Consider the following 57,671-nt stretch of genomic DNA (forward strand, 5'->3'; position numbering starts at 1 on the left):
ACTCGATTGTGAAACGCTGTTGCGGCGAAGATACTTGGGGGGTAGCCCCTCGGGAAAATAGCTCAGTGCCAGGTTCTTCTTTTTTTTTTGATTGGCTAAATATTGAATGCCGTAATATATAACAATGGCAAAAAACTCATCTTTAACTAATATGTAAAGATGAGTTTTCTTCTTAGGAATTTTCTTGGTTGTAAATTGTACTCTGCACAATTAGTATAATTTTAAAAATGATTTATATTCTTGGCATTATCCAGTTATGCATAGATAATTGTCTAGAAGACTGAATGCAAGCTTTGCTCATTTTTCTGAGCGATTTTTCGCTTTATTTTTTAGTTTACTGTTAAAATTATGCATACCGCTTCCGCTAAAATTCTAGTTGTAGATGATGACCCAGCAATTCGCAATTTAATATTTCGTTTTCTCAGTCAGAAAGATTATTTACTTGAGTCTGCTGTGGACGGTCAAAGTGCATTAAAGGCTTTTGAACAATTTAACCCTGATTTAGTAATTTTAGATGTAAATCTTCCAGATGCTTTAGGCTACAACCTGTGCGAAGAGATGCAGAGAAACACTGATGTTTTTATTTTAATGTTAACTAGTAGATCCGATGCTGCTGATAAAAAAGAAGGTTTTCTCAAAGGTGCAGATGATTATTTGACCAAACCTTTTGATCTTCAAGAATTAGAATATCGAGTCAAAGCTATCTTAAAAAGGCAGCGGACAGTCTCTACATCGGAAAAACAGCCTTTAGTTTTTAGCAATATGGTTATTGATCCTGTTCGTCGTGAAGTAAAGATTAATGATCAGTTTATCCTTTTGACAGCATTAGAATTTGATTTACTACATTTTTTAGCTACTCGCCCAGGAAGAGTATGGCGTAGAGATGAATTAATTCAAAGTGTTTGGGATTATGATTATGTGGGTGATCAAAGAGTTGTTGATGTTCACATTGGTCAAATCCGTAAAAAAATTGAGATTGATTCAGCAGAACCCTCTTTCATTCAGACTGTTAGAGGTGTCGGCTACAAATTCGAGGTTGATCCAGTTTCTGAAGATACTTAGAATAGATGCAACTAGCTCAAACTTAAACTAGATCAAATTAAAAATTCAGAAATAGCGTCTTGAATTGCTTTTTTTTGTTTAGAGTTGTAACACCAGCGTTCAATAAACTGTTGATATTCACCTCTACCATTTTTAATCGTGTTCTGTAATTCTTGCAGCTTTTCATTGACTAATTGCAAGTTTAATTGTCGAATTAAATTGCAGGTACGTCGATAAACTTTTTCAGAGCCAGCAACATTGTCTGAATCATTATTGAGACTATGGGCAACAATCATAGCTGAAGACATAGCTAAATTTTTGACTAATAATTCGCAAGACATCTCCTGCGTAGATTTTAATCCATTCAGCACTCCTTCAGAAGGATTATCTGCCCAAGCCATGTCGCTGGTCAAATAAGCAACGAAAAATCCCCTTCCACCATTTTTGCTGCTTAGTATAGACGAAATTTGTTGTTGAGCTTCAAGTTCGCTTAATTGATTAGAGTTAATTTGATCCATTAAAGATTGAGTAGCAGCGATCGCTTGAGGAAAAGATAGAGACTCTGGGAAAGCAGAATTGTTCATTTAAGTAGGAAAATCTAAAAATGTTAATTAAGATTTAAAAATCTTGATAGAGCTTGAATCATTGCTGGTGGCCAGCGACGAATATTTTCAATCCAGTTAAGATCTTGATAGCGATTGTCTAAACCAACTGCTGCAACCCAATTGCTTTCTGCTTCGCCTTGCTTTCCTTCTACCCATAAAGTTGCAGCTAGCGCAGCACGCATATCGGAATACATGGGATATTTACGTACTAAGTTACGCATATTACGAATTGCTTCTGAATGATCGCCTAACTGATATTGAATCAAAGAAGCATTACCGCGTGCTAAAGGAAAAGTTGGAGCCAGATCGGCAGCCTGTTGATAGTCATCCAATGCATCCTGCCATTGTTGCTGCCCTGCTTTAGCATTGCCTCGATTATTTAAAGCAACTGGATCTTGAGGAGTAATAGATAACACATGGTTGTAATCGGCGATCGCCTCGGACCAAAGTTTTTGTCCTTCGTAAGCAATTCCACGATTTAAGTAAGCATCAGGATATTCTGGGGCAATTTCAATTGAGTGGTTGAAGTCAGAGATCGCTTCAGCCAGCTTATATTGACCAATACGCACGTTACCTCGATTACTCCAAACCGCAGGATTTTCAGGAAAATTTTCGACCAAAGTTGTCCAATATGTTTCTGCTCGCGCAAAATCCCCCTGCTGTGCTGCTTGAAAAGCTTTTTTGGCGATTTTTTCACCCTGAGCAATTTGTTGTTCTGTTAGATCTCCAGTCTGGATGTTTGATGCGATCGCTACTTGTCTTAACCCGATGACAACATTGAGAAAAAAAATGATCAATAAACTTATTAACCAACGTTTCATTATATTTTTTCTATTTAAGCCTTTATACCTAAGATATCTGAATATAGAGAGTATTATGTAAAACTACTAAAATATTTTTCAGTTTTCATTTTCAATAAATTAAGTTTAATAAACTTGGTCAATTAAAGCTAAAAAAAAAGTGACAAAAACGCAAAAATGTGCGATACACGAACAACAAATATAAGTAAGATACGATTAAAATAGTTTTATTGACTATGCAAATACGTTTTTTTAGTAAACTGACCCTATTTGTAACAATTTTATCCGTGCCACAATTTTTTTCTTCTTCTTCGGTCACGCCAGGGCTTCTCTGCTCTAGAGTGGTGGCAGCAGAGGTGAAAACTTTAGGAGAAAGTGGAGACACGGGAGAAACTGGAGCAAAAGGAGCGAATGGTCGCAATAGCGATAACTTGACGGTGTTTGCTGATGGAACACCGATGACTCTTGATCTAGCAGGGGGCAATGGTGACAGCGGAGAAGCAGGAGCAAAAGGCTACGATGCTGTTTGTGAGAAGCCAACGGAAGCTGTTGGTCAAAACCTACAAGGTGCTGATGGTGGCAGTGGCGGAGATGGCGGAGATGGCGGAGTCGGCGGTAATGGCGGTTCTTTGACAGTATACGCCACTAATAAAGAGTATCTTAAGCAGATTTATGTGATTGCTGCGGGAGGAGAAGGTGGTGAATCTGGAATAGCGGGAGACGGAGGAGCAGGTTGTGACTGCGATCGCCCTTCTTGGAATGAAAAGACTTGCTTTGGTGAACCTGGAAGTTCAGATTATAGCTGTACTACGCAAGAGTTTCAATGTACTGATGGGTATTCAGGTAGAAAAGGAAGAGAAGGGCGCAGAGGTATCAACGGTAAGATGGGCAATTTGACCCTAATAAACATGGATAAATCTCTTTCTCCTGATTTTCCTGAAGCCACCGCACCAATTAGTGAATTACAAGGTCGAGGTTTTACACTCTCGAAAAATATTTGGCAAAGCAAAAATAATGCCTCATCTTTGTTTGCGCCAGGTTCAATTATTGCTGACCAATATCAAGAATTGGTAGCGCGTCATGAACATTCCGTTTTGGTCGTGTGGGATGCTCCCCAGCCAGTAGAAGATTTTGCAGATCAGCAAATTACCCTGAGTCTCAAAGGAGAAAATGATGCCAATATTGTCTTGCCCAAAGATCTCTGGTTGGAAACTAAAGCTTCCAAGCGAGATAAGCTGACGGAGCTACATGTGTTTAATGCTGTGCGTACTGAAGATGTAGCTGATTTGAAAATTGATGGCTTATTTGGACAGGGGGCAAATTTAGAGCTAGATATATTTGATGAAGCGGAAAAGTCAAATTTAATTGCTAGCGAATTTTCTCTGAAATACCGTGTCGGCGAAGAATCGGAGGACAAAAACTTTTTTGGCAGCAGAAGTACGGTTTATCAGACCAAGTACGAAGGAGCAATTCCGCCACAGGCGATCGCTCAATCGGGAAATTTATTCACTTTAAAGTTGGGGCAACTGCCAATTCCTCCAGAATATCTTCAGCCTGGATTAAAAGTAGAGTTAGAGGTATCTGCCAAGCGTTCTTTGGGGTCTAACTCTCAAGTCAAAAAGCTATCTACCAGCACAGAGATTGAAGAATCAAATTCTCGCTCTTAGCATCAGCTTTGCTCTTGAGAAATAGTTTGAATGGCGACTTCGATAGCTCGTTTAACCGCAGCATCTTTATCTGCCATGACGATTGACTCGGCTGCGGTGCGTTGAGCGACAACCCCACAGACACAGGCAGCAGTAAAACCATATACCCCAGCCATTTTAAATAAAGTTCCTAATTCCATTTCGTAATTTAAAATATTGAGTTGGCGGTATTGAGCCGTAATTCCTTTCAGCCAAGACTGAAGATAGGGATTAGCCGAAGACTCAACTCGCTCCTGTCCTTCATAAAAACCGTCTACTGAGGCGGTAATACCCAAATGATAGGGGATATTTAGTCTACGAGCAGTTTCTACTAAGGCGACGGTCAGAAAAGGATCGGCAACGGCAGGATACTCTGGGGGAGCGATGTCCAAAGCTGCCCCTTGGCGACATAAACTTGCTTGAGATATAACAATATCACCAATTAAAATAAAAGGCTGAATTGAACCACAAGTACCAACTCGAATAAACTGCTTAATTCCAACCTGCACTAGTTCATTGACGACGATACTTAAAGAAGGAGCGCCCATGCCACTAGTAGCGACTAATATAGGCTTGCCGTTGGGCAAATTGCCCAGATAACTATGGAGTCCTCGATATTGTGACAGTAATTTAGTGTTTTTTAAGTAAGTTTGGGCAATATAGTGCGATCGCTCAGGCTCTCCCGATAATATTACCGATTGAGGGGCATCAGCACCAAGATCTGATTGACTAAAACCAATATGATATTTCATTTTTTGACTAGCTATAATTGCAAAACGATTAAGTTAAAAAGGCGTGAAATTCTTCGTCCCCACAGGACACAAAATAAATGACTTGTCCGTATGTAATGCTCGTAAAAATGTGTCAGGTTAACACTGATGATCGATCACCAATAGCAATTGACTGATACTGAATGATGGTAACTCTTGAAAAATTTTCCACAATTGTCTCTTACTGTAAAAACAGCAAAATAGGCAAGCATTTACCCGATGCTCTCTATGTCCATACTGATGCTTTATCTGACCTCGATCCTATGCTGAAAGAGTATGAGAGTCGAGCCAGAAATCTGGTCAATAGTCTCGACTGCGCTACTATTGTCAAATTTGGTACTGATCGACCCAAAATTTCTTATTTGTACTATCCAGATTTTGATCGAGATCCTCACCCACAACTACATCAGAGCATTGTGGTGGACTTGGCTACAGAACAAGTGTCAGTCAGACAATACCATAACTCACACAATCCACCAATTTTGCATCGTAAAGAAACTTTTGTGAATGAAAATTATCCTTTGTATCAAACCTTTGCTGAATTAACTAAAAAAGAAGTAGCTTTAGGTTTGTTGGATAATTCTCGGCATATTGGTACCTTGCAAGAGTGGACTCGTTTGCTGTTGCAGGAAGGTGTTTCCTTAGTCGATCATCATGTTGCCTGTCCAATTGATTCTCCTGTAGCACAAAAGCAGACTATCTTAATCGAGCGACACAAAGCAGCCCTTAAACGTTCAGAGTTATCCCGTCCTGTCAGAATTGCTTTAGAAGCTGACTTATTTAGAGAAGGAACGACCTTTTTTGATTATGGCTGTGGCTGTGGTGAAGATATTAAACAAATTAAAAATCACGGGTATGCAGCCTCTGGCTGGGATCCGTTTTATCGCCCGAATACTAATCTTGAGTCTGCTGATATTGTCAATTTGGGTTATATCATTAACGTCATTGAAGACATAGCCGAAAGAAGACAGGCTCTAATTAAGGCATGGTCACTAACCCAAAGGGTATTAATCATCTCAGCACAGGTATTAGTAGACGATCGCCGTCGTGGTTTAGTGGCATATGGTGATGGTGTTGTAACTAACCGCAACACTTTTCAAAAATACTATGAACAGGAAGAGCTAAAACTGTATATCGAGCAGGTATTAGAGGTAGAATCGATTCCTGCTGGCTTAGGAATTTATTTAGTCTTTCGTCATGAAACTGAAGCCGAGTTTTTCCGCGCTTCTCGTCTATATTCACGCCTTAGCACTCCGCGTATTCAAGGCAAAGTCAGGAACTTTGAAGACTATCGCGATTTATTGACTCCTTTAATGGATTTTTATACCAAAAGAGGTCGTTTGCCAGCGAAGGGAGAATTAGCCTCAGAAGCAGCTATTAAAGAAGAGTTTCGCAGTTACCAGCGCGCTTTTAAATTAATTCTTCAAGCAACAGATCGCCATGAATGGGATGCGATCGCTGAAAAACGTCGTCAAGATCTTTTAGTCTATTTAGCATTGGGTAAATTTAGTGGTCGCCCTACCATTAGAAAGCTATCTCCTGAAATCAAAGCCGATGTCAAAGCCTTATTTGGTAGCTATAAACAAGCCTGTACTATTGCTGATATTCTCCTAATCCATGTTGGAGATCTCAAAAAAATTGCCAATCTTTGTCAAACAAGCAATATTGGTAAACAGCTTGATGGAGCGATCGCCGTACACATCAGTGCATTAGAAAAACTACCTCCTCTGTTGAGACTGTATGAAGGTTGTGCTAGCCGTAACTTCTATCGCTTAGAAAATGCTAATATCGTCAAAATTTATTACAATAAGCCTAAAATAACTTATTTGGTTTATCCAGAGTTTGATACTCAGGCACATCCTACTCTCCAGGCAACTATGGAAGTAGATTTGCACAATCTCTCTGTCACCTATCATGATATTTCTGACGAAACTAATCCTTTAATCCTGCATCAAAAAGATGCTTTGGTTGCGCCCGATTATCCTAGCTATAAAAAGTTTGTTCGCTTAACTAAAAAAGAACAAAATTCAGGATTACTCAAAAATCGCGATGCCATTCGTCGTCTTCATGGTTGGTTACGCTGCTTAAGAGAAAATGAGCTAGTTATTGAAGGACATAAGTTAAGCAGCAAATAAATATCGTATTGAGGGGCGAACAACTGTTCGCCCTATTATTCCCAACTCATACTAATAGTCTGACTATCCCCCTGCATTAACATCAGTCAATTTAGAAGCTTTAACTTTAGTTAAAATTTTGTCTTTGAGCTTTTCTAACTCTTGTTGAAGAACTTTTTTGGCTATTTTGGCATCCCCCAAACTTTTAGTCACTTGACTTAAGTTCGCCCACTCCTGGAGCATTTGACAGTTACGGAGGTTAATTATAGAGGTAATAATATGCTGACATTGTCGAGGTTCATCTAAACTATAGAAAAGAATTCGATATTTACCTTGATTTGCCATGGTGCGAGCAATTCCTTGTCCTTTATGAGATTTGAGGTCTAAATAACAGGGAAGCCATTTGACACCATGTTCAGAATTGTAGAGTACGGTAATCCAAAGCAATGTAGGATGGGGATTTGCCAAATATAAAAATTGATTGTAGCGGGTACAAGAAATTCTTTGATAGATATCTTCTTGTTCCAGCATGACGCAAAGTACAGGGACTTCTCCCAACGGAGTATCGATTATCTGAGCAAAAACAATTTTGCTTAACGGTTTATCCTGAGGCCAAGGAGTCTGTAAACAAATTTCCGTTACTGAAGTTTCGGCATTGACAGTACGATTATTAACTGCATTGAGAGTAGCATGACGAGAAAATGTGGTATTTAAAGTAATATCTAGAGTATTTTTAGCTGTATTTTTACTGAGATGTTCAGGCGTGTTGATGTTTAATCCAGGATTAGTTTTGCCAAATTGAGATTGCCGTTCGATCTTTTCTAGAGTTTCCATAATCTCACGGGCGCTTTGAGGTCGTAGATCTCTTTCTTTTTCCAAACAGCGAAATACTAAATTTTGTAATTCTTCAGGCAAATTTAGCCTGGCGCTGAAAGGCTCTGGCTTGAAATTATGATGAGCCTGATACCAACCACCAAAGGATGAGTTTTGAGGCAACAAAGGCATATCCATGGTGAGCATTTCGTACATCATGACACCTAAGCTATAGATATCAGAACGACTGTCTAGCTCTTTGCCTTCCATCTGTTCGGGAGAACAATAGGCTAAAGTTCCCATAAAAGACTGAGTTTGGTTAGCACTTGCCTGAATTAGTTTAGCAATGCCAAAATCAAGAATTTTTGCCACTTCCCCTAATGTAGGGTCTTGCAAGACGATTATATTGCTTGGCTTAATATCGCGGTGAATGATTCGACACAATTCGCCATTAAAGGAAATTCCTTGATGAGCAGCTTCTAATCCCAGACAAACATGACGAGCTAAAATCAGAAATCTTTTAAGGGGTATTGGTTGATAGGAAATTAGCTCGTTGATGCTTTCTCCCGCCAGAAACTCCATCACATAGAAAGGAGAGTTATGTTCATCTACCCCATAGTCTTTGACCCTGACCACATGAATACTCTTTTCGCCCAAGAGAGCCGAAATGGTTGCCTCTCGTTCAAAGCGATCGCGCATACTATCATTCATGAGAGCTTGAGCTAAGAATTTAACGGCGACGATCACACCCCCTAATACAGTATCTTTGGCGCGGTAAACTCTGCCCATTGCACCTTCTCCGACAAGTTCGGATAATTCGTAGCGATTGGCAAGTAAACGACCTTGATTGGTATCTTTATTCATCTTCTATCGGGGTAAGTTTCTTAAATCAATTTTGGCTGCTAATATCGGTTAAAGTGAGCTAACGTCTTAGGGTTGCTTCAATCGTCTGCTTAATACTGTGACCATCTAAAATATTGCTAGTTAGATAGTAAGTATTTTGATCTAGGCAGACATATGTATCTAATCCTTTATGTTTGCTACCAGTGCCGATAAACCAGTAATACTGAATGATTGATTGCTGTCCCAATCTACCCTCTCCCTCAATATTCCCTAAAAGACTATGTTGAGCAACATAAGTATAGTGTTTTGCCTCATAATTCAGATTGCCACGGTATTGGTAAATAATTTCCGTCCTTGTTTCATCGTCACAAGTTAGGCTCGTAGTTAGCTTGAACCAGTTGGCTCTTTTCCAATCAATCTTTATTCCTCCCTCCAGGAGAATTGGGGCTAAATTTGGCTTGAGCCAATAACCAGTTACATGCCAATAACCAGCTTCAATTAGAAAACTATGAGCCATAAACCTTTATCCTCTCAATTTTGCCCTGGTCATAATAGCTATATTTGCTATTTACATACATGAATAGATGGGTGAACATCCCCCAATAACACTGGTTTAACTGCTCCTGTAACTTGAGGTAAATTGCCAGGAATCGATTTAACTCGCCAATATGCTAAAACGGCAAACGCGATCGCCTCTTTAAAATTTCCATCAATTCCCACTTCATCAGTTGTACCAATCTGTGCCGATATTAACTCAGCTTGTAGGCGTTGTCTCAGATATAAATTTCTACTCCCTCCACCACAAAGTAAAACCTCGTCAGGCATCTGAGGTAAAAACTGGCGGTAACTATGAACGATAGAAGCAACCGTGAGTTCGGTTAAAGTCGCCAGGCGATCGCTTGGTCCCAAATCCTGCTCATCCATTTCTTGCCAACATTGCTCTAAATAATCCTGACTAAATAGTTCTCTCCCTGTAGATTTTGGGGGCGACTGTTGAAAAAAGTCTTGCTGTAACCACTGGGCTACTAGTTCCTGATTTGGCTTACCTTGAGCTGCCCATTGACCATTTTGATCGTAGGTTTTAGTGCCATTAGTCAAACGAGCTACAGCGAGGTCTAATAAAGCATTTGCTGGGCCAGTATCCCAGCCAAATATTTGTGTATCCCAGTTAGCTGTTGACTTGGGAGGTAAATAAGTCACGTTGCCAATGCCACCTAGATTTTGAATTGCTCTAGTTTTAGTCGGGTGAGACAATAAGCAAAGATCGATTTTTGATACCAGTGGTGCGCCTTCTCCTCCTGCTGCAATATCCGCTGCCCGAAAATTACTAATAGTCTGAATACCTGTGAGGTAAGCAATCACTTCTCCTCTGCCAACTTGATAGCTATAGCCTAGTTGATCTTTAAGAGGTGGTCGATGATAGATAGTTTGACCATGAGAACCAATTAGGTCTGCTGTTTGATGTTGAGCTTGAATTTGTTGAGCAGCATTAGCAAACTCAATAGCGATCGCATCATCTAATTCTGCCAATTCAGCTATGTTTAGGCTTTCTCCCCCACAAATAGCTAATATTCGCTCTCTTAGCTCTTCAGGATAAGCAAAGGTTATCTCTGCTAGTACCTTTACTTCTAGGTCTTGCTCTGTACCCTTAATTTTCACCAAGGCAGCGTCAATTCCATCCACCGAAGTGCCACTCATTAAACCAATTACTATCATTACTTTGTTTTATCAGGTTTACGTTTATGTTGTAGTGAGTCAAGAGTCAAGAGTCAAGAGTCAAGAGGTAAAACATAGAGACGTAAAATGTTAGGTCTGTAAAAGTTGCATCTGTACCAGAGTTAATGTTGAGCTTAGAGCAAAATGAGTTTTTTAGTGAGCTTTCAAATGAGCTTTCAAGTGAGTTTCATGAGACTTCCCAATATTTAAGCAATATAGGATTGCACTAGATACATACAAATAGTGAATATATTTAAGAGGAAGTAACAAATGAATACGGATGCTATCTTAGTTTGGAATAACATCGCTTTAAATGCGGTTGCCAATGACCACACTGGTACAGCACAAAAAGTCAATCAGCGTGGTCCAACGCGAACCTCCCGCGCTTTGGCAATTGTCCATGTGGCGATGTTTGATGCTTTTAATGTGATTGCTCACGCCTTTACTCCTTATTTAAAAAATTTACCTCCCTTTCCTGGTACTGCTTCCAAAGAAGCGGCGATCGCTCAAGCAGCGTTTATCACCTTAAAAACTTTGTATCCAGGGCAGGAAGCCACATTTACTACAGAAAGAGATAATTTTCTCAATACACTTCCTTCTGGGTCTTCGCTCACCGAAGGTATTGCTGTTGGCACAGATATTGGCAAACGGATACTTGATGCGCGTAACAATGATGGTAGCAATGCCCCTATGCTTTATCAACCAGGAGGTTTGCCAGGGCAGCATGATCTAGACCCCTTAAATACCGATCAAGGATTTAGTACTCCCCGATGGGGACTTGTAAAACCTTTTGTTGTACCCAACATAATTAGCTTTCGCTCTCCAGCCCCTCCTGAGTTACAAAGTGCTGCCTATGCTGATTCATTCAATGATGTTAAATTGAATGGAGCTAAAAATTCTCCTACTCGCACCCCAGACCAAACAGAAATCGGCATTTTTTGGGCTTATGATGGCGCTCAAAAAATCGGCACTCCTCCACGTCTTTACAATCAAAATGTCCGAGAAGTTGCGATGCTGCAAAAAAATAATTTAGCGCAAAATGCACGCCTGTTTGCTTTGGTAAATCTGGCGATGGCAGATGCAGGTATTCAATGTTGGGATACCAAATATTTTTATAATATCTGGCGACCTATTTTGGCAGTAAGAAATGCACAACAAGATGGCAATGTTTTGACCACTGGCGATCCTAATTTTGAACCTTTGGGCGCACCTCGCACTAATGAGCCTGGGCGGGTTAATTTTACTCCCAACTTCCCTTCTTATACATCTGGACACGCTACTTTTGGTGCTGCTATCTTCTGGACTCTCAGACGTTTTTATGGCAAAGATGATCTATCATTTGCCTTGAGTTCAGATGAGTTTAATGGTGTAAATATTGGTATGGATGGCAAACCACGTCCCAAAAAGCAAAGATCTTTCAAAAGTTTCACTGAAGCTTTGCTAGAAAATGCGCGCAGTCGTATTTATTTGGGAATTCACTATCAATTTGATGCTTATGCTGGTTCTGATGCAGGTATTAGAATTGCTAACTATGTTTACGGTAATATTCTTCGACCTGTAAATTAAAGTGCATTAAGTAAGTGGACAAAATCACTATTATCTCCCTCAAATGAAGGATAAGTTAACTGAATTTGCCATTGTTTTTAGTTCATTACCTGTCCTTTTTCTTAGACTTAACTCAAGTTTGTTGGTAAATTCTTAAATTTTTTAGATATTAAAAGTAAAGATACTGAAGAATTGAAAAAATTTATGGTGCTGTAACTTAAAAAACTCTCAATTGATTTTACGCTAGTTTTAGGTAGGCGATCGCCTTTAAGATAACTTTCCAGTTATTCCTGGGATGATGGGGGTGTCAACATGGCAAATAACTCTTCTCCCGTCATGTTTTTAGTTTCATTAGCAAAAGAGTAATATGCGGGTTTTTCTTCAATAAATACTTGAAGATCAAAAACAAGATCTAATTTACTATCAAAAATACCTACGGGTATATAGTAATGATGATTTTCTTTTAATCTATAAAATAAATGAGTGCCACACTTATTGCAGAAGCCACGTTCGGCCCATTCTGAAGATTGATAGACGCCGATATTTTCTGTCCCCTCAAAACTAACACCATTGTCACATTCAACTCCTAATAAAGCGCCTCCTCCCCATTTACGACATATACTACAATGGCACGCTGCTACATGATGATTAATGCTAGCTGTAGCAATCTTGACCGCACCGCAGAGACAGCTACCTTTAACCAAGCTTAGTTCTGACATATGCTTTTTTCTAACTTGCTTTGTGTTTGTTTAATAAATTCAAGCATATTTAGCTACCGTCTGTGAAGCCCCGTGTTTTGTACTGAGAATAAGTATTTTCAGAAGTAGAAGTATCTACTGGCAATGCTCTTCTAGCAATGACCTAGCTAATTCATAACTGTTTGGCTGAGATTGCACTGTATAAGCCTCTCTTTCCAAATTTTGACGCTGGGTATCAACATATCTTTTAAAAAAGGGTAGAGCTTGGGGAATGGGTTTAAGCTCTAAATTGATTGGCTGAAGCAGACCATTTCCAGCACAATATTGAGCAGCATGAACACTTTCATGGATCAAAGTCGCTTGACTAAAACCAAGTTCAAATACAATCGGGTTAATCCAAATTGATTTACTTTTGGGGTGCAGCATACCATAAGGCTTGCTCACTTTTCGCCTGAAACCATTCTGCTGCTTCGTGAAATTGATATTTGGTGGAACAGCAATATTGACCTGAAAGCCATAACTTTCAAGCTGCGTTTTCAGTTGTTTAAATTTAGGATCGGCGTTGGGCAACTGACTAATGAGTATCACGGAACTGACTAACAGAGATTTAAACACCAGGTTACTAAAGAAATTGGATTATCTTAATATCTATAGGAATAGAGCATAATATGAAAGCAAGTTGTTGATCATTTCGAGAGGGTAAATTATCTTGAACCAAAAGACTTGGAATGCAGTAGACAATTATTTTAGCGATGTCCTCATACCTATAGATACTGTTTTAGATAATACTTTGCAAAATAGTAATGCTGCTGGACTACCTCAGCATAATGTTGCTCCCAATCAAGGAAAGCTACTTCAATTACTTGTTCAAATGCAGGGAGCGCGACGAATTCTTGAGATTGGCACTCTTGGGGGTTATAGTACTATTTGGTTGGCAAGAGCTATACCGTCAGATGGATGCGTGGTTACTTTAGAAGCCGATCCTAAACATGCCGAAGTGGCTGTTAGAAATATTGCCAGAGCTAATTTAACCAATATAGTTGATGTACGAGTCGGCAAGGCTATTGATACTTTAGCAAAATTGTATAAGGAAGACAGTCCACCATATGACTTCATTTTTATTGATGCAGATAAACCGAGTAATCCAGATTATCTCAAATGGTCATTAAAGCTTTCTCGTCCAGGTACGGTAATTATTGCCGATAATGTGGTTCGTAATGGCGAGGTTGCCAATTCCAATAGCTTAGATCCAAAAGTCCAAGGTGTACGTAAATTTTGCGAACTTATCTCATCAGAGCCTCGATTATCATCAACGGCAATCCAAACAGTTGGTAGCAAAGGATATGATGGTTTTGCAATGGCGATCGTTGTTAGGTAACGATGAGATCCTTTGAGGCATTTTAAATGTTGATTATTTGGTTCATTGCAGCTTGTTTATTCATTCCACAACTGATTAATTGTTGGCGTTAAATATTCGGCTAGAGTTTTCGCATCTACTCCTAATTCAGTCCGTTCTTGCGCTGCTTTAATCCCTGCTTGAGCGTGCCACCAGGCAGCAGCAGCCACGGCATTAAACATGCTATCTTCGGTTTGGTTACTTTGGGCAGCTAATCCTGCCGTCAATCCAGTTAACACATCACCACTGCCACCTCTGGCTAGGGCGGGGGTACTTTGAGCAACCAGCCAAGTCAATCCTTGAGGATTGGCGATCGCCGTTCTCGCTCCTTTGAGTACGACAATTGCGCTACTTTTTTGGGCTGCGGTTTGGACTGCATTGATGCGATCTTCTAGATCGCTGACTTCAGGAAATAAACGTTTAAATTCTCCCAGATGAGGCGTTAGAACCGTTGGTGCAGTGCGTGCATTTAAAACTTCACCCACATTATGTTCTGCCAAAATATTTAGTCCATCAGCATCCAAAACTAAACAACAGTCAGACTGTAAAAGTGTATTTACTACCGATGCAGCACCAATGGTTAAACCTGGGCCACAAGCAACTACATCAAACTTACTCAGATCGGTATTGGAGAAGGGTAAAGAGGCGATCGCTCCTGTTTTATTTTCAGGACAGTCAACGATTAAAGCTTCGGGTAAATGGCTAGTAAGCATTGGTTTGAGAGATTCGGGTACAGCTACCGACAACATGCCAACTCCGCTTGCTCGCGCCCCCAAAGCAGATAAAATAGCTGCTCCTGCATAGGTGCGTGAGCCACAAATTAACAGTAGGTGTCCTTGACGATATTTATAGGTAATGGCAGGGCGAGGTAGGGGCAAAAAGCTCAGGGCGATCGTTTTGGTAATCTGCTTGAGCGCTATAGGTTGGGGTAATACTGACCAGATATGATGTCGTAGTAAACCAAAATCAATCCTACTACTTTGACCCAAATATTCTAGAGCATGATCCTGAAAAAAGGCTCTTTTCCACAACCCTAAACAAAGAGTATGAGTCGCCTTAATACTGTTTCCCATCACTACTCCTGTATCAGTATGGATGCCTGAAGGAAGATCGATGCTGACCACTGGTTGCGACCAACTGTTGATAAGCTCAATTGCTTTGATGATGTTGTCTGGCAAATTGCGGGTTAAACCAAAGCCAAATAAGCCATCAATAATTAATTGACAATGACTTAAGGGCTGAATATCTTCGTAGAACGTAATGCCTAAACTCGCCACATAGTTAGCATGGTTTGCCGTTAATTCTTTAAGCTTAAAAAACGGACGATATACTTGAACCTGATATCCCGCTAAGTAGAGTTCACGGGCAATTACTAAGGCATCACCACCGTTATGTCCTGGTCCAGCTAAGACTCCTACTGAGGAAGTAGTTGCCACGGGATACAAACTGATAATTTTGTTAAAACACAACCCCGCTGCCTTCTCCATCAAAGCCTCCACAGGCATTCCTGCAGCAAAGATTTGTGATTCAATTTCTCTCATCTGATCGGCAGACACGATCGCAGTTTCAACTATATTTTTCATCGTCTTCGAGATGTCAGCAATGTAATCAGGTTAGCTCAATTTGATCATAGTCATCAGCAGAGAATACAGTCTTGAGAGTGCTATTGGTAAAATTGTTTTCTAAACGCCAGCTAAACAAAGACTCGATGCTGTAATGATGGCATCTGTTGGCGCACCTGCTGTAAACGTTGGGGATTAATTTCTGCCACGGCTACTCCAGGCGCGTTTCCTGCATCAGCAAGAATTACCCCCCAAGGATCGATAATCATAGCGTGTCCGTGGGTATAGCGACGTTCATAGTGGTTGCCAGTTTGAGCAGGAGCAATTACATAGCAGGTGTTTTCGATCGCTCTTGCCTGTAATAATACTTGCCAATGATCTTTACCTGTAAAGGCAGTAAAGGCAGCAGGAATAAACAAAATATCTGCACCCTGACGAGAAAGATAGCGATAAAATTCTGGGAAGCGTACATCGTAACAGATGGATAAGCCTAATTTACCTAAATGTTCTGATTCATAAATACTGGGGATGACAGTTCCCGCCATCACAGTACTAGATTCTTGATAAGTATTGCCGTCAGGAACATTAACGTCGAAGAGATGGACTTTTTGATAGCGAGCTACCTGTTGACCATCGGGAGTAACTAAAGATGCTGTATTGTAAGCTTTCTCTGGATTGTCGCCTACAGGTACGGGAAAGCCACCACCCAAAATTGTAATTTGAAATCTCTGCGCCATTTTTTTGAGAAAATGCTCGGTTTTATCGGCAATTTCCTTAGCTTGGGCAACTTTGTCCATTTCCTTGCCCAAAAAAGCAAAATTCTCGGGTAAACTAACTAATTCTGCTCCTCGGCGTACGGCTAATTCGATTAATTCTTCTGCTTCGACCAAGTTTTGCGTGAGGGCGGGTTTGCTGGTCATTTGCACAGCAGCGGCGAGATATGACTTCATGGAAAGATTTGAGTTGTGGGTTGAGCTTTTTTAGAATATAACTACAAGATTGGTTTAAGAAACCGTATTTACAAAGAGAATCCCTCTGGCAACAAATCTTTAATAGTTGAGGTTTGCCATCCCTGATTTCCTCGAAAAATAACTTGAGCATTTTGTCCAAATTCCCAGATAACTTGGCGACAAGCACCACAAGGGGAACAAGAAACATTATGGCTATTGGCTACGGCGATCGCTTTTATAGTTATTGTATCCTGAGCGCTACCGATTATGGCGTTGGCGATCGCATTTCTTTCAGCGCACATACTCAAACCATAGGAAGCATTTTCTACGTTACAACCAGCAAAGATTTCCCCTGTGGAGGTTAACACTGCTGCACCTACTTTAAACTGAGAATAAGGCGCATAGGCACTGTTTATCGCTTGAGTGGCGCTTTCAATTAATCTTTCCTGTCCTGATTTGATTAATTCTGCTGAGGTCATACAGTAGTTTTTAATAAGTAACAGTAACTCCTAAGCAACAACTTGCAGCCGTTTTCAATAGTCAGCTTTCAGCTTTCAGCTTTTTGATAATTTCATTTCATTTGAACAGCGCAGTAAAACCCGTTTTATGCTTTTGCGATCGAAGCTACGCTATGCTTAATTTCTGCCCTGCCTTTTGCGACAGCATTTGCCAAATCATGCAGCATAGTTTTAGTTGTATCCCAGTTAACGCAAGCATCAGTGATACTCTGACCATATATAGCAGGCTTGCCATTTTTGGGAATAGATTGATTTCCCTCAATTAAATGACTTTCAATCATGACCCCGACAATGTGCGCTGAACCAGCTTCAATTTGTTGGTTAATACTGTTTAAAACCGTGACTTGCTTGAGGTAGTCTTTGCAACTATTACCATGACTACAATCAATCATTAGGCAGTAGTTCATTGCCTTTTTTTTCAAAGCCGTGACTGCTGCTGCAACATCACCAGCTTCGTAGTTTGGTTTAGCTGCACCACCTCGAAGAACTAGATGTCCATCAGGGTTGCCAGTAGTTGTGACAATACTGGCTAATCCATCTTGATTAATACCTAAAAAATGGTGGGAAATCTTGGCGGTGAGCATGGCGTTAATCGCTGCGTTGAAGCTGCCGTCAGTCCCATTTTTATAACCTACGGGCATTGATAAACCAGAAGCCATTTGACGATGAATTTGACTTTCCGTAGTTCTAGCACCAATGGCTGTCCAGCAGATGAGATCGGCAATATATTGAGGAGTAATTGGGTCGAGTAATTCTGTTGCTGCGGGTAAACCGATGTGAGCGAGGTCTAAAAGAAGCTTTCTGGCGGTTCTCAAGCCATTGTTAATATCGTAGCTATTATCTAGATGGGGGTCGTTAATCAGACCTTTCCAGCCGATGGTAGTACGAGGCTTTTCAAAGTATACGCGCATGACAATTTCTAGCTGATCTTGAAACTGCGATCGCAACTTAGCTAACTTTTCTCCATACTCTTGGGCTGCTGCTACGTCATGAATTGAACAAGGACCAACCACTACCAGCACTCTTTTGTCCCTACCTTCAAGAATATTGCGAATGCGATCCCGAGTTTGAGCTACAAGTTGAGCAACTTTTGAGGCGATCGGTAACTCGCTTTTAATAAATGCAGGACTTAACAAAGGTCTAGTTTCAATAACGTGCAGGTCGCTAGTAATATCCATATTGGCAATAAATGTTTTTAAATATTTGTCTTAGGCAGAATAGATCGGCAAGGCTCTATAATTATCGCTGATTATCTCAATTCTGTGGTGCTAAAGATTAGATTTAAATTCCACTAATTTGATTTTTATTTGATTTTTAATCTAGTCTATATTCTTTAATCTAAGCAACCATCGCCAATTTGAATCTCGTAACTTAAATTAAACTATGCTGCAAAATCTCTAAGTCCAGTTATTCTGTTAAAGATCTAACCGATCTCGTACATAATTATTCGCAAATCTTTATGAATACCCATATTGTTACTGGTGTTGCAGGATTTATTGGTTCTCATCTAGCTGAAGCTCTTTTGCAGCAAGGAACGGAAGTTATTGGTGTGGATCAACTCAACGATTATTATGATCCCCACCTTAAACACAGCAACTTGGTTATTCTCAAGCAGTATGCCAACTTCAAATTCATCAAAGCAGATATTCAAGAATTAGACTGGCGAGAGTTATTAGCAGCGGTTGATGTTGTCTATCATCAGGCAGCCCAAGCAGGAGTTAGAGCTAGCTGGGGCGGAGGATTTAGGAATTATACCGAAAGAAATATTAATGCTACTCAGGTAATTTTGGAAGCAGCCAAACAGACAACATCTTTAACCAGAATTGTTTATGCTTCTAGTTCATCAATTTATGGGAATGCAGTGACAATGCCTACCCCAGAAACCCTTTGTCCTGTACCAGTTTCTCCCTACGGCATCACTAAACTTGCAGGGGAGCGTTTGTGTTGGCTATATCAGCAAAACTTTGATGTTCCCGTGACTGCTTTACGCTACTTTACTGTCTATGGACCAAGACAAAGGCCCGACATGGCTTTTCACAAGTTTTTTAAAGCAGCAATTGGGGGTGAAGCGATTAGTATTTTCGGTGATGGCAAGCAGACTAGAGACTATACATTCGTGAGGGATATCGTAGCTGCTAACTTAGCTGCGGGAAAAACACCAGCAGCGATCGGCGAAGTGTTTAATATTGGTGGCGGAAGTCGGGTAACCTTAATTGAGCTATTAGACCTAATGGAACAAGTGATGGGATTACCCATCAAGCGCAATTATTTAGAGAATGCTGTAGGTGATGCCCGTCATACTAGTGCTGATATTACCAAGGCACAGAAAATGTTAGGTTATGTCCCCCAGGTTTCTCTCTTGGAAGGGTTAACCCAACAATGGCAGTGGATACAGTCGTTGTATGTTTGAAGTAGGTGCGATTCGCCCCTACAGATTGACAAACTGGTTCATAAACTTGCGGTCAATGTAATCTTTCAGCCACCAGAAAAGAGTAGAATGCCAGCCTAAAGAATCCCAAGAGGCGATCGCCTTAAAATCTCCTGTACCAATCAAAGCTAGATATTTATCCTGGGGTATATAACTCTGTAGCGGTTGTTGAGTCAAAATATTCTGCCAGTTATTAAACAAGGGTTGTCCTTGACGCACTGCAAACACTCCTGCTTTGGGACGTGGATAATTAACCATGGTGGCTATATCTCCCGCAGCAAATATGTGAGGATGAGAAATCGACTGAAGAGTATCCGTCACTAAAATAAAACCCCGATCATCGGTTTTTAACCCAGACTCTTTAATCCACTTTGGTGCAGTAGCTTGAGTTACCCAAAAGATCCGACTGGCTTCAATCTCCAATCCTGACTGACAGATAAGCCGATCTGCTAAAACTTCTCTAACATCCTCTTGTAGATATAGCTTGATACCCCGTTGCTGAATAATTTTGGTGAGCTTATTGCTTACCCAGTTATTGTGTCCTGATAATAACTGCTTACCGCGATGGATTAAATGAATTTCTAGAGTATGCTTACCTTTGAAAATCTCTTGTAAACAACTTTGCATATTCAACGCCAACTCCACCCCTCCCGCGCCTCCACCAACGATCGCAATTGATAGAGGTTGTTCTGGATTAGATGCTGCTAACTGCTTTAACCGGTACCAAGCCTCAAGAAAATCTGGCACGGGTTTAGCGGGGATAACATATTCTTTAGCACCAGGAACAGTCAGGGTTTGGGGCGTGCTGCCTATATCTACAGATAAATAATCAAACTTGAACTGCCCAGATACACAAATTACCTTGTTATGCTCTGTATCAATGCCAATAGCGCGATCGCCAATGAATTGCGCCCCCGCAAACTGAGCTAAACTACATAAGTCGATATGCGTTTCATCGTAGTTATATAACCCCGCCACATGGCCTGGTAGCATCCCCGAATAAGGCGTTTGTTCGACATCACTAATTAAAGTTAAATCAACATCTGGGAGAGGATTTAAACCCCATTTTTTTAAGGCGATCGCATGAGAATGACCGCCACCAATTAATACTAGCTTTTGGCTCATAAATATCTGTCTAGACTTGAAGAATCAGTAAGGTGATTAGCAGCCGTAAATATTACCTAAAACACTTCAAGTATGTACTTTTAGATTGAAAACTCTTACTAGTCCTAGTTTTTAATCAATTATTTATTTATTGTACAATGCCAGTTTTCAGCTATGAGCCTTTGGAGCTAAAAATATCTAATCCTGACTTTTTAAAGATTTAGTCTGCCTGTAGTAAATAATTGATATCCTCCTGTAAAGCTAGCCAGGGAAATCACAAACTGCCAAAGACTTGTAGGCTGTAAAATGGCTCGACTACTAAGAAAAACTGCGATAATGCCAATAGCGATCGCAATCACAGCAAATTCTTTGTTGCTTCGTGGCAAAATAAAAAACATCAGCACACCGATAGTTAAAAATAGGATGGAAGTATCTGCTGCCACTCCTCTCCACCAATAGGGAGAGAGATTATTGGTGAAGTAAATATTTTTTCCGAGAAAATAAATTCCTAGTAGTAATAACCCTAGTCCGAGTAATCTTGATAATAATCGCATATTTATTCTGGTTGAACAATAACCCTAGAATGCCCAAATAATCTCGATCAAGATGCAGTAATATCGTTTCAGTTTTTAGTTGAGACAGATTAATTGTAGGGGCCAAACGCGAAGCGAAGCGTAATCGCCTATATTATTGAATAACTCTAAAATAATTGAGATGCCTACTGTTTTAAGAATAGGTGCATATCGTTTTTACTTTTATAGCCATGAGCCAAACGAACCACCTCATATTCATATAGATAGAGATAATCTGTCGGTGAAATTTTGGCTAGAGCCTATAGTGTTAGCTAAAAATCATGGATTTAGAGGGAAGGAGCTAAGAAAGTTAGAATTACTAGTAACAGAAAATCAAACGAAATTTATAGAGGCTTGGTATGGATATTTTGGAAATTAAAGCAGATGAAAGAGTCCAAAACGTCTATTTTACAGAAGATACTATTAGTGTCGAAATTATGGATGGTAGAACTATTACTGTTCCCTTAGTTTGGTATCCCAGGCTATTAGCAGCTTCTCCTGAACAAAGAGAAAAATGGTCAATTTGTGGAGGCGGTTATGGTATTCATTGGTCAGAAATCGACGAAGATTTAAGTACGGAAGGGTTGTTAAGAGGCGCACCAGCACCCCGCAGTCAATTTCAAAGCAAGCTGTAGAATTATGTCTTATGTTGATCGCAAGTTACTTCTAGATAATTGGCGATCGCTTTAGCGATTTCTGGTTTACCTACTACTTTTTGTGGTGCTTCGTCTTTGGTGACTAGATAAGCTACCTGTGCGCCTGTAGCTTGGTGTTCTTCGCCTCGATTGGCTACCACCATTTGATAACCCTCTTGCAATCGGCTTTTAGCAATATCAATCAACTCTTCATGAGAGATATTTTCTTGATACTTAAAAGTAATCATGCCTAAACTAGGAAACTTAGCTCTCACCCCACTAATTACTTTGGTGGTTGGGATTAAATCAATTTTGGATAGTTCGCCACTAGGAATTTTACCAGGGAAGACTTGAGCAGGTTGATAGTCGGCTACCGCAGCGGAAAAAATGCCGTAACGATAATTGTTTTGTAACTCTGTCATTACTTCAGCTAGATACTCGTCGTAGGTAGTAACTATTTTGTGAGGGAGATACTCAGGAGGCGAAAAACTACCCTGTCCATGAATTAATTTTACTTTTGCTCCCCGCAGATATAATTCTTCAGCGATACAAGCGCCTAATCTGCCTGTAAAACGATTGGTAAGACGCCGGATATGATCGATCGGCACAGGGGTAGGCCCTCCTGTAACTAAAATTGGCAGATCCTTGAGAGAAGATTGGCTAACCGCGCGACAGACAGCAAAAGCGATCGCCTTTTCTTCAGGTAAATTATTTTTACCATTAGCAACTTTAGGAGGAATAATTTTAATTCCCAAGCGATCTAACTTACGTAGAGATTCCGTCAGAATTGAATTATGCAAACTACCATGCATCGTTGGCGCAATTAGAATCTGGGTTTTACCCCGCTCCATTCTGCCAATCGCTGAACCTAAACTAGAAGTGATGATCCCATCGGCAATGCCCAAAGCCATTTTGTTAATCGTGTTATAGGTAGCAGGAGCAACTACATAAGCAGCAAAGGGATAATCATCGCTCAAATGTTCGGCATTAGCCGTGAGCTTAGTAATTACAGGATTAGTAGTACTCCACTCCAGAGCATCAACAGTCGTATATCTCAACGCTTCAGGAGAAACAAACGCCACTACCTCTGCACCCTGACGACGAAGAGTACGGGCAATTAGAGGAGCTTTCATAGCAGCAATACTACCCGTGACCAATAAAGCAATCCGCTTAGATTGTAAATGAGTTGATTCTAAGGTTACTTCGCGATCCGTAGGATACACAGATGCGCTTCGCGAAGCAATATCCTCATCTTTTAGGAGTTCTTTAGGGTAATCGTAATCGTCTAATGCCAATTCTGGTGAAGATTCAAAATCCCATTTATTCATACAGTTTTACTGCTCAAAGTGGTTGCTTTTCAGGAATACCCACAGCGCGAGGAAATTTTTTAGCAGTGGTGGAATCCTTGCGGAGATAAATACAGTGACGAATTCCTTTGCTTAAGGGAGTTTCCCAACGATGGATTAGTTCAATCTTGCCGCCTAATTGTGTTGCTGCTGCTGCTAAACCTGCTGTATCTTCATCACTCCAATGCCCGCGATAAAGAATGGCTAATCCGCCTTTTTTCACAAAAGGAAGACTATATTCAGCACAGACAGACGGTTTACTCACTGCTCTTACTAATGCTAGATCATAGCTAGCGCGATCGCCTGGAATTCTCCCTAATTCTTCTGCCCTGGCTACTATCCCTGTCGCATTATTAAGCTGTAGTTTGGCAATTAGATCGTTGACAAAAGTAATTTTCTTGCGGGTTGAATCTAAGAGTGTAATGCGCCAATGAGGAAAAGCGATCGCTAAAGGAATACCTGGAAAACCTGCCCCAGTACCCACATCAATAATCTGCAATTGATGGGCTAAGATCTCCTCCAGGGCAATTATTCCCGATAAAGAATCCCAGAGGTGCTTCTCCCAAAAGTCTTCTGGTGAAGTAATCCGAGTTAAATTTTGCTGGCGATTTCCCTCTAAAACTTCTTGATAAATTTGTTGAAATAGTTGCTCTTGAGCATCGCTTGGCTGCCAATTTAGAGTTTGTGACCAAATCTGATTCATTGGGGGCAGTACGTTGGTTTCAATTTTACTCATAGGCTTATAAAAATTATCGATTCAAGGCAGTTGACTCCATCGGTTGTAAAACGCCATGATTGATCGTCCAACAGCGATCGGCTATATTAATTAGTTCGACTGGATCGTGAGTTACCACCAGTAGCGTCCAATGCTGCTTTAATTTGGCTAACAGTTTGGCTAGCTGAATTCGCATTGACCAATCTAACCCCGCCGTTGGTTCATCCAGCATCAGGATATTAGGCTGGCGAATTAGCTGTACCGCCAAGGCTAAACGACGTTGTTGTCCCCCACTGAGAGCGTGAGGTGATACCTGGAGAGATATCTGCTCTAATCCTACCTCGCTTAAAGCATCTCTGACTCTTTTCAAGTCTAATTCGGGATGACCTAAGCGCAATTCTTCTAAGATTGTTCCGCCACAAAAATGCCGTTCGGGAAACTGAAAGACTAACCCTGCTAGCTGCTGTAATTCTAAATCGGTTAATTGTTTTGTGCGCCAAGAGATTTTACCTTGAGTCGGTTCGGCTAATCCCGCTAAGATTTCCAAGAGTGTGGTTTTGCCTGAACCACTTGCCCCGACTATTAATCCTAAATGCTGGGCTGGTAACTCTAGGTTAATATCCTTTAGAATCGGTTGGGGAGTTGCGGTCGGATGATAAATTAAATTTTGTAGACGCAGCATAAGCTCATAAATTGAAGTTTCCTTTTGATTATACGCACTAAAATTAGTTTGCTTTTTGATTTTTCTGGGGAATTATTAATTATATTATCTGCTTTCTTTTGGAACTAAAGTATTATTGTTTACGTCTACAACTATAAAAAATTACAGACAAAATAGATAAATTTTATTCGCTATATTATGAACAAAAAAGAATATTTCTTCAGTCTAAAAAAATATTATCAACGAATACTCTTGACTGTACCATTAACAGTTATATTATCGCTAAATTTCAATACCAGTTCTGCTTGGGCAAAAGACCCGTTTAGAGTAAAAAATGCTCGCGATATTGGTGAACATACCGAAAAAGCTTTTAAAACTATTTTTATTGAAGGCAATTATCAAACTGTTAAGCAGGAATTGAACCAGGCAGAGGTTAAAGAACCAAATGAACCTTTAGCTCATGCGCTACTAGCTTCTTTAGCCTATACCGAAAAAGACTGGCAAAAAGTCAAACAGTACGCTGATGAAACCCTATCCTCTGCTCAATTGCTAAGTAAAACCGATCCTGTTAGGGGCAATCTTTACTTAGGAGTAGGTCATTTCTTAGCTGGAGCTTATATCTACGAAAAGCAAGGCGCGCTGCCAGCAATTAATAAACTACAGCAGGTATTTAAGTATTTAGATCGAGCAGAAGATGCCGATCCTAACGATCCTGAATTAAACTTAATTAAGGGCTATATGGATTTATTATTGGCGGTTAATTTACCATTTTCTAGTCCCGAACAGGCGATCGCTCGTTTTAAAGCCCATGCTGCACCAAATTATTTAGTCGAAAGAGGATTAGCTGTAGCCTATCGCGATCTCAATGACTATAACAAGGCGCTGAAATATGCCGACCTAGCTTTAAAAACTGCTCCAGAAAACCCAGAACACTACTATCTTAAAGGGCAAATTTTAAGACAGCTCGGCAAGCAGCAAAACAGTGTCACAATCCTCACAGAAGCGATCGCTAATTTTGACCTAGCCTTAGCTAAATCAAAACAGTTGCCTGAATTTGTCTTAGAAACTTTAGAAAGGGAACGTAATTCAGCTCAAGAAAAAATTGTCGAAATTGAATCAGGAAAAAGTTAGTTGGATATAATTAATTAATAAGTATGTCTGCCTACTTGCTTTAATTTTTAATTTACATTACTTAACTTATTTGTTTGTCGTTACAAATTATGAGTTAATTGTAATTAATTATTAAAATTGGGTCTAATCTTATCAACACATAGAATAGACATTTCATTTATAGATTTTTTATGAGTCCTATCACTTTCTTAATTCTAGTTGCAGGATTAGTGCTACTGGTAATCGGGGCAGAGTTCCTGGTTAAAGGCTCTTCTAGACTGGCGGCAATGCTGCGGATACCTCCTCTAATTATTGGCTTGACTGTAGTAGCTTACGGCACTAGTGCGCCAGAAATGTCCGTCAGTGTTATGTCAGCGTTATCGGCACAAGGAGCTGATATTGCGATCGGCAATGTAGTAGGTAGTAATATTTGTAATGTTTTACTGATACTTGGTTTATCTGCGTTAATCGCGCCATTAGCAGTTACTAAGCAAATGATTCGTTCCGATGTACCGATTATGATCGGCGTATCATTTCTGCTGTTAATGTTTTCCCTTGATGGTCAACTCAGCAAAGTAGACAGTATTATTTTATTTATTGGTGTACTTACATATACTCTCTCTTTAATCTATCAAAGTAGTAAACAAAGTGTAGAACAAGATGAGTTTACAGAGGAATACAGTTTATCCGAGCCAATTACGCCAATAGCTTGGGTTAAAAATACGGCATATATTATTGGGGGGTTAATTTTACTAGTCTTAGGTTCTCGTTGGCTAGTAGCATCAGCGATCACCATTGCCGAATATTTTCAGGTGAGTAAACTCATAGTTGGCTTAACCATTGTCGCTGTGGGTACATCACTGCCAGAATTATTTACTTCAGTAATCGCTAGCTTTCGTGGCGAAACAGATATCGCCGTGGGTAATGTTTTAGGGAGTAATATTTTTAATATCTTAGCGGTGCTGGGTGTATCAGGAATAGTTGCTCCCAATGGCATTAACGTCAGTCCTAGCGTAATTAGCTTTGATCTGCCAGTGATGATTGCCGTAGCATTTTCCTGTTTACCTATTTTCTATTCGGGAAAACGGATTGAACGCTGGGAAGGAGTATTGTTTATATTTTACTATGTAGCTTATACTGCCTACCTAATCTTGAATTCTACAAATCCTCCCCATCCTATTTTGCCTGTGTATGTCAAGATTATGATGCTGGGAGTTATTCCTGTGACTATTATTGCCATAATTACGATCGCAATTATGGAAAAAAGGGCAAAAAATAAAAACCATGTCTAGAGCTTTGTCAATTAATTAATAATGGGTGAGCAAGCTTGGAGTAATGAGTAATGAGTAATAAGTAATAAGTAATAAGTAATAAGTAATAAGTTTTTTACCCACTACCTACTACCTACTACCTACTACCTATTACTTACTACCTATTTGCGAAGCTACATGCGGCAAAGTGCCTTTGTCCTTTAGGACTACCGACTACCTAACCTCAACCCATCAATTAATATTTGACAGACTACTAGTTTAGACTTGTCTATTGCTAATGATCGGCAAATTTTAAAATTATAAGTCGAGCTAATTATTTAACAAATATTTACAATGTAGGTAAGGTGTATAGTAAACAATCATTATGAATCTTACTTATTTTGATAGCAATTCTTGGCTGATAGAAATAGATCGCATGAGAATCCTGCTCGATCCTTGGTTAATCGGCAAGTTAACCTTTGGCAATCAGGCTTGGCTTTTTGAAGGGAGCAAAAATAATTCCCACCCCATCCCTGAAAATATTGATTTGATTCTGCTGTCCCAAGGGTTGGAAGATCACGCTCATCCTCCCACTTTGAAGAAGCTAGACAAGAGTATTCCCGTGGTAGCATCCCCCAATGCTGCCAAAGTAGTCAAAGAACTAGGGTATACAAACATAACTGCCCTGGAGCATCAAAAAACTTATCAATTAGGACAGGTGAAAATTAAGGCTGTTCCAGGTTCGCCAGTAGGTCCTACTCTAGTCGAAAATGGCTACATCATTACAGGGTTAGAGTCTGGCAAAAACATCTACTACGAACCTCACGGATATCATTCTGACTCCCTACAGGAAAGTGCGCCAATTGATGTGATCATCACGCCGATTATCAATCTTAAGTTGCCTTTACTGGGGGCAGTAATAAGAGGACAGCAAACAGCCCTACAGGTATGCAAGCAGTTAAATCCGCAGGTAATATTAGCTACGGCGGCGGGAGGAGACATTGATTTTAAAGGGGTGATTACCTCGATTCTAAAAGCAGAGGGTTCAGTAGATGAGTTCAACCGCCTATTAGAGCAAAATAACCTTTCGACCAAAGCAATTGATCCTCAGTCTGGGGAAATTATTGAACTATCATTGGTTTAAATCGCCTGATAATTATTCCAAAGAAATAATCGATTTGCTGCTGTCTTGAGGCATAAAAGCGCGATCGCTCGGTAGAGGTGCAACTGGTTCGGTTAAAGTAAATTTACCTGCCTCGATCCATTCCTTTAATTCTTGTGCCACCTTTAAAGAAAGATATTTACTGGCTAGAGGCGCAACCTTAACCGATCTTCCATCGATGGTCATATGTCCTTTTTGAAGCTGTTCATAGCTCACAAGACCGAAGGTGGGGCGGACTCGGCGAGGAATTGAAAAATCAATGACAGGAGCAACAATGTCTCGGTCTACTACAGAGCAGTTGTAAATTACTTTTTCACTAGTAACAGGTAAGGCGACTCCTACTCCCAGCATGATTGAAGGACCATAATTCTTGAAATAGCAACCCCTCACCCAGTCAGCACTCATTTGTTTAGCATCACCAATGAGAGCAACCGTGGCAGCCGGCCCAATGGGAGTACGATTGGGTAAGCGTTTTTGCAGAGGAAAATGTTGTGTCCCTTCCCAAGCAATATAACCGATTCCGCCACCCAAAAATATTTTGCTGCCAATGCCCACAGAAGTTAAGTCTGGATCGTTAAGCAGGGGAGAAATTGCTCCAGGATTTGAGTAGACGGCATTGCCTAATCTCGGCTGCAATGCTCCTAAATAAGTGTATAAAGTGCGATCGCCGCCATTTACGCCCACAATAAAGTTTTGATAAAGATTGCGCGGGTTAAATAAATAAAATTGATTAATATTATCCTTCGTGATGGCATTTTCCCACATTGCCCTGGGATAACAATCGGTTTTTTGCCCAATTGCTTTAAGCTGCACTGCTCTGCCTGCAATTAAGTCTTCGATCACATGACCGCCACCTTTCTCGCCACCGATCCCCTCTCGCAAATTAGGATCGCTTTCTTGCAGATTATAGTCCGCCGTGGCGGTTGCTCCCAAATAGAGATCTACTGCCCCAAAAGCAGCATAGGCAGCAATCCCATCCAGCCAGCATTGACGAATTTTGATTGGCGGATCGGTATGCCCCAGGTTGATAATTGCTCCTGTGGACTCCATTGGCTCAAATGTTCCTGTCGTCACCACATCAACCTGTTCAAAGATTTTGCTGATGCCAAGTTGAGAGACTTTTGCTTTAACTTCTGCTACTGTCCAGACAACGGCCTGACCATGACTAATTTTTTGATTAATTTCAGCGATCGTGCGCATATATTAAATACCGATGACTGATTACTGGGCTATATGCAGGTAATCGAGACAATGAATGGACTTTTATCCTAAAGGATACACTTCGCTATTCTTCTTCTAATCTAGCTGCTTCTTTAATCACTACCTTTTTTTCCAAGTGTGGTTTGCCGATCAAAGAAGAATTCCATTGATCTAAAACATCTTTAATAATTACTTCTTTAAACCAAATCTGAGCCACTACCGTTAAAGGTAGAGAAAGAAACAGACCGAGGAAACCAAAGAAAGTGGCAAAAAATATTTGAGATAGCAAGGTGACAGCAGGAAGTAAAGCAACCTGTTGCGCCATCACAATCGGAGTCAAAACATTACTTTCAATCTGTTGAATAATTATATATAAAACTAGTACAGTTAAGGATTTCCAGGGAGCTTCAATCAGAGCGATCGCCATGGGCGAAATTACACTTAAAGTTGGGCCTAGATTAGGAATAAAGGTCATTACTCCCGCGAGCATTGCTTGGGATAGAGCGAGGGGAATACCTAGTAGCAAAAGGACCATAAAGCTTAAAAGAGCAATCACCACCATGTTAAACAAGATTCCTACTAGCCACCCTTCTAAACCCTTGGCACATAAATCCAAAATCTCTTCAACTCGGCGACGATAAAAAGCAGGAAATAAACGCTTAAAACCCTGTCGATAAGTAACAGGATCGGCAAGTAACATTAAAGTGATCGCCAACAGTAGCAAAATACCCAGCAAAACTCCCAGCGAATTGTAGAAAACAGTTAAACCGCTACCTAAAAATTGCTTGATTAAAGGTTGCAGTTGCTGATTTAATTCTTCGGTGTCTGGCAAGAGCGTAATTATGCGAGGATCGAGACGCTCTGAAAGCAAATCAATCCAGATGTTTAATTTTTCGATCCCTTGAGGAACTAGTTTGGCTAAATCTTGAAACTGGTCAATAAATGGTGGAATGACAATCCAAACACAGCTTATGGTTACCAGGATGAGTAACAACATTGACAAAAAAACAGCGTTTACTCGTTTGATGCCTCGTCGTTGAAAAGTTTTAACTAAGATGTTTAAGGAGGTTGCTAAGACAATCGCCGTAAACAGCAATAACAGTAGCTGTTTGATTTGCCACAATATATATAAGGAGATAAAAAAGACAACTAGACCAATCCAAGTACCAAAATTCACTTTTTTAACTCCTCTGGTTCAAAATAGCGGACATAAAGTTGGTCTATAGATTAACCTGAAATGATCTGGTTGCCAGCTTATTGTTGTCTGCTTATTTGTTCAAATCTAGAGCGCAACTAGACCTGCCAGTAGCGCCAACCCAAAATCAACCCAATCGCCAGAGATGGCATTAAGACAATAGTTAAAACAGTAATTGTGGTGGGCTGAAGCTCTAGATATCTGCCCCCATACTTAACTAACAAAGATAATCCAAGAGAAAGTAGCAGTATTTTAAATACAAAGATAGCTTGATTATCCATGTCTATTAAGCTTAATTAATTGATCGCAATAGCAAAAAAAAGTAGTTGCTATCCACAACTTTAGCAGGTGAAAATAGCCGTCTAATAATTATTTGTAAAATTAAGCAAAAATTTATTGGTTGGATTATCGCAGACAAAATCATCTTATTTTTTGCTTGATAAAGGTAACAAGTTGATTAAACTGTTTCTTAATCTGCTCTGACTCTTGTTCTAGACGATAAACTTTGGACTTTAATCGTTCAATTTCAGCATTGAGAGCAGAAATATCAGCAGTAGCTCCAACTGATGCTTGAGGCGAAGCTGTGGTGAGTGATTGAGGCTGTTTTTTGGCCTTCATCATCGCATCGCGAATCGCATTAATGAGTTGTTCTTTATCAAAAGGTTTCTCGACAAAGGAAAAATATTCAAAAGGTTCGGTAATTTTATCGGTGACTTCTTCTTTGCGACCAGACATCAAAACCAAGGGAATTGAGCGATATTGTGATTGCTTCTGGATCTCTTGATATACTTCCCACCCACTCATTTTGGGTAACAAAAAGTCTAGCATAATTAAATTGGGATTCTCTGTTCTAATTAAATTGAATCCCTCAAGACCATCTTTTGCTTCAATAATGTCAAAGTTACCTTCTGGCAACATATCTTTGACTCGCATTCTAATGACCTTACTGTCATCAATTACTAGAATTTTGTGGGTTGACACGATTTACTCCTAAGCGACTAACTCTTGAGGCCTGATATCGACTAGACTGGTTTTGACAGTTAGTTTTGGGTTACAAGTTTAGAGTTCCCTTTTGAATTACTAAAATAACAGGAAAAAACAGCTAATAAATAATTATTTTTGTAATCTATGCCTAATGTAGATCCCCACAGCAAAAAGCGCTTTAATTAAATGCTTTCTTTAATTTAATTTATGTATGACGTAGCTCAATCAGGCTCTGGTGATGTTTTTTGTCAAAGCTGAAAATTAACAACTAATAGCTTTAAAAGTAACTAATTTACAATTAACTTGATCTATTTGATCTATATTGCAGTAATATTGCCAATCGTCACGAAATTATGAATCACTCTGCACATTATTCAACCCAAAACCATTGGCGTAGAGAAGCAACTTCTTTACCTTCTTGGTTAAAACGACCCATCGGTAAGGCAAGTCAACTGTCTACTGTACAGCAAATTATTAAGCAGAGAAATATTCATACGATCTGCGAAGAAGGCAGATGCCCTAATCGGGGAGAATGCTACAGCAATGGTACCGCAACTTTTTTATTAATGGGTCAGACCTGTACTCGCGCCTGTGCTTTTTGTCAGGTAGAAAAGGGTCATGCACCAATGATTCTCGATCCTGATGAGCCACAAAAGGTAGCCGATGCGGTTCAGCTATTAGGCTTGCGCTATGTGGTGTTAACCTCGGTCGCTAGAGACGATCTAGATGATGGAGGTGCAGCTTGGTTTGTTAGGGTGATGACAGCTATACGTCAGGAAAATCCCCAGACTCAGATTGAAGTATTAACCCCCGATTTTTGGAGTGGTAAATCAGCCGTTACTAACCAGTCGCAGAGAGTAGCAACGGTCGTAACAGCAAAACCTGCTTGCTACAATCATAATTTAGAAACTGTTGCTCGCTTACAAGATCCTGTGAGAAGAGGTGCAAAATACGATCGCTCCCTCAATGTTCTACGCTGCGTTAAAGAGATAGATTCTAGTATCCCCACTAAATCGGGTTTGATGTTGGGGTTAGGAGAGACAGAAGCCGAGGTAATTCAGACTTTAAAGGATTTACGGCAGATTAAATGCGATCGCCTTACTCTCGGTCAATATATGCGTCCTTCTTTGGCTCATCTTCCTGTAGCTAAGTATTGGACTCCTGATGAGTTTACCCGTTTAGGTAAAATAGCACAAGATCTGGGGTTTTCTCATGTTCGTTCTGCACCATTGGTGAGAAGTTCTTATCATGCGGGAGAAGATTAAAGTAATTTAAATTAGGGAGATAGCAAAAGTCGCTCTAGAGCGATCGCTAAATCGGAAAAAGCATGAGGAGTGACTATTCCAGCAGTTAAGGTTTGGATTTGGGAGTAGGCATTATTTACTGGTTGAGTATGTAGAGATTGGTGATTAATTATCTCCCCATATTTCTATATCTTTAATCTCCCTAAATAAGAAGTATTACGACGATTAGATCTATCTACATTCTATAGTTTTGCTAATGACGGATATATCTTAGATAGTCTTGTTAACAGGGAATCACTTCAATATTAATAGGTAATGAATAATAACTGGGAACCGTCACAAATTGAGAACAAGATTGGCATCAATTTTAAATACGATCAAACTCTCCGCCTAGCGTTGATTCATCCGTCCTATGCCAAGCTAATTAAAGAGCCTGAAATTAATAATCAGCGTTTGGAACTTTTAGGGGAGAATATTCTCAATTTAGTTTTAGTAGACTATATTTACTGGAATTTTTCTCATTTTCAGGTAGGCAAGCAAAAGGCATTGGTTAGTAAGTTAACCGAATCAGAAAGATTAACTAACCTTTGGTACGATTTGCAGTTAGGAGAATTCTATCCATTTTTAGATTTAAAAGAAGAACGTCATCGTTTACGAGTCAAACCAAGTAATCCCTTTGAACAGGCTTGTAAAGCTTTAATTGGCGCAATTTTTATCGATCGTGGTTTTACTCAGACGCGCAATTGGTTACAAAAACGGCTGATCATACCACTGCTCAAACGTTATCTTAAGCCTGAATTAGAACATACCCCCTCAGATAAACAAATCCAGTTTTTGGGAAATACTTTACTCCAGGCAATTGTCGTTGATTATTTATATAAACAGGTTCATTTAGCTAGTCCCAGCATCTTAAAATCTTTGGCGCGAAAACTGACGGCTAAAGAAACTCAAAGCGAGTACTTGAAATTATCTGATGCTGCTTGGTCAGATCTATTGCCTCAACAGACAAAACCCAAACCCTACACAGCTTTACTCGCAGCAATATATCTACATTTTGACAACGACAACAGTAAATCTAGCTTGCGTAAAACCAGTACTTACTTTGCTCAAAACTGTCTTGATGATGATGAAATTATGGCACAAGCGATCGCTTTACTGCTTAAAGAGGGTAAACCGCAAAAATGGATTATTCATAAAGTAATGAATTATGCCAACAATCAATATAATGAAGGTCGCGAAAAATACTACCAGCTAATTGGTGAATCTGAAGCCGATGTTTAACTGTATCTGAACCAATAAACTAATTCTGATGGCGATAATCACCACAGCCAATCGCCTGTTCTGTATTAGCTACCGAAGGATTTACCGTACATTTAAGGTGGTAGTCTCCTGTGAAAAAGCGACACTTAGTACAGGGGATTTGATGCATTCTTTTGGCTTGAGCGATTACATCCAGGATGCAGCTAATTAGACTCCAAGCACAAAGACTAAAAATAGAAAAAGCTCCAACGATTCGAAGTTGAAGCAGCAATGGTTTGAATAGACTTGCGGAATTAATAGCGAATTGAAACACAGCTTATTATCGGTGATCACATCATAGGTTCTTATTATGACACGCATCAATTTGTCAAATCTATGTCTCAGGTTCAATATTATTGATTAGATACGGGTCTTAATAATCTGAAATATTTGCATAATTTGCTGCTTGTTAAATGTTTTCAGTAAAGCGATCGCTGCACCTTGAGGATCTGTGGGAATACTCACTGTACTAGCAGTAGTACTACCGCCAACAGTGCCACCTGCCGTAGCTGCCAACTGCTGAAGGTTTTTACTAGGAACAAGCTGTTGTGCTTGACCAGCGTTTAAATAATCGCCAGCCTGCTTAATTTCTTTAATTACTACCTGAGCGATTGTGTTGTAAGGATATTTTTTATTGGTAATCGCTGTTTGGGTGGTGGCAATTAGATTTTGCCAATTGGCTTCATTAGGGGCAATTTCTCTCAAGCTTTTGCAGCATAAATGTAGCTTTTGACGACTTTCTGGACTGTCAGGCTGTTTGAATATCTGAAGCATCTGCTTGAGTATTTTGGTAATTTGCTGACCGATATCTGCTTGACCTGAAGCACTGCCTGAGAGTAGTTGCTGGAGATACTGATCTAAAAGGGCAAAATTCGATTCTGATTGCTGCAAAATTTCTACTGCATCAGCATCCTTAAAATCAGCAGAGTTTTCTAAACGTTCAATTAAATCTTGAAGATGATCGTAACCGTTAAGAAATAAAGTTTCTAACTTTTGATCGACATCAACAGGATTGTCTTTCAAGATTTTAAAAGAATCTTCGAGACGATGAGCAGTTTTTTGAATACTAGTGTAGCCTAACATAGCAGCACCACCCTTGACAGAATGAGCAGCGCGAAACATCTCGTTAACAGTCTCAGTATCCTGTACCGACGTAGCTAGCTGTAGAATTCCTTGCTCTAATGTTTGCAGATGTTCTTTTGCTTCTTCGATAAAATATCCGAGAATTCTCTGTTGATTAGCTGTATCCACCTATATCCCCCGTGTCCTTAAACGCTGTAAAAATGTCTATATGAAGCACTATATATTGACAAGTTTATCCCAGACTCCATAAATTGGGTAGTTGATTTTCAATATTCAATGAATGGGCTTGGCGATTTAACCAGAATGAGCCTAATCCAGCATTCTTTGCTGCTATATAATCTTCAGTTGGACTGTCCCCAATATGCCATGCATTCATGGCGACTAAATTATGTTTACCTAAAGCAATTTTAAAAATATTTGACTCTGGCTTGGCGAATCCCGCCATTGAAGAAATAGTAATACTAGTAAAAAACTGGTCTAGATCCAAGAGATTCAGTACTTCTATTAAGCGACTGTCAAAATTTGAAATAACGCCTAATTCAATGTCGCGATCGCGACATTGAATTAAGCAATCAACAGTATCAGGAAATACATACCAAGGTTCTTTTGTGCCAAAATAACCATATATTTCTGTAAAAAAAGCATTAAAATCAACAAAGTTTTCTATCACTTCTAGCTGCTCAAAAGTTGCTGATACTACTTGTTTCCACCAGTCAAATTCCTGTTGCTTAATTACTGCTAGTTGGTTGGGCAAAAATCCTAACGGTGGGGCAGATTTAAAGCTGGTTCTAAAAGCTTGTTCTATTTCTTTTGCATCGATCACGACGCCATATTTATGGGCATATTGATGATATATTTCGCCGACACTGTTTTTTAGATCGAATAAAGTACCCATGGCATCAAAAAAAATAACCTTGGGTAAAGACTCGCGAGGCAATTGATCTAATATTTGCATAATTTATTTAGCTAAGATTGGTCTGAACTTCCTGCTGAACCATTTCAGTTAGGTTATTGATGATTTGTATTCGTGAAGCGGTAGGTCGATCGCTTTGATATTCTTGCCAATAATCTTTGAGGTTAATTGGCGTACCTATTTTGGCAATGATTTCTCGTCGCCCTTTGAACCTCGGTCGATCACTTGCAAATACTTCTCTTTCTAAACGATCTATAGTGGCGAAAAATCTTTCGGGGGTGGGTTTTTCGGCTACGTAGCCATCATAGATGGCATCAAAATTGAGTAGCCGAACGGTAGTCAGGTAGAGGTGTTCATAGTCTATGGCTGCTGTTCTATCTGAAGCGGACAGGTTGCGTAAAACAGACTGTACTCGATAAACTCGTTCGCGATTGGGCAATTGATTTTTGGCAGCTATGTCCAATTTTGCTTCACAGTAGCCCAGCATCTGTTTTCTAAGATTTTCCAGGCGTTGATTCCAGTCTGTTTGTTCGACGGTCACATGATACTCAGCTTCGAGATTATTGAGAACTTTTTTGGCGATCGCTCTTAAGCGAGTATAAGCATCACTGCGATCAGACTTAACCAACAAAGCAGTTTCCAAACGCTCTAAAGCTCGATCAATTTGCTCTTTTGTATTGCTGAGGTAACAGTATTTTAAGCTAACAGGTACTAAATAAAAGTTGGGAACGGTGTTTTCTTGTTTAACCAACTTCTCTAGCGCTTTTAAAGATAGCTCAATCGCCCCAGTACGAAAAGGAATTACAGTGTCATTTTGATAAGAACACCCCCCTTCGGGAAAAATTACTAGCTTACACCGAGGTTGCTGGAGTATGTTTAGAGTTTGCCTGACGCTAGAGCGATCGCCAACTCCCCGATGCAGGGAATAAGCGCCAACAAGCTGCAATATTTTACCAACCACACCTTGAAAAGCCTCGATCGCTACCACATAATGAAACAATTGTCCGATGCGGGCGGATAACTGAAACACTGCCACGCCATCATCTAAATTGGAATGATTGGGCAAATAGACTACTCGACTAGAGGCGATCGCCCTCACTTTTGCTAGATCCTCTTCAGCTACTGTGAGTCTAAATTTAAAGGCAAAATAAGTTACTAAATAAAATATGCTTTGAACCAAGCGAATTAGCAGGGGATTTTGCCGAGGCGGAATAAATTTGGGATCGCTCATCGAGATCTTAAGGCGATAACAGTTCAACTAAAGGCTGAGTGATCCAATTAAACCCCACAGTCAGCTGATGTTTTAAGGTTGGTAAACGGTAAAGATAAATTAAACGTCTGGCGACATAAGCCATTGGACCATCTAATTTTAAACCTAGACCGCTGATTGTAGCGTTGTCTGTACCCAAAGTCATCATTTCCCCTAGAGGCTGATAACGGAAAGACAATAAAGGACGGTTAGTTAGGGATGCCCAAATGTTCCAGGCGCAGTAGTCAGACTGTTGAAAAGCAACTTGTGCTGTAGCAGGCAAAGCATTACCATCGCTATCGTAATTATTGGCAGCATCTCCCAAGGCAAAAATATCCTCTCTTCCTTTAACTAGTAAAGTAGGCTCAATTTCTAATAATCCTTGCTCATTTTGTGTTAGCGGAAGCTTGTTGATTAACTCAGAAACTTGGTTGCCAACAGTCCATAAGACTATATCTACAGGAATAGTATCAGCTTGACCTTTATAAATAAGAGTAATGCTGTCTGAGGTAACCTGCTCCACTTCTGTTTCTAAGTCCTGCCAGATTTGATTTTTCTCCAGTGCTTTAATTGCCGTTTCTCGATTAAATTCCGAGCTATCTTTGAGGATTTGCGTTCCTCGGTCGATGATGCGAATTCTGCCCTTGTCACCTAAGCGGTCTGCCAGCTTGCAGCTCAACTCCACACCACTATAGCCACCGCCGACTACAGCAATACGGATTTTATCGCGATCGCTTTCCTCCAATAGTCTTAACTTTTCTTGAAGACTGTAAGCATCGTTGAGAGAACGAAATGGTAGAGCGTGTTCTTTTGCTCCTGGAATTAAATCTACAGGAGTTCTGCCCCCTGTAGACAGCACCAGCTTGTCGTAGTCAATTTTGATATCGTCCTGTAAGGTAACTTGTTGCCCTTCAATATCGATTTCAGTAACGCTACCCTGCCGAAAAATTATACCTGTATTTGCCAATAATTCGGCAAAGGGTGGAGCAATCTCCCAACTCTGCATCTCTTCGGTAATTAATTCATAAAGCAAAGGAGAAAACAAAAAGCGATCGCTTTTATCAATCAGAGTTATTTCTGGCTTGTCTGCACTTTGCCAAGGAAGTTCACTTAGGCGTAAAGCAGTGTAAAGACCACCAAAACCACCGCCGACAATACAAATTTTTGTTGCGCTCATAAAAATATCTATCTCTTACCAAACAGTTAATACTCAATACACTTCAATATATGTATTGATTCTAGCGGTTTCACCACAATTCTGGATCGCTCCTGGCTTCTGCCTCCTTCAAATAAACACATAAGACCAGGTGGAATAAATAAATATTGCTACGGCCAAAGCTGCCAGTAAGGCTTCGATCGCGTTACCAATTAAAGAAGCGACTACAATACCTGCACTTGCTTTTAATGCCTGCTGCATCCTGACTGAACCTTCAAGATTACTACGATAGAGATATTCCCCTACAAAAGCGCCAATAATTGCACCCAACAATACGCCAATTAAAGGTCCGCCAAAGGGTAAAGCAGGTAACAAACCGACAAAGCCTAAGACCATTCCGGCGATCGCGCCATATTGACTCCACTTGCTTGCCCCAGACTGTTTAGCACCAAAATATAACGCCAGGTATTCTACTACTGCGCTGAGAATTAAGACCACAAAGATCAAAATCATCGGCCAGCCAATGCCTGCAAAGCCAGTGAAAATACTCCAACCGACAATAGCCGCCAAAATAATACTGCTGCCAGGAAGTCCTGGAATCATTGCCCCGACTACGCCAACCGCCATCACGGCTAGGATAATCCAATAAACAGTAGTTATATCCATAAAATTAAAATTCAATTAATAATTAGTTTTTCTTAACTTAAAACACCTATTCAACAAGTTTGAAACCTTCGAATTAAAAGACTTTTGATTTTTCCTGTCAAGCAAGACAATGTGATTTTTAACTTTTAACTTTTGACTTCCACAGAGCGAAGCTAGAGACGAGGACCAACTATTCTGGCAAAACGGTCTTGGTTCTGCTGTAGTTGAGCGGGAACACCATTGGGATAGGTTTGGTTAATAATGCTAATTAATTGCTCAATCCGATTTCCAGGATTGGGATGAGTACTCATAAACTCTGGCTGTCCACCTGCGTCACCTCTAGCGGAATCAAGAATTTTCATTAACTCAACAATACCTACAGGGTTATAGCCTGCTTCGGTCATAAACTTAAACCCCAAGCGATCGCTTTCTAGTTCATCTTCTCGCCCATATTTAAGATTGACCATTTGGTTGACTGCCTGGGCTAAAATTGCTGCTTGTCTACCGCTTTCAGGGCGATCGCTGGCAGCAACTCCTACCGCATTGACTAAGGCACTACCCAACTGTTGTTTAGCTAAATGTTCTGCACCGTGTCTGCCAATCACATGACCTACTTCATGACCTAAAACCCCCGCTAGCTGGGCTTCAGAGTTTAACTTACTCAGTAAGGCTGCGGTCACAAATACTTGCCCCCCAGGTAGGGCAAAAGCATTAATTGTTTGGGGATCGCGCAAGAGATGAAAATCAAAAGGATAAGCTGAATTTTTGGCTATCGAATTTTGGACAACGCGATTTCCCACCTCATCCACATAGTCTTGCAAAGTTTGATCGGGATAAAGGTTGCCATGCTGGGCTGCCATCTGTGGCGCTGACTGGCGACCAATCACAATTTCCTGTTCAGGAGAAAGCTGCACTCTTTGTTGTTCTCCTGTAATGGGATTTTCGCTAACGTTGGTGAAATAGTTGAACATTCCAAAAACTGCGAAGATTGCGCCTATCGCTAGACGAATTAGTAATCGACTCACTGGTTAAATTCTGACTTTAATTAATTATTGGCAGAATGTTATCACGAGTCTTAATGCTGGTTGATATTTCTTTGAGGTTGCTTAAGCTAACCAAGACAATTCTTAATACTATTTAATAGGGTATTAATTGTCATTTTTTAACATTATCTGACAATAACTGATTAATTTAGTCAAACGCTCATTGATACTTTTGAGTCTTTTAAGTTGAGTTGTCTGCTGGCGCGAGGCAGCTAAAAATAAAATATCTGTCGATAACAGTTTAAACTCTCTCAAGATTTCAGTTTGCACTCCCTGCCACCGAGAGGCGATCGCTGGTGGCAAATCTTGACTGCTAAGTTGGGCAACGTTTTCTGCAAACCAGCTAGATAACTCGTGAAAATTTTGCTCGATCTCGGATTGAGGAGATTCTTGCTCTTGCTTTGCAAGTTTTTCTACAAATTTGGTTAACAAAGTCAAGAAATCCTGATATGCTCGATTGTGTGATGTAGATAACATTGTTGAGTTAAAATTAAAGTATTGAGCAAAATAAGAGTTTCTTAACCAAGCCTGACTTTTACTCAATGCTGATGTTTAAAAACATGTTGTAAACAGTAAGCTTTTATGCTTAATAGTTTGGCAAATTAACTATATTAATAGTGAGGTAAATTTCTTAGCTAAACTATTATTTAATTATTAATTTTGACCTATAGCAATGCTATTCAACTAGAGTTAAAGCAGGTCTAATATACACAAGTATAGATAGCATAAATTTAAAATTCTCCTATTTGGCTCTTATCAGCGGACAGGTAAACTCTGCCATAAAACGACAGGGCTTGCCTGTTCTTCCACAATTACCTAAAAATTATTTAAATCTATGACCGCTATCTCCATCATAGAAAACCGTAGTAATGAAGTTCAGCTTCCTCAATGGCTACAGGAATGCCTGATCGATCAAGAGTCGTCAGAGTCGACATCGGATGATTTATTAATCTGTCGAGCGTTCAATTTTGCCTATCAGCTTCATGAAGGACAAACCCGTAAGTCAGGAGAACCTTACATTGCTCATCCCATCGCGGTGGCTAGTTTATTGAGGAGTTTGGGCGGAGATAGTGTGACGATCGCGGCTGGTTTTTTACACGACGTGGTTGAAGATACAGACGTTACCCCAGAAGAAATTGAGGAGCGATTTGGGGTGCAGGTACGTTTGTTGGTAGAGGGAGTAACTAAGTTATCTAAGTTTAATTTCTCCAGCACCACTGAACGTCAAGCAGAGAACTTTCGACGTATGTTCTTGGCAATGGCGACAGATATCCGCGTGATTGTAGTTAAGCTAGCGGATCGACTGCACAATATGCGGACGCTAGAACACCTCAAGCCAGAAAAGCAAAAACGGATTAGTCAAGAAACTAGAGAAATTTTTGCCCCCTTAGCAAATAGATTAGGAATTGGTCGTTTTAAGTGGGAACTAGAAGATCTCTGCTTTAAGTATTTAGAGCCTGAAGCTTACGAAGAAATTAAATCTTTAATTGCCGAAAGAAGAGCAGATCGCGAGGCAAGAATAGCTAGAGTTACCGAAACATTGCGATCGGGTTTAAAAAACCAAAATATCGAAGTGGTGGAGTTAAAAGGTAGACCTAAACATCTCTATGGCATTTATCAGAAAATGCAGCGCCAGCAAAAAGAGTTTAGTCAGATTTATGACATTGCTGCTTTTAGAATTATCGTTAAAACCAACGAAGAATGTTATCGATCCTTGGCGGTAGTTCATGATGCTTTTACGCCGATCCCTGGTCGCTTCAAAGACTATATTGGCTTACCTAAACCAAACCGCTATCAATCTTTGCATACCACTGTCGTTGGCACTAACGGTCGTCCGATTGAGATTCAGATTCGGACTAAAGAAATGCATCAGGTTGCCGAATATGGCATCGCTGCTCACTGGAAATATAAAGAAACAGGCTCAAGTAACGTTAGCATATCTTCAGACGAAGATAACAAGTTTACCTGGCTAAGACAGCTATTAGAGTGGCAGAAAGATCTTAGTGACGCTCAAGAGTATATGGAAAGCGTCAGAGACAACCTATTTGAAGATGATGTATATGTTTTTACTCCTGATGGGGACGTAGTAGCTTTAGCTCATGGTGCAACTCCGGTAGACTTTGCCTATCGCATTCACAGCGAAATCGGTAATCACATGAAAGGCGCAAGGGTCAATGGGCGTTGGTCGATGCTCTCAAAACCCTTAGAGAATGGTGATATTGTCGAGATTGTCACCCAGAAAAACAGTCATCCTAGCTTGGACTGGCTCAATTTTGTTGTGTCTCCCACGGCTCGTAATCGTATTCGCCAGTGGTATAAACTTTCTCACCGTGAGGAAAATATTGCCCGTGGGAAAGAACTGCTAGAGAAAGAAATGGGCAAAAGTGGGTTTGACTCCCTGCTCAAATCTGAAGCCATGCAGATTGTGACTCAACGGTGCAATTATCATTCAGTTGAAGATTTGTTGGCAGCTTTGGGTTATGGCGAAATTACGCAAAATCATGTAGTTAATCGTTTGCGGGATGTAGTTAAAGAACAACAACCAGTAGAAACTGAATCAGCAAAAGAAGTAGAAATTCCTGCTTATCTAAATAGCAATCAGGAGAAACACAGGGGTGGAAACTCTCCTATTATTGGCGTAGAAGGAATGTTGTATCATCTGGCAGGTTGTTGTAAACCCTTGCCAGGAGAGTCCATTATTGGTGCAGTTACTCTTAGTTCTAGAGGGATCTCCATTCATGCTCAAGGCTGTGAGAATATAGACAAAATACCAGGAGAAAGAATTATTCCTGTTAGCTGGAATGATGATGCTGAAGATAATAAGGCCTTTACTTACCCCGTAGATATTCAGATTGAAGCCATGGATCGCGTGGGGGTATTTAAAGATATTCTCGCACGTCTTAGCGATCGCGGGATTAACGTTCGCAATGCGGGGGTTAAGACTAGTCGTAATAAACCTGCGCTGATTTCTTTGAGCTTAGATATTCGCGATCGCCAACAGCTAGAATACGTCTTCCAGAGAATTAAAAGCATGAGCGATATTCTTAATATTCGTCGGGTGATGAATTCTGGCGAACAATAACTAATAACTAATTAAACGTTAAATAATTTAGTTGTAATTTCTTCTAGCGCTTTTAATCCAGCTAAAGAGCCTTTGATTAATCTGATGGCTGCAAGAGGTTGTTTAATGAAGGAGATCGCCAGAGGTAGAGTCTTAAGGTTTCCTTGACTATCAATAGCTTGATTTAGATTTGGGAGATCTCCACGAAGATCGTCACTGACTACCCGAACCATAGCAACAGATATTCCTTGGCGCTGTAATTCTTTGATATAGCTATATCCTTCCATTTCCACGATGGTGGTGGGATACTGTTGAGCGAGGATTAGCTTGTCTTTGGCTTGGGTGATAATGCGATCGCTCGTCAAAGCATTAACTAAATCGATTGATAATTTCTGTTGAATCTTAGCGGTCAATTCAGCATCAAGATCTATGAGATTATGGTTTAAATCTTGGCAGCTTTTAATTAAAACTGAGTCTTGTACAGTATAAGAATCAGATAAACTACCGCATAACCCCATAATTAAAACATTTGCCCAACTATCTATTTGCTCAGAATAATTTGCTAAGACTTGGCTGATATGCCTAACGCCGATGGGAATAGCAATAACTTGAATACCATCTACCTGAGCTTTTAATAAACCGCGACAAACTGCTTGGTATTCTGCTCCTTGAGGCACAACAATAGTATTAATCAGCATCACTACTTTATTCAAATTTATTCAAATGAATGTATGTCCTTAACTAAACCAAAAAAAATAACCAACAAACTTGCTTGGTGGCGCAATTTTAAAGAAAATAGTCTTACAGTCGTGGTGGCGCTAGCTTTAGCCTTGATTATTCGGCTCTTTATTGCCGAACCTCGCTACATCCCATCCGAGTCCATGTTTCCCACTTTAGCAACAGGCGATCGCTTAGTAGTTGAAAAAGTAGGGTATAAATTTCACCCACCAAATAAAGGCGATATTATTGTCTTCCAGCCACCAGAAATGCTAAGAATGATCGGCAATTTCGAGAAAAGCCAAGCCTTTATCAAAAGAGTGATTGCCAAATCTGGTGACAAAGTAGCAGTCAAAGACGGGATAGTATATGTTAACGAGCAACCTTTAGTTGAAGACTACATAGCTGCACCTCCAGAATACGAACTAATACCCGTCACCGTGCCAGAAAGACAGTTATTTGTCATGGGAGACAACCGCAACAATAGTAATGACTCCCATATCTGGGGTTTCCTACCAACAGAAAACGTGATTGGTCATGCAGTGTTTCGCTTTTGGCCTCTAGACCGTATTGGGACAGTATAGTAATTACTGATTACCGAATTGTCTGGCATAAACAATATCTTCTTTCCCAGATTCAAGTTTAAGATCAGATCTGGGGTAGGCTACACAGAGTAGGGCATAACCTTCTGCTTGTAATTCGGGAGAAACCCCCATTCCCTCACTTTGTTCGACTTCTCCTAAGAGAATTTGAGCAGCGCAGGTTGTACAAACTCCAGCACTACAGGAATAAGGAAGATCGATCCCTGCACTAGTTGCCGCATCTAAAATAGTTTGTGATTCAGCAACTTGTATGGTTTGAATAGTACCCTGATGGTTAATTTCAACGCTGTAAATATTAGACATGGCGATCGCAAATTTGTACCAATAAACTTATAAATTTAACTAGATTTATTATCTTCTCATAATCCTATCGCTCCATAATAGGTCGAACCATTTGTAGTTGATTTGAATCAAGTTAAGCAAAAATTGGCTCATCTCTCACCGAGAAATTAGAGTTTCTAGTGTATGCTTTTCGATAAGTCATCGATCATTCCCGATATTTAGATATTTATAGGGTAAAAATCATGATGATTGTTGGTCAGCGTGAGGAGTAGCGAAGAAAGATGAATTTAAGAGATAGGGCCTTAGAAACTCTAAAGCAAACTAGTAGAACATTTTACATTCCGATCGCCCGTTTACCTGAGCAGCTTCAGGATGCCGTAGCATCAGCTTATCTTTGTATGCGGGCTATTGATGAAATCGAAGATACTCCTGACCTTGATAACCAGACAAAAGCTCTGCTTTTACGCTCTATTAGTCTAAGATTACAGGAAATAACCGATCTTGATTCCTATTTCCGTATTGGTGCAGATTTAGAGCAATACAGTGCCGTTTTACCCGATGTCAGTCTGTGTATCGGCGAATGGGCAAGTCTTGCGCCTAAGACGATCGCTCCGCGAATTTGTGATGCAACCGCAGCCATGGCCGAGCGGATGGCATATTGGGCCGAGCAAAACTGGATGATTGTTACTGAAACCGATTTAGATCGCTATACTTTTAGCGTAGCAGGAGCAGTCGGTTTACTGCTGTCAGATCTCTGGAGTTGGTACGATGGTACTATCACCGATCGCACTCAAGCGATCGCTTTTGGACGGGGTTTGCAGGCAGTTAATATTGTGCGTAACCAAAAAGAAGATATTCAACGAGGGGTTAGTTTTATACCTGACGAGTGGACAAACCAAGATGTGCAGGATTATGCTCGCCAACAATTAAAGCAAGCTAATTTATATATTGAATCTTTGCCCAAAGGCAGTCCTGCGCTGAGTTTTTGCCAAATACCTTACATATTAGCCAAAGGTACGTTAGAGGCGATCGCGATCGGGAAATCAAAGTTAAGTCGTCATGATGTTTTAAGTTTGGTTGAAAAAGTTACCAACGTTAAATCTGCTTGAATAATGAGCATTGAGCAGTAATTTAGTAATCAGCAATGAGCAACTAATAAGTCGTGGCACAATAAAGAAGAGTAAAAAAAATTTAATAAAAGTTAAAAGAGGGGATATGGTCGCAACACCAATTAAAACCAAACCCAGGTTAAGCATTCAAACGGCTGAGATTGGCTTTGATACTACAGCAATTCGTTCTCTAGATTGGGATCGCGATCGCTTTGATATTGAGTTTGGGCTACAAAACGGGACTACTTATAATTCTTATTTAATCCGTGGCGATCAAACAGCTTTAGTTGATACTTCCCACGCTAAGTTTCGGCAGCTATACCTAGATGCTTTGCAGGGTTTAATTAACCCAAAAGAAATTGATTATCTAATTATTAGCCATACTGAACCCGATCATAGTGGCTTGGTTAAGGATTTTCTAGAACTTGCCCCCCAGGCGATTGTGGTAGCTTCCAAGATGGCACTCAAATTTTTAGAGGATTTAGTTCATCAACCATTTGAGCAAATTATTGCCAAGAATGGTGACACTGTAGATCTAGGTCAGGGTCATATAATTGAGTTTGTCAATGCACCTAATCTTCACTGGCCAGATACTATTTTTAGCTATGACCAGAAGTCAGGTATTTTGTTCACCTGTGATGCTTTTGGGCTACATTATTGTTCTGATGCTACCTATGATGAGGATTTAAAGGCGATCGCCAAAGACTACCGTTTTTATTATGATTGCTTGATGGGTCCTAATGCTCGTTCCGTACTTTCGGCGATGAAACGGATGGATCAATTAGGAGAAATCAATCTTGTAGCTAATGGACACGGGCCTTTATTGCGTCATAACCTCCAGGAATTGCTGGATCGCTACCGTAACTGGAGTAAGGCTCAAACTAAAGCAGAAAAAAGTGTTGCCGTCTTTTATGTTGCTGATTATGGTTATAGCGATCGCCTGAGTCAAGCCATTGCTAAAGGGATCACCAAAACTGGTGTGGAAGTGGAAATGGTAGATTTGCGCTCGGCCGACAGTACTGAAGTCCATGAGATTGTTAATCGTTCGGTGGGTATTGTTTTAGGAATGCCTCCTTTGGCAAGCAAAAATCAGGAGGATATTGCTGCTAACTTAGGGACAGTCTTGGCAGCAGCTAAGGATAAGCAGCTAATTGGCGCATTTGAATCCTACGGCGATGATGACGAACCTATTGACCCTCTGATAACTAAATTCCGTGAAGCTGGGCTCAAACCAGGTTTCCCGCCTATTAAAATCAAAGATATTCCTACCGAAGCAGATTATCAGGTGTGTGAAGAGTCAGGAACTGACTTAGGACAACTTCTAACCCTCAAAGATTTAGTCAAGCAGATGAAATCTTTAGACACCGATTTAGATAAAGCGATCGGACGTTTGAGTGGGGGACTCTATATTATTACCGCCACGAAGGGGAACTTGAGTAGTGCCATGTTGGCTTCCTGGGTATCTCAGGCTAGCTTTGAGCCGATTGGCTTGACGATCGCAGTAGCGAAAGATCGGGCGATTGAATCCTTCATGCAGGTGGGCGATCGCTTTGTCTTAAACATCCTCGAAGAAGGTAAGTATCAAGGCTTGATGAAACACTTTCTCAAGCGGTTTAAACCTGGTGCAGACCGTTTTGCGGGGATTAATACCCAAACTGCTGCCAATGGTTCGCCTATTTTAACTGATGCTTTGGCTTACCTGGAGTGTGAAGTTTCAAGCCGTATGGAATGTAGCGATCATTGGATTGTCTATAGTAAAGTCGAGCTTGGTCGAGTTTCTAATCCTGATGGTTTAACGGCTATTCATCACCGTAAGGTAGGAAATCACTATTAGAAGTTCTTAGTTCTCGAATTGACAACCCAAGGAACAATTTTTATCAGGGCGAATAGTTATTCGCCCTGATATATTTTTATGGTTTGATTTTTTGACTTATTGCCACGAACATTGATAGGCTGACCGAGAAGAATTCAATAAGTAAAATTGGTTAATAATTCAGATACCTTCGATCAACAAATTCTCGATTTAGTAAATCAAGAGCGTTTTAAAGTCGGAGCAGATCCTCTAAGTATTAACGAACAATTAGATCAAGCTGCCGATCTTCATTCTCAAGATCAAGCTAGTCTGGATAATATGAGTCACACTGGTTCAAATGGTAGCGATTTTGGGACTCGTATCCAAGAAGAAGGGTATCAATTTTCAACGGCAGCCGAAAACGTCGCAGCTGGTCAAATAGATGCGGCAGATGTAATGGCTAGCTGGATGGGAAGCGATGGTCACCGAGCAAATATTCTTAATGCTGATTTTGAAGATATAGGCATCGGTTCTGCTACTGGTGATGATGGCAGTATTTACTGGACTCAAAATTTTGGAGCTGAAATAGCTTAGTTTCCTTAAAATTGCTTTTTGAGATAATTCCTTGAAAATCTTCCTCGAATAAACGATTCAGCGCGAACTGGGTGGAGGCTTTTGGGGAAGAAGATTCTTACCCAAAATGCGCCTTCGGTTTCTGTCGATAAGGCATATCCGAAGGTGTACCCTTTAGGACTGAATCAAAAAGCTAAAAGCAAAGAGCAAAGAGCAAAGCGGTTTAATCTTATTTGTAGCAACAAGCTTTGCTCAAACCAGATTCTTTTCTGCTGAACTATTAGAAAATAAACCTAATATAGGAGCTAATATAGCTCCAGCAATAAACCCTCCTGCGTGCGCCCAATAGGCAACTCCACCACTTTCCATCCCTACACTGGCACTAACTTCAAAAGAGGCAACTCCGTTTAGTGCTTGTTCGACGAACCAAAAACCCAAAAAATACACCGCAGGTATTCTAAACAACGGAAAAAAGAACCCCAGAGGTATTACCGTAACAATCTTAGCTTGCGGAAATTTAAGAATATATGCTCCCATCACTCCAGCGATCGCCCCACTAGCCCCTAAAGAAGGTACGCTAGACATTGAGGAAAAGAACCATTGAGCCATCACTGCCAAAACCCCACAAGATAGGTAAAACAGCAAGAATTTAGCTCTACCTAACTGTTCTTCAACATTGTTACCAAAGATATAGAGAAAGAGCATATTAAAGCCAACATGAGTAAATCCTGCGTGCAAAAACTGCGAGGTGATCGGCGTAACTACTTCGGGAATACTCTGATGGACATCAATGCCACTAAAACTGGCAGTTAACTCTTGGGGAACAACGGCAAATAAGTGAAAGAAACGATCTAATTGACTTGAATTCAGACTAAGTTCATATACAAAAACTAAAATATTAGCGGCAATTAAAATATAGGTAATATAAGGAGTTATTTGAACTGGATTTTCGTCTTTTAAGGGAACCATATTGAGAAAATTAAAAAATAATAGGGCAAAAAAGCAACGGGAATTTAGATTTGAGTTTGTAGATTAGTTTGTGATGCCTGAAACTTGATGAGAACATTATTACTTGTGAGTTCATTAAAACTCCACTTGTGACAGCCTACTCTGCAACATTTTGGGGAAAGCAGTATAGTATTTCTGATTTAGTGGAGAGGGATGGGGTAATGGTAATAGGGTGATGGCTTTGCTATGGGACATTCCTTGGCTGTCGGTGGCGCTGAGGTTCACGGTTAACTGATTATCAAAGCGATCGCTACTACGATAAAAATCATCAACTTCTCCTTTTCCACCATAGGGAGCAAACCATTTAAACGCTTCTGTGCCTAAAGTAATCACTTGATTTCCCTGCCAATGTAATACAAACAATTGTTCTAAAAAAGGACGAAATCTATTTTTTACCTTGGCTAAATAAGCTTTATTTCCTGGTGGCTTATAGGGAACTGTGTTAGTTAATAAAACTCGCTCAATTGTTGTATTATCTAAATCTTCCCTAGAAGGAGCTTTAGTTTTATGTACTGCGTAATAAAATCCTTGTCTAACCATTGTTCCCGAAGCGCCAATTAAAGGTTGCCGAGCATAAACTTCATCCTTGCCTAAGTCACGACCAAAAAAACACAGAGGACTAGTTAAATTTCCCGCATAAAGAATTGGTTCGGTTGGTTCAATTCCCGCTGATTCATATACAGGCAGATCGAGAGGAAATTCAGAGCGTTTAGCTTCTTGTTGTACCTGAACAATGAGAGTTTCAAGATCGGACATGGATTCAGTTTAAAAGTTAACAGTAAGTTTGATGACAATCAATAAATGTGTATAGGAAATGATTATCTCATCTTGTCTTAAATCACCAACACAACTATTTATAGATTTATAGATCTATAGATATACAGCCTGATAAAATTAGCTTCGTCTTTAGTTAATCATCATTTATGACCCTAATCTACCAGTATCCTGATTTAATTCCAGGTCGCCTAATCAAACGCTACAAAAGATTTTTGGCAGATATTGAATTGGTTACAGGAGAAGTTATTACGGCACACTGTCCGAATACAGGGCCGATGACGGGAATTTGTGTAACCGATAGTTTGGTGCAGGTGTCCAAAAGCAATAATCCAAAACGCAAGCTGGCATATACTTGGGAAATGATTCAGCTTGGCTCTACCTGGGTGGGAACGAATACCGCTATGCCTAATCGTGTAATTAAATTAGCATTAGAGCAGCAACTATTGCCTGAATTAGTTAGTAAATACAACACTATTCGCTCTGAAGTTGCCTATGGTAAGGATAACAAAAGTCGAATTGATTTCTTGCTAACAGGAGACAGCAGCCAACCAGCAATATATCTTGAGGTCAAAAGTGTAACTCTAAGTCAGGCTAACTTAGCTTTATTTCCCGATACAGTTACCACACGAGGACAAAAACATCTCAGGGAGTTAATTGATTTAGTTCCCGAAACGATAGCAATCATGCTCTACTTTATCAATCGAAGCGATTGCGACACCTTTGCTCCTAGTGATACTTGCGATCCAAAATATGGTGAGCTATTACGCCTGGCGGTGGCTCAAGGAGTAATAGTTTTACCCTACCGCTTTGAAATTACGCCTCAAGGCATTAGCTGTTTGGGACTGGCAGATTTTCTAGCTTGTGAACCAATGCTATCTACAAGCTAGATCGCCCAAGTTGCTTGAGGTTGAATTAAAGAGAAAATTAAGAACAAGTTGTATCGCTTTTTAAAGATTGTGGGTAAGCGATCGCTGCTGATATTTAATTACAACTATCTACTTAAGCAATTTAGCAAAAATTGGCAGTTTCTAACCAACTCGCCATCCGTTAGAATTAGGGACATATGATGAACATAGTAGGTCGGATTATAAATGGTTGCTTCTCAGATAGAATCCCTCTCTTTAATTGAAATTGCTCAACAAACCCGTGCAGCAGCACTTAAACTGGGGGGTTTGTCTACCGATGAGCGGAACTCTGCCTTAGAAGCAGTGGCAAAAGCGCTGACATTAGCTACCCCAGAGATAATTGCTGCTAATCAAGCGGATCTTCAAACAGCAGAATCTGAGCATCTTGCTCCCGCACTATATTCTAGATTAAAGCTGGGAGAGTCCAAACTACAAGCGGCGATCGCTGGAGTTAGAGATGTGGCTAAACTACCTAACCCCATCGGCGTTAGTCAGATTCACCGTGAGTTAGATGAAGGTTTGATTTTAAAGCGCGTAACTTGTCCTTTGGGAGTTTTAGGCATTATTTTTGAGGCGCGTCCTGAAGCTTTGATTCAGATTACTAGCTTGGCAATTAAGTCTGGTAATGGGGTAATTCTTAAAGGAGGAAAGGAAGCAATTAATTCTTGCCAGATATTAACTAGGGTTATTACTCAAGCATTAGCATCGACCAAAGTTGACCCTGCTGCGGTGCAGTTATTGACCACCAGGGAAGAAATTAAACAGCTATTAGAACTCGACCAGTATATAGACCTAATTATTCCTCGTGGTTCTAATTCTTTTGTCCGTTACGTTCAAGACAACACTCGTATTCCCGTCTTGGGTCATGCGGACGGGATCTGTCACCTTTATCTGGACAAAGGAGCGGATTTGGCTAAGTCGATTAAAATCACTGTTGATGCGAAAACCCATTATCCCGCAGCCTGTAATGCGATCGAAACTTTATTAGTACACAAAGATATCGCCGAAGAGTTTTTACCCCAGATTGCCCAAGCACTGCAAGCAGAGGGAGTAGAGTTACGGGGAGATGAAGCAACCAGAGCTATTATTAATGCCAAAGCAACTAGAGAACATGATTGGCAGACCGAATATAGTGATTTAATCCTGGCGATTAAAATAGTCGATACTGTGGAAACTGCGATCGCCCATATCAATCACTATGGGTCAAAACATACTGATGCGATCGTCACAGAAGACCAGCAGACAGCAGATATATTTCAAAATCAAGTGGATGCAGCAGGAGTGTATCATAACTGCTCAACTCGCTTTGCTGATGGTTTTCGCTATGGCTTTGGTGCAGAAGTGGGTATTAGTACTCAGCAGATGCCTCCCCGCGGCCCAGTCGGTTTAGAAGGTTTGGTTACTTATAAATATAAGCTGACTGGTAATGGTCATATTGCTGCAACCTATACAGGTATAAACGCGAAAGCTTATACTCATCGTGACTACTAATTACTGCATCAATACTGAGTTAGTTAGATGAACAATTGGCAGCACAAGTCGATCAAAACCAACGGAATTAATCTCCATTATGTCAGCCAAGGGTCGGGAAAATTAATGCTGATGCTCCACGGGTTTCCAGAGTTTTGGTATTCTTGGCGACACCAAATTAAAGAATTTGCCTCGGATTATCATACAGTAGCTTTGGATTTGCGGGGATATAACGATAGTGACAAGCCAGCCGAACAGTCCGCTTATCAAATGTCCGAATTTATCCAAGATATCAAAGGTGTGATTACGGGTTTAGGTTATGCAGACTGTATTTTAGTCGCGCATGATTGGGGTGGCGCGATCGCCTGGAATTTTGCCTATGCTTATCCGACAATGGTGGAAAAACTTATTGTTTTAAATATTCCCCATCCAGCCAAATTTGCTCAAGGTTTACGCACCCCAGAACAGTTGCTTAAAAGCTGGTACATCTTGGCGTTTCAGCTTCCTTTCTTGCCCGAATTTTTGCTTCAGTTGAATGACTATCAGGCGATTAAAGAGGCTTTTTCGGGGATGGCAATTAATAAAACTGCTTTTAGTGAAGCAGACTTAAATGCTTATCGAGATGCAGCAGCCAAACCAGGAGCGCTCAGGGCGATGGTGAATTACTATCGGAATGTTTTTCCCTTATTATTCAACAACGAACCCGAATGGCAAATTTTAGCAGTTCCGACTCTAACTATTTGGGGTGAAGCAGATACAGCTTTAGGAAAGGAATTAACCTACGGTACAGAAGCTTATGTTAGCAATTGGCAAATTAAATATATTCCCCACTGTAGTCATTGGGTACAGCAAGAACAGCCAGCTTTAGTCAATGCTTATATCTGGGAATTTCTCCAACGATCATCAACTCCAGAGTTGTAAAAGTTTTTGTCGATTCATATACTGCAACATTCAATTCGTAATGCTATGGTAAATCCTGGAGTTAAGAGCTAGGGACTGATAGTTAAATTAAAATATGGTGAGGAAACCAACGGTATTACCTGGAGCAAGTTTTCCTTTAGGCGCAACTGTTTATCCTGATGGGGTCAACTTCAGCGTCTTTTCGCAAAATGCATCAGCAATCGAGCTATTGCTGTTTAATACGGCTCAAGCTGCCAAACCAGCATACGTCATCAAACTCGATCCAATTCGCCACAAAACTTACTACTACTGGCATGTTTTTGTTCCCGATCTTCAGGCCGGGCAAATTTATGCCTATCGAGTTTACGGAGAATATGCCCCCGAAAGAGGAAATCGCTTTGACAAAACCAAGGTATTGCTAGATCCATACGCCAAAGCAATTGTGGGGGAAGAATTCTACGATCGCCATGCGGCTGAAAGTCCAGGTAATAATTGCGCCCAGGCACTCAAGGGGGTGGTAGTAGACACGAGTACTTACGATTGGGAACGCGATCGCCATCCTCGGATTCCCTATGCTGCTAGCGTGATCTATGAAATGCACGTTGGCGGTTTTACTCGCAATCCTAATTCTGGTGTTGCGCCCAAAAAAAGAGGCACTTACGCAGGGTTAATTGAAAAAATTCCCTATCTCCAAGAATTGGGCATTACTGCCGTAGAATTATTACCCGTACATCAGTTCGATCCCCAAGATGTCCGCCCTGGATTAAAAAATTACTGGGGCTATAGTACCATTGGATTCTTTGCCCCCCATCGTGGCTATAGCTCTCAGCGCGATCCTTTAGGGGTAGTGGATGAGTTTCGCGACATGGTTAAAGCTCTCCACAAAGCAGGAATTGAAGTGATTTTAGACGTGGTATTCAATCACACTGCAGAAGGTAATGAAAATGGGCCAACCCTCTGCTTTAAAGGTTTAGACAATCAAATCTACTATATTCTGGAAGAAAATCAGGCACAATATAAAAACTATAGTGGCTGCGGTAATACCTTTAAGGGTAATCATCCTGTGGTTGCTCGGCTAATTGTCGATTCCCTGCGTTACTGGGTTTCCCAAATGCATGTGGATGGTTTTCGCTTTGATTTAGCTTCTGTCTTGTCGAGAGACGTATACGGTGAACCGATTGAGGATGCGGGAGCCTTAAAAATTCTCTCAATTATTGAGTCCGATCCTGTCTTAGCTGGAACTAAACTGATTGCCGAAGCTTGGGATGCTGCTGGACTATATGACGTAGGTAAGTTTGTCGATCAGGCAGATTGGTTTTCTGAGTGGAATGGCCCTTTTCGGGATGATGTCCGTAGTTTTGTCAAAAGCGATCCCGGTGCAGTTAATCATATGGCTGCCAGAATTTTAGCCAGCCCCGATATTTACTTCCGCCAAGATACAGACATTAACCGCTGTGTGAATTTTGTCACCTGTCACGATGGATTTACCCTCAACGATCTGGTTTCCTATAACGAAAAACACAACGAGGCAAATAGAGAAGGTAATCGTGATGGGAGCAATCATAACTTTAGCTGGAACTGTGGTTCTGAAGGCATTACCGATGATCCTGAGATTGAACAGTTACGTTGGCAGCAAATTAAAAACTTCTTAACGGTGCTGTTTATGTCTCAAGGAACACCAATGTTACTCATGGGAGATGAAATTCGCCATACTCAGCTAGGGAACAACAATGCCTATTGTCAAGATAATGAATTAAGTTGGTTTAACTGGGATTTAGTAGAAGAACACCAGAATTTATTGCGCTTTGTCAAAACATTGATTCGTTTTAACCTAGGAACGAAAATTTTTCGCGAGGAAAAATTCTTACAGGTAGATAAAATTAGCCAGCAACCTCACATTATTTGGCATGGACAGCGCTTAAGAAAACCCGATTGGAGTGACGATGCCCACTGTCTAGCTTTTTCTCTCTGCCATCCTCCTAGTGATGAACGAGTACATGTAATCTTTAATGCTTACTGGAAACCATTAGAGTTCGAATTGCCACCCCTTAAATTAGGTAACTCTTGGCATCGGATTGTTGACACTAGCTTACCTGCCCCAGATGATATTGCAGATCCTGCAACAGCTAAAAAAATATATGATAGTTGCTATCTAGTGGCAGCGCGATCTTCTGTGGTGCTGTTGGATCAGGGCAGTATTATACCTATTCCCAACTTTAGTCTGTAACCTGAGGGTTGAAACAACTTATAGCTACTTTCTGTTTATAGATTGTAGAAATTTGGGCGTTGCAGAATCTAGGTATGATTCTACAATTTCTGCAACCAAACAAATCAACTAAAAAGCTAATAACCTGAGTTTGGGATTAGCTCAAATCCTTATTTTGAAGGTATTTAAAAAATACTATTTTCCGTTCTTCTTTCATAGTAGAGTTGCATCCAAACTATCTCAAAAGCTATTAGCTATTAGCTATTAGCTTACAGCTATCTCTACCAATTAATCTGCTTAACCCGAACTCAGGTTAATAGCTAATAGCTGACAGCTACGAACAGATTACTTTTCAGCTTCATACTTCAAATCAGCAACGCCGAAATTTGTAATTGTTTGACTGTTGTGCCGTTGATAAACTGATACTTGAATTATTGATTTTTGATGACTGAAATTGCTGAACTGATTAGCTTGCTATTTGTTCTGGAGTTGAAGCAACCTTTGTCAACTCTTTTTTACTGGCACGAAGCGCGGGGTTGAGGCGTTTTTCTAGCCTGCTAAAGACTCTAGATGCAATAAAAGTCAGAAACAAATAGATCAACGCCACTGCTGCATAGATTTCAAATGCCCGATAGGTAGTTGCTACCATAAGCTGTCCTTGACGAAATAGTTCCTCAAAACCAATAATTGCCACCAAGCTAGTGTCTTTAATCATGGTGATAAACTCATTCCCCAAGGGTGGTAACATGCGACGAAAAGCCTGAGGAAAAATAACGTGACGCATAGTTTGCACCCATCCCATGCCCATCGATTGAGAAGCTTCCCACTGTCCTTGATCGATTGATTGGATGCCACCGCGAATAATCTCCGCCAAGTAGGCAGCAGAATTAAGACTAAGAGCCGTAATCGCAGCAGTAAATTGATTAAAGCTAAAGTCCAAGCCGATTCCCTTTAACAAAGATGGTAGCCCAAAGTAAATCATAAAGATTTGAACTAGTAAAGGCGTACCGCGAAAGAAATCAATATAGATACGGCACAGCCAGCCTAAAGGTTTAAAATCAGAAATTGAGGCAGTAGCCAATAAAGTTCCGCCAATAGAGCCAAAAAAGACTGAAAACGCCGTTAATAAAATGGTGATCGTTGCCCCATACAAGAGGGTGGGAAAGATTGAAAGAATATTAAAGGCAGCAGCTTCCCCTTCTAAAGCTGGAGCAACCAACGGTAGTTTGGGTGGCTCTCCTGCAAACCATTTTTGATATATTGCGCGATATTTGTCAGTTTTGAGTAGTTCATCTAAGGCATCATTCACCTTGGCGACGTTGGGAGAGCCTTTGGGTAAGGCTATTCCGTAATATTCTTCGGTTAATAGCTCACTTACCACCTCAATGTTATTCAGGTTGCCAATCTTAATGGCATATAGGGTAACAGGGGCATCGTTAACTACAGCATCAACCTTGCCATTGCTCAACTCTTGTAAAGCCAGTGCCGAGTTATCAAAGGTAGATAGTTGCACCCCTGGTATTTTTGCTGCCTCCTGTGCGCCTGTTGTGCCGATCGCCACGGCAACTTTTTTATTTTCTAAATCATCAAAACTTTTGATCTCTCCTTTATTTTCTTTTCGAATCGCGATCGCCAAACCAGACTGGAAATAAGGACGGGCAAAATCCACCGTCTGACCACGTTCAGCGGTAATAGTCATTCCGCTAATGGCTGCATCAATAGTTTGAGACTGTAAGGCAGGAATCAAGCCATCAAAAGGCATACTTTGAAACTGAATTTCTAAACCCGCTTCTTCACCAATTGCCTTAAACAAATCAATATCAAACCCTGTAAAACCTTTGCCATCTGGTGCCTGCATTTCAAAAGGCGGAAACGCTGGTTCTGTTCCCACCTTTAAAACTGACTGAGCCTTAAGAGGATTAGTCAAATAATAATTAATACTAATTATTAATAGTGCGCCAATGATGCCTAATCCTATTCTTTTAAGCCAAAATCGCAATTCTTTATGCATAATAATCTATAAACAGCCTTATCTATATCTTTAGCTGGAGTAACTATTACTATTTCATCATTTAAGAACCAATATTGTTAACTAATCTGATTTTATTGATGATTTTTAACAATTACCGCTGGGCAATAAATTAGTCTGAAAATAGATTATTATTGCCATAAAAAGCTTGAGTAGCAGCACTTATCTGCCGATCACTCTACCAACAAGG

General features: G+C 40.4%; 56 protein-coding genes. 22 read left to right on the plus strand and 34 right to left on the minus strand.

Annotated elements, in window-relative coordinates:
- The first annotated feature begins 348 nt into the window (after window positions 1-348).
- Entirely contained in the window at window positions 349-1,062 is a 714-nt protein-coding gene (locus C7B62_RS03795; RefSeq protein ID WP_106233287.1) for a response regulator transcription factor, read from the plus strand.
- Window positions 1,063-1,094: 32 nt separating this feature from the next.
- On the opposite strand, the gene C7B62_RS03800 is transcribed toward C7B62_RS03795, so the two are convergent.
- Window positions 1,095-1,625 (minus strand): hypothetical protein, encoded by a 531-nt coding sequence (locus tag C7B62_RS03800; protein ID WP_106233288.1) that lies wholly within the window; start codon window positions 1,623-1,625, stop codon window positions 1,095-1,097.
- A gap of 23 nt (window positions 1,626-1,648) precedes the next feature.
- Complete coding sequence (locus C7B62_RS03805) at window positions 1,649-2,467, minus strand: tetratricopeptide repeat protein (protein ID WP_106233289.1); 819 nt, start codon at window positions 2,465-2,467, stop codon at window positions 1,649-1,651.
- Between the two features lie 266 nt (window positions 2,468-2,733).
- Here C7B62_RS03805 and C7B62_RS03810 point away from each other — a divergent pair, with 266 nt between their 5' ends.
- Window positions 2,734-4,113: a collagen-like protein gene (locus C7B62_RS03810; protein ID WP_233219802.1), complete on the plus strand. Its 1,380-nt coding sequence runs from the start codon at window positions 2,734-2,736 to the stop codon at window positions 4,111-4,113.
- 2 nt (window positions 4,114-4,115) lie between these two features.
- On the opposite strand, the gene C7B62_RS03815 is transcribed toward C7B62_RS03810, so the two are convergent.
- Window positions 4,116-4,883, minus strand: a complete 768-nt coding sequence (locus tag C7B62_RS03815) for a nucleoside phosphorylase (RefSeq protein ID WP_106233291.1) — start codon at window positions 4,881-4,883, stop codon at window positions 4,116-4,118.
- Window positions 4,884-5,044: 161 nt separating this feature from the next.
- Between C7B62_RS03815 and C7B62_RS03820 the strand changes: the two genes are divergently transcribed.
- Window positions 5,045-7,036 carry a DNA phosphorothioation-associated putative methyltransferase gene (locus C7B62_RS03820; RefSeq protein WP_106233292.1) on the plus strand — a complete coding sequence of 664 codons (1,992 nt, stop codon included), beginning with the start codon at window positions 5,045-5,047 and terminating at the stop codon, window positions 7,034-7,036.
- A gap of 63 nt (window positions 7,037-7,099) precedes the next feature.
- Here the strand turns inward: C7B62_RS03820 and C7B62_RS03825 are convergent, their stop codons facing one another.
- Genes C7B62_RS03825 through C7B62_RS03835 form a run of 3 tightly spaced genes read right to left on the minus strand, consistent with a single transcriptional unit; the run spans window position 7,100 to window position 10,387 of the window.
- Window positions 7,100-8,692, minus strand: a complete 1,593-nt coding sequence (locus C7B62_RS03825) for a serine/threonine-protein kinase (RefSeq protein WP_106233293.1) — start codon at window positions 8,690-8,692, stop codon at window positions 7,100-7,102.
- A gap of 58 nt (window positions 8,693-8,750) precedes the next feature.
- The gene (locus C7B62_RS03830) at window positions 8,751-9,188 is read right to left on the minus strand and encodes a hypothetical protein (protein ID WP_106233294.1); all 438 of its coding nucleotides are present in this window, start codon (window positions 9,186-9,188) and stop codon (window positions 8,751-8,753) included.
- 47 nt (window positions 9,189-9,235) lie between these two features.
- Window positions 9,236-10,387: an anhydro-N-acetylmuramic acid kinase gene (locus tag C7B62_RS03835; protein ID WP_106233295.1), complete on the minus strand. Its 1,152-nt coding sequence runs from the start codon at window positions 10,385-10,387 to the stop codon at window positions 9,236-9,238.
- Window positions 10,388-10,657: 270 nt separating this feature from the next.
- Between C7B62_RS03835 and C7B62_RS03840 the strand changes: the two genes are divergently transcribed.
- Window positions 10,658-11,953: a vanadium-dependent haloperoxidase gene (locus C7B62_RS03840; RefSeq protein ID WP_106233296.1), complete on the plus strand. Its 1,296-nt coding sequence runs from the start codon at window positions 10,658-10,660 to the stop codon at window positions 11,951-11,953.
- Between the two features lie 263 nt (window positions 11,954-12,216).
- Here C7B62_RS03840 and C7B62_RS03845 read toward each other — a convergent pair whose 3' ends face one another.
- Entirely contained in the window at window positions 12,217-12,651 is a 435-nt protein-coding gene (locus C7B62_RS03845) for a GFA family protein (protein WP_106233297.1), read from the minus strand.
- Window positions 12,652-12,765: 114 nt separating this feature from the next.
- A complete protein-coding gene (locus C7B62_RS03850; protein WP_106233298.1) occupies window positions 12,766-13,245 on the minus strand; it encodes a hypothetical protein in 480 nt (159 codons plus the stop codon).
- Window positions 13,246-13,336: 91 nt separating this feature from the next.
- On the opposite strand from C7B62_RS03850, the gene C7B62_RS03855 reads away from it, so the two are divergent.
- Window positions 13,337-14,008 (plus strand): O-methyltransferase, encoded by a 672-nt coding sequence (locus C7B62_RS03855; protein WP_106233299.1) that lies wholly within the window; start codon window positions 13,337-13,339, stop codon window positions 14,006-14,008.
- Between the two features lie 56 nt (window positions 14,009-14,064).
- Here C7B62_RS03855 and C7B62_RS03860 read toward each other — a convergent pair whose 3' ends face one another.
- The 4 genes from C7B62_RS03860 to C7B62_RS03875 form a co-directional block, all read right to left on the minus strand.
- On the minus strand, window positions 14,065-15,609 hold the full coding sequence (locus C7B62_RS03860) for an NAD(P)H-hydrate dehydratase (RefSeq protein WP_106233300.1): 1,545 nt from the start codon (window positions 15,607-15,609) through the stop codon (window positions 14,065-14,067).
- 110 nt (window positions 15,610-15,719) lie between these two features.
- Window positions 15,720-16,538, minus strand: a complete 819-nt coding sequence (locus C7B62_RS03865) for a carbon-nitrogen hydrolase family protein (RefSeq protein ID WP_106233301.1) — start codon at window positions 16,536-16,538, stop codon at window positions 15,720-15,722.
- A 68-nt stretch (window positions 16,539-16,606) separates the two neighbouring features.
- Complete coding sequence (gene cdd, locus C7B62_RS03870; RefSeq protein ID WP_106233302.1) at window positions 16,607-17,017, minus strand: cytidine deaminase; 411 nt, start codon at window positions 17,015-17,017, stop codon at window positions 16,607-16,609.
- 125 nt (window positions 17,018-17,142) lie between these two features.
- Window positions 17,143-18,234, minus strand: coding sequence for a 3-deoxy-7-phosphoheptulonate synthase (locus C7B62_RS03875; RefSeq protein ID WP_106233303.1), 1,092 nt, complete (start codon window positions 18,232-18,234; stop codon window positions 17,143-17,145).
- A gap of 281 nt (window positions 18,235-18,515) precedes the next feature.
- Between C7B62_RS03875 and C7B62_RS03880 the strand changes: the two genes are divergently transcribed.
- A complete protein-coding gene (locus C7B62_RS03880; protein ID WP_106233304.1) occupies window positions 18,516-19,466 on the plus strand; it encodes an NAD-dependent epimerase/dehydratase family protein in 951 nt (316 codons plus the stop codon).
- A gap of 18 nt (window positions 19,467-19,484) precedes the next feature.
- On the opposite strand, the gene C7B62_RS03885 is transcribed toward C7B62_RS03880, so the two are convergent.
- Both C7B62_RS03885 and C7B62_RS03890 read right to left on the minus strand, forming a co-directional pair.
- Window positions 19,485-20,615 carry an FAD-dependent oxidoreductase gene (locus tag C7B62_RS03885; RefSeq protein WP_106233305.1) on the minus strand — a complete coding sequence of 377 codons (1,131 nt, stop codon included), beginning with the start codon at window positions 20,613-20,615 and terminating at the stop codon, window positions 19,485-19,487.
- Between the two features lie 185 nt (window positions 20,616-20,800).
- Complete coding sequence (locus tag C7B62_RS03890; RefSeq protein WP_106233306.1) at window positions 20,801-21,142, minus strand: hypothetical protein; 342 nt, start codon at window positions 21,140-21,142, stop codon at window positions 20,801-20,803.
- Between the two features lie 160 nt (window positions 21,143-21,302).
- Between C7B62_RS03890 and C7B62_RS03895 the strand changes: the two genes are divergently transcribed.
- Complete coding sequence (locus tag C7B62_RS03895; RefSeq protein ID WP_106233307.1) at window positions 21,303-21,539, plus strand: DUF4160 domain-containing protein; 237 nt, start codon at window positions 21,303-21,305, stop codon at window positions 21,537-21,539.
- Window positions 21,520-21,795, plus strand: coding sequence for a DUF2442 domain-containing protein (locus C7B62_RS03900; RefSeq protein WP_106233308.1), 276 nt, complete (start codon window positions 21,520-21,522; stop codon window positions 21,793-21,795). Before C7B62_RS03895 ends, C7B62_RS03900 begins: the two co-directional genes overlap by 20 nt.
- A 2-nt stretch (window positions 21,796-21,797) precedes the next feature.
- Here C7B62_RS03900 and coaBC read toward each other — a convergent pair whose 3' ends face one another.
- From coaBC to C7B62_RS03915, 3 genes are read right to left on the minus strand one after another with little or no spacing between them, the layout of a single operon-like run.
- Window positions 21,798-23,123 (minus strand): bifunctional phosphopantothenoylcysteine decarboxylase/phosphopantothenate--cysteine ligase CoaBC, encoded by a 1,326-nt coding sequence (coaBC, locus tag C7B62_RS03905; RefSeq protein WP_106233309.1) that lies wholly within the window; start codon window positions 23,121-23,123, stop codon window positions 21,798-21,800.
- A 13-nt stretch (window positions 23,124-23,136) separates the two neighbouring features.
- A complete protein-coding gene (rsmG, locus tag C7B62_RS03910; protein ID WP_106233310.1) occupies window positions 23,137-23,877 on the minus strand; it encodes a 16S rRNA (guanine(527)-N(7))-methyltransferase RsmG in 741 nt (246 codons plus the stop codon).
- 13 nt (window positions 23,878-23,890) lie between these two features.
- The gene (locus C7B62_RS03915) at window positions 23,891-24,538 is read right to left on the minus strand and encodes an ABC transporter ATP-binding protein (protein WP_106233311.1); all 648 of its coding nucleotides are present in this window, start codon (window positions 24,536-24,538) and stop codon (window positions 23,891-23,893) included.
- A gap of 177 nt (window positions 24,539-24,715) precedes the next feature.
- Between C7B62_RS03915 and C7B62_RS03920 the strand changes: the two genes are divergently transcribed.
- The 3 genes from C7B62_RS03920 (at window position 24,716) to C7B62_RS03930 (ending at window position 28,021) form a co-directional block, all read left to right on the plus strand.
- Window positions 24,716-25,648, plus strand: a complete 933-nt coding sequence (locus C7B62_RS03920; protein ID WP_106233312.1) for a Sll0314/Alr1548 family TPR repeat-containing protein — start codon at window positions 24,716-24,718, stop codon at window positions 25,646-25,648.
- 170 nt (window positions 25,649-25,818) lie between these two features.
- A complete protein-coding gene (locus C7B62_RS03925) occupies window positions 25,819-26,919 on the plus strand; it encodes a calcium/sodium antiporter (RefSeq protein WP_106233313.1) in 1,101 nt (366 codons plus the stop codon).
- 343 nt (window positions 26,920-27,262) lie between these two features.
- Window positions 27,263-28,021, plus strand: a complete 759-nt coding sequence (locus C7B62_RS03930; RefSeq protein WP_106233314.1) for an MBL fold metallo-hydrolase — start codon at window positions 27,263-27,265, stop codon at window positions 28,019-28,021.
- A gap of 12 nt (window positions 28,022-28,033) precedes the next feature.
- Here the strand turns inward: C7B62_RS03930 and C7B62_RS03935 are convergent, their stop codons facing one another.
- The 4 genes from C7B62_RS03935 to C7B62_RS03950 form a co-directional block, all read right to left on the minus strand.
- On the minus strand, window positions 28,034-29,239 hold the full coding sequence (locus C7B62_RS03935; protein WP_106233315.1) for a homocysteine biosynthesis protein: 1,206 nt from the start codon (window positions 29,237-29,239) through the stop codon (window positions 28,034-28,036).
- A gap of 85 nt (window positions 29,240-29,324) precedes the next feature.
- The gene (locus C7B62_RS03940; protein WP_106233316.1) at window positions 29,325-30,416 is read right to left on the minus strand and encodes an AI-2E family transporter; all 1,092 of its coding nucleotides are present in this window, start codon (window positions 30,414-30,416) and stop codon (window positions 29,325-29,327) included.
- A gap of 116 nt (window positions 30,417-30,532) precedes the next feature.
- Window positions 30,533-30,715, minus strand: a complete 183-nt coding sequence (locus C7B62_RS03945) for a hypothetical protein (protein WP_106233317.1) — start codon at window positions 30,713-30,715, stop codon at window positions 30,533-30,535.
- Window positions 30,716-30,854: 139 nt separating this feature from the next.
- The gene (locus C7B62_RS03950) at window positions 30,855-31,415 is read right to left on the minus strand and encodes a response regulator (RefSeq protein ID WP_106233318.1); all 561 of its coding nucleotides are present in this window, start codon (window positions 31,413-31,415) and stop codon (window positions 30,855-30,857) included.
- 356 nt (window positions 31,416-31,771) lie between these two features.
- Here C7B62_RS03950 and lipA point away from each other — a divergent pair, with 356 nt between their 5' ends.
- Together lipA and C7B62_RS03960 are read left to right on the plus strand one after the other, a co-directional pair.
- Window positions 31,772-32,683, plus strand: coding sequence for a lipoyl synthase (lipA, locus tag C7B62_RS03955; protein WP_106233319.1), 912 nt, complete (start codon window positions 31,772-31,774; stop codon window positions 32,681-32,683).
- A 294-nt stretch (window positions 32,684-32,977) separates the two neighbouring features.
- Window positions 32,978-33,943 (plus strand): ribonuclease III domain-containing protein, encoded by a 966-nt coding sequence (locus C7B62_RS03960; protein WP_106233320.1) that lies wholly within the window; start codon window positions 32,978-32,980, stop codon window positions 33,941-33,943.
- Window positions 33,944-33,962: 19 nt separating this feature from the next.
- Here C7B62_RS03960 and C7B62_RS03965 read toward each other — a convergent pair whose 3' ends face one another.
- The 8 genes from C7B62_RS03965 to patD all read right to left on the minus strand — a co-directional run bounded on the left by C7B62_RS03965 (window position 33,963) and on the right by patD (window position 40,527).
- A complete protein-coding gene (locus C7B62_RS03965) occupies window positions 33,963-34,193 on the minus strand; it encodes a hypothetical protein (protein WP_233219803.1) in 231 nt (76 codons plus the stop codon).
- A gap of 128 nt (window positions 34,194-34,321) precedes the next feature.
- Window positions 34,322-35,212 (minus strand): Hpt domain-containing protein, encoded by an 891-nt coding sequence (locus tag C7B62_RS03970; RefSeq protein WP_106233322.1) that lies wholly within the window; start codon window positions 35,210-35,212, stop codon window positions 34,322-34,324.
- 64 nt (window positions 35,213-35,276) lie between these two features.
- On the minus strand, window positions 35,277-35,999 hold the full coding sequence (locus tag C7B62_RS03975; protein ID WP_106233323.1) for an HAD-IA family hydrolase: 723 nt from the start codon (window positions 35,997-35,999) through the stop codon (window positions 35,277-35,279).
- 7 nt (window positions 36,000-36,006) lie between these two features.
- The gene (locus C7B62_RS03980; protein ID WP_106233324.1) at window positions 36,007-37,188 is read right to left on the minus strand and encodes a 1-acyl-sn-glycerol-3-phosphate acyltransferase; all 1,182 of its coding nucleotides are present in this window, start codon (window positions 37,186-37,188) and stop codon (window positions 36,007-36,009) included.
- A 7-nt stretch (window positions 37,189-37,195) separates the two neighbouring features.
- Complete coding sequence (locus C7B62_RS03985; RefSeq protein ID WP_106233325.1) at window positions 37,196-38,383, minus strand: NAD(P)/FAD-dependent oxidoreductase; 1,188 nt, start codon at window positions 38,381-38,383, stop codon at window positions 37,196-37,198.
- Between the two features lie 108 nt (window positions 38,384-38,491).
- Window positions 38,492-39,028, minus strand: a complete 537-nt coding sequence (locus tag C7B62_RS03990; RefSeq protein ID WP_106233326.1) for a DUF456 domain-containing protein — start codon at window positions 39,026-39,028, stop codon at window positions 38,492-38,494.
- A gap of 152 nt (window positions 39,029-39,180) precedes the next feature.
- Window positions 39,181-40,032: a M48 family metallopeptidase gene (locus C7B62_RS03995; RefSeq protein ID WP_106233327.1), complete on the minus strand. Its 852-nt coding sequence runs from the start codon at window positions 40,030-40,032 to the stop codon at window positions 39,181-39,183.
- A gap of 123 nt (window positions 40,033-40,155) precedes the next feature.
- Window positions 40,156-40,527, minus strand: coding sequence for a heterocyst frequency control protein PatD (gene patD / locus C7B62_RS04000; protein WP_106233328.1), 372 nt, complete (start codon window positions 40,525-40,527; stop codon window positions 40,156-40,158).
- Between the two features lie 358 nt (window positions 40,528-40,885).
- Here patD and C7B62_RS04005 point away from each other — a divergent pair, with 358 nt between their 5' ends.
- Window positions 40,886-43,132, plus strand: a complete 2,247-nt coding sequence (locus C7B62_RS04005) for a bifunctional (p)ppGpp synthetase/guanosine-3',5'-bis(diphosphate) 3'-pyrophosphohydrolase (RefSeq protein WP_106233329.1) — start codon at window positions 40,886-40,888, stop codon at window positions 43,130-43,132.
- 11 nt (window positions 43,133-43,143) lie between these two features.
- Here C7B62_RS04005 and C7B62_RS04010 read toward each other — a convergent pair whose 3' ends face one another.
- Entirely contained in the window at window positions 43,144-43,809 is a 666-nt protein-coding gene (locus C7B62_RS04010; RefSeq protein WP_106233330.1) for a phosphorylase, read from the minus strand.
- A 33-nt stretch (window positions 43,810-43,842) separates the two neighbouring features.
- Here C7B62_RS04010 and lepB point away from each other — a divergent pair, with 33 nt between their 5' ends.
- Entirely contained in the window at window positions 43,843-44,412 is a 570-nt protein-coding gene (gene lepB / locus C7B62_RS04015) for a signal peptidase I (protein WP_106233331.1), read from the plus strand.
- Window positions 44,413-44,415: 3 nt separating this feature from the next.
- Here the strand turns inward: lepB and C7B62_RS04020 are convergent, their stop codons facing one another.
- Window positions 44,416-44,733 carry a 2Fe-2S iron-sulfur cluster-binding protein gene (locus C7B62_RS04020; RefSeq protein ID WP_106233332.1) on the minus strand — a complete coding sequence of 106 codons (318 nt, stop codon included), beginning with the start codon at window positions 44,731-44,733 and terminating at the stop codon, window positions 44,416-44,418.
- Window positions 44,734-44,993: 260 nt separating this feature from the next.
- Here C7B62_RS04020 and C7B62_RS04025 point away from each other — a divergent pair, with 260 nt between their 5' ends.
- The 3 genes from C7B62_RS04025 (at window position 44,994) to C7B62_RS04035 (ending at window position 48,207) form a co-directional block, all read left to right on the plus strand.
- The gene (locus C7B62_RS04025; RefSeq protein WP_106233333.1) at window positions 44,994-45,821 is read left to right on the plus strand and encodes a squalene/phytoene synthase family protein; all 828 of its coding nucleotides are present in this window, start codon (window positions 44,994-44,996) and stop codon (window positions 45,819-45,821) included.
- A 106-nt stretch (window positions 45,822-45,927) separates the two neighbouring features.
- Window positions 45,928-47,655, plus strand: coding sequence for a diflavin flavoprotein (locus tag C7B62_RS04030; RefSeq protein WP_106233334.1), 1,728 nt, complete (start codon window positions 45,928-45,930; stop codon window positions 47,653-47,655).
- Window positions 47,656-47,802: 147 nt separating this feature from the next.
- Window positions 47,803-48,207: a CAP domain-containing protein gene (locus tag C7B62_RS04035; RefSeq protein WP_106233335.1), complete on the plus strand. Its 405-nt coding sequence runs from the start codon at window positions 47,803-47,805 to the stop codon at window positions 48,205-48,207.
- 231 nt (window positions 48,208-48,438) lie between these two features.
- On the opposite strand, the gene C7B62_RS04040 is transcribed toward C7B62_RS04035, so the two are convergent.
- Window positions 48,439-49,155, minus strand: a complete 717-nt coding sequence (locus C7B62_RS04040) for a rhomboid family intramembrane serine protease (RefSeq protein WP_106233336.1) — start codon at window positions 49,153-49,155, stop codon at window positions 48,439-48,441.
- 114 nt (window positions 49,156-49,269) lie between these two features.
- Window positions 49,270-49,950, minus strand: a complete 681-nt coding sequence (locus C7B62_RS04045) for a uracil-DNA glycosylase family protein (RefSeq protein WP_106233337.1) — start codon at window positions 49,948-49,950, stop codon at window positions 49,270-49,272.
- Between the two features lie 167 nt (window positions 49,951-50,117).
- Here C7B62_RS04045 and sfsA point away from each other — a divergent pair, with 167 nt between their 5' ends.
- The 4 genes from sfsA to glgX all read left to right on the plus strand — a co-directional run bounded on the left by sfsA (window position 50,118) and on the right by glgX (window position 55,473).
- Window positions 50,118-50,858: a DNA/RNA nuclease SfsA gene (sfsA, locus tag C7B62_RS04050; RefSeq protein ID WP_106233338.1), complete on the plus strand. Its 741-nt coding sequence runs from the start codon at window positions 50,118-50,120 to the stop codon at window positions 50,856-50,858.
- A 204-nt stretch (window positions 50,859-51,062) separates the two neighbouring features.
- The gene (proA, locus tag C7B62_RS04055; RefSeq protein ID WP_106233339.1) at window positions 51,063-52,367 is read left to right on the plus strand and encodes a glutamate-5-semialdehyde dehydrogenase; all 1,305 of its coding nucleotides are present in this window, start codon (window positions 51,063-51,065) and stop codon (window positions 52,365-52,367) included.
- 27 nt (window positions 52,368-52,394) lie between these two features.
- Window positions 52,395-53,267, plus strand: a complete 873-nt coding sequence (locus C7B62_RS04060; protein ID WP_106233340.1) for an alpha/beta fold hydrolase — start codon at window positions 52,395-52,397, stop codon at window positions 53,265-53,267.
- 94 nt (window positions 53,268-53,361) lie between these two features.
- The gene (gene glgX / locus C7B62_RS04065; protein WP_106233341.1) at window positions 53,362-55,473 is read left to right on the plus strand and encodes a glycogen debranching protein GlgX; all 2,112 of its coding nucleotides are present in this window, start codon (window positions 53,362-53,364) and stop codon (window positions 55,471-55,473) included.
- A 445-nt stretch (window positions 55,474-55,918) separates the two neighbouring features.
- Here the strand turns inward: glgX and C7B62_RS04070 are convergent, their stop codons facing one another.
- Window positions 55,919-57,463, minus strand: coding sequence for an ABC transporter permease subunit (locus C7B62_RS04070; RefSeq protein ID WP_106233342.1), 1,545 nt, complete (start codon window positions 57,461-57,463; stop codon window positions 55,919-55,921).
- Between the last annotated feature and the right edge of the window lie 208 nt (window positions 57,464-57,671).

This window comes from Pleurocapsa sp. CCALA 161 (assembly GCF_003003995.1).
Classification (GTDB): domain Bacteria; phylum Cyanobacteriota; class Cyanobacteriia; order Cyanobacteriales; family Xenococcaceae; genus Waterburya.

Excerpts from the sequence above, each read along its gene's own strand:
- C7B62_RS03805 (WP_106233289.1), bottom strand. The coding sequence starts at position 2,467 with ATGAAACGTTGGTTAATAAGTTTATTGATCATTTTTTTTCTCAATGTT.
- lepB (WP_106233331.1), top strand. The coding sequence starts at position 43,843 with ATGTCCTTAACTAAACCAAAAAAAATAACCAACAAACTTGCTTGGTGG.
- C7B62_RS03800 (WP_106233288.1), bottom strand. The coding sequence starts at position 1,625 with ATGAACAATTCTGCTTTCCCAGAGTCTCTATCTTTTCCTCAAGCGATC.
- C7B62_RS03820 (WP_106233292.1), top strand. The coding sequence starts at position 5,045 with ATGATGGTAACTCTTGAAAAATTTTCCACAATTGTCTCTTACTGTAAA.
- C7B62_RS03925 (WP_106233313.1), top strand. The coding sequence starts at position 25,819 with ATGAGTCCTATCACTTTCTTAATTCTAGTTGCAGGATTAGTGCTACTG.
- C7B62_RS03935 (WP_106233315.1), bottom strand. The coding sequence starts at position 29,239 with ATGCGCACGATCGCTGAAATTAATCAAAAAATTAGTCATGGTCAGGCC.
- coaBC (WP_106233309.1), bottom strand. The coding sequence starts at position 23,123 with ATGAATAAATGGGATTTTGAATCTTCACCAGAATTGGCATTAGACGAT.
- sfsA (WP_106233338.1), top strand. The coding sequence starts at position 50,118 with ATGACCCTAATCTACCAGTATCCTGATTTAATTCCAGGTCGCCTAATC.
- cdd (WP_106233302.1), bottom strand. The coding sequence starts at position 17,017 with ATGACCTCAGCAGAATTAATCAAATCAGGACAGGAAAGATTAATTGAA.
- C7B62_RS03895 (WP_106233307.1), top strand. The coding sequence starts at position 21,303 with ATGCCTACTGTTTTAAGAATAGGTGCATATCGTTTTTACTTTTATAGC.
- C7B62_RS03865 (WP_106233301.1), bottom strand. The coding sequence starts at position 16,538 with ATGAAGTCATATCTCGCCGCTGCTGTGCAAATGACCAGCAAACCCGCC.
- C7B62_RS03945 (WP_106233317.1), bottom strand. The coding sequence starts at position 30,715 with ATGGATAATCAAGCTATCTTTGTATTTAAAATACTGCTACTTTCTCTT.
- C7B62_RS03915 (WP_106233311.1), bottom strand. The coding sequence starts at position 24,538 with ATGCTGCGTCTACAAAATTTAATTTATCATCCGACCGCAACTCCCCAA.
- C7B62_RS03815 (WP_106233291.1), bottom strand. The coding sequence starts at position 4,883 with ATGAAATATCATATTGGTTTTAGTCAATCAGATCTTGGTGCTGATGCC.
- C7B62_RS03930 (WP_106233314.1), top strand. The coding sequence starts at position 27,263 with ATGAATCTTACTTATTTTGATAGCAATTCTTGGCTGATAGAAATAGAT.
- C7B62_RS03830 (WP_106233294.1), bottom strand. The coding sequence starts at position 9,188 with ATGGCTCATAGTTTTCTAATTGAAGCTGGTTATTGGCATGTAACTGGT.
- C7B62_RS04060 (WP_106233340.1), top strand. The coding sequence starts at position 52,395 with ATGAACAATTGGCAGCACAAGTCGATCAAAACCAACGGAATTAATCTC.
- C7B62_RS03845 (WP_106233297.1), bottom strand. The coding sequence starts at position 12,651 with ATGTCAGAACTAAGCTTGGTTAAAGGTAGCTGTCTCTGCGGTGCGGTC.
- C7B62_RS04020 (WP_106233332.1), bottom strand. The coding sequence starts at position 44,733 with ATGTCTAATATTTACAGCGTTGAAATTAACCATCAGGGTACTATTCAA.
- C7B62_RS03990 (WP_106233326.1), bottom strand. The coding sequence starts at position 39,028 with ATGGATATAACTACTGTTTATTGGATTATCCTAGCCGTGATGGCGGTT.
- C7B62_RS03825 (WP_106233293.1), bottom strand. The coding sequence starts at position 8,692 with ATGAATAAAGATACCAATCAAGGTCGTTTACTTGCCAATCGCTACGAA.
- glgX (WP_106233341.1), top strand. The coding sequence starts at position 53,362 with ATGGTGAGGAAACCAACGGTATTACCTGGAGCAAGTTTTCCTTTAGGC.
- rsmG (WP_106233310.1), bottom strand. The coding sequence starts at position 23,877 with ATGAGTAAAATTGAAACCAACGTACTGCCCCCAATGAATCAGATTTGG.
- C7B62_RS03835 (WP_106233295.1), bottom strand. The coding sequence starts at position 10,387 with ATGATAGTAATTGGTTTAATGAGTGGCACTTCGGTGGATGGAATTGAC.
- lipA (WP_106233319.1), top strand. The coding sequence starts at position 31,772 with ATGAATCACTCTGCACATTATTCAACCCAAAACCATTGGCGTAGAGAA.
- proA (WP_106233339.1), top strand. The coding sequence starts at position 51,063 with ATGGTTGCTTCTCAGATAGAATCCCTCTCTTTAATTGAAATTGCTCAA.
- C7B62_RS04010 (WP_106233330.1), bottom strand. The coding sequence starts at position 43,809 with ATGCTGATTAATACTATTGTTGTGCCTCAAGGAGCAGAATACCAAGCA.
- C7B62_RS04070 (WP_106233342.1), bottom strand. The coding sequence starts at position 57,463 with ATGCATAAAGAATTGCGATTTTGGCTTAAAAGAATAGGATTAGGCATC.
- C7B62_RS03975 (WP_106233323.1), bottom strand. The coding sequence starts at position 35,999 with ATGCAAATATTAGATCAATTGCCTCGCGAGTCTTTACCCAAGGTTATT.
- patD (WP_106233328.1), bottom strand. The coding sequence starts at position 40,527 with ATGTTATCTACATCACACAATCGAGCATATCAGGATTTCTTGACTTTG.
- C7B62_RS03980 (WP_106233324.1), bottom strand. The coding sequence starts at position 37,188 with ATGAGCGATCCCAAATTTATTCCGCCTCGGCAAAATCCCCTGCTAATT.
- C7B62_RS03860 (WP_106233300.1), bottom strand. The coding sequence starts at position 15,609 with ATGAAAAATATAGTTGAAACTGCGATCGTGTCTGCCGATCAGATGAGA.
- C7B62_RS04005 (WP_106233329.1), top strand. The coding sequence starts at position 40,886 with ATGACCGCTATCTCCATCATAGAAAACCGTAGTAATGAAGTTCAGCTT.
- C7B62_RS03960 (WP_106233320.1), top strand. The coding sequence starts at position 32,978 with ATGAATAATAACTGGGAACCGTCACAAATTGAGAACAAGATTGGCATC.
- C7B62_RS04040 (WP_106233336.1), bottom strand. The coding sequence starts at position 49,155 with ATGGTTCCCTTAAAAGACGAAAATCCAGTTCAAATAACTCCTTATATT.
- C7B62_RS03880 (WP_106233304.1), top strand. The coding sequence starts at position 18,516 with ATGAATACCCATATTGTTACTGGTGTTGCAGGATTTATTGGTTCTCAT.
- C7B62_RS03920 (WP_106233312.1), top strand. The coding sequence starts at position 24,716 with ATGAACAAAAAAGAATATTTCTTCAGTCTAAAAAAATATTATCAACGA.
- C7B62_RS03875 (WP_106233303.1), bottom strand. The coding sequence starts at position 18,234 with ATGGATATTACTAGCGACCTGCACGTTATTGAAACTAGACCTTTGTTA.
- C7B62_RS03890 (WP_106233306.1), bottom strand. The coding sequence starts at position 21,142 with ATGCGATTATTATCAAGATTACTCGGACTAGGGTTATTACTACTAGGA.
- C7B62_RS03795 (WP_106233287.1), top strand. The coding sequence starts at position 349 with ATGCATACCGCTTCCGCTAAAATTCTAGTTGTAGATGATGACCCAGCA.
- C7B62_RS03840 (WP_106233296.1), top strand. The coding sequence starts at position 10,658 with ATGAATACGGATGCTATCTTAGTTTGGAATAACATCGCTTTAAATGCG.
- C7B62_RS04045 (WP_106233337.1), bottom strand. The coding sequence starts at position 49,950 with ATGTCCGATCTTGAAACTCTCATTGTTCAGGTACAACAAGAAGCTAAA.
- C7B62_RS03900 (WP_106233308.1), top strand. The coding sequence starts at position 21,520 with ATGGATATTTTGGAAATTAAAGCAGATGAAAGAGTCCAAAACGTCTAT.
- C7B62_RS03985 (WP_106233325.1), bottom strand. The coding sequence starts at position 38,383 with ATGAGCGCAACAAAAATTTGTATTGTCGGCGGTGGTTTTGGTGGTCTT.
- C7B62_RS04025 (WP_106233333.1), top strand. The coding sequence starts at position 44,994 with ATGAATTTAAGAGATAGGGCCTTAGAAACTCTAAAGCAAACTAGTAGA.
- C7B62_RS04030 (WP_106233334.1), top strand. The coding sequence starts at position 45,928 with ATGGTCGCAACACCAATTAAAACCAAACCCAGGTTAAGCATTCAAACG.